The sequence below is a fragment of the Undibacterium sp. GrIS 1.8 genome (genome assembly GCF_040544445.1).
Lineage (GTDB): Bacteria > Pseudomonadota > Gammaproteobacteria > Burkholderiales > Burkholderiaceae_D > Undibacterium.
In genome coordinates this window covers 115,344-172,822 of sequence record NZ_JBEONQ010000003.1, presented here as the reverse complement: position 1 = coordinate 172,822, position 57,479 = coordinate 115,344, and the positions used below count along the sequence as shown (strand labels likewise).

Genomic DNA, 57,479 nt, shown 5'->3' with positions numbered 1-57,479 from the left:
TTTCGTCCACGGTTGCTACGCCTTCGATCACTTCACCGTCGATAGGAATGACATCACCAGTTTCTACCAACAAGACATCGCCTTTACGCAAGTCGCTGGCATTGGCTGGCAACCAGCTTGTGCCGTGTTTTGGTACTGCCAGTTTCTTGGCAATCACTGTTTGCTTTAAAGCGCGTAACGACGCGGCTTGCGCTTTGCTGCGACCTTCCGCCAATGCTTCGGCAAAGTTAGCGAACAAGACGGTGAACCACAGCCAGACTGATATCGCCAGGATAAAACCAGCACTGGCTTCACCTTTACCAAACAAGGCTTGCAGCCACAACAGCGTAGTTAAGATACTGCCGACATACACCACAAACATCACCGGGCTGCGCAATTGCGTCGCTGGATTCAGCTTTTTAAAGGCATCGACAACTGCTGGCCACATCAGTGTGCTATCCATCATGCTGAGTGATTTTGCGCTACGCAGTTTATCTGCGGAGGCATCACCTTGATCAGCTATGGCTTTATTTGTATTTTGAGAATTAACGCTAGACATGAGTTTTTTCCTTAGTGAACTTAATGAGCCGCGAACAATTGCAGATGTTCGACAACCGGTCCAAGCGCCAATGCCGGAACATAATTCAAGACGCTAATCAACACCACCGTACCAACCAGCAACGAGATAAACATCCAGCCATGGGTCGGCATGGTGCCTGCGTTCACTTCCAAACGTTTTTTAGCTGCCAGAGAACCAGCGATCGCCAAGATAGGCACGATCATCGCAAAGCGACCAAACCACATCGCAATCGCCAACATGATGTTGTAGAACGGTGTGTTGGCAGACAAACCAGCAAACGCACTACCGTTGTTATTTGCAGCGGAGGTAAAGGCATACAGCATCTCAGAGAAACCATGCGCACCAGGATTGGCAATACCAGCTTTGCCTGCATCTGCCATCACTGCAATCGCAGTACCAACCAATACCAATGCTGGCGTCACCAAGATCACGATCGCGGTCATTTTCATTTCATAAGACTGGATTTTTTTGCCCAGATATTCTGGTGTGCGTCCAATCATCAAGCCAGCGATAAACACTGCCAGGATTGCGAAAATCAACATGCCGTACAAACCAGAACCAACACCGCCAAACACTACTTCACCAAACTGCATCAGGACGATAGGTACCAGACCACCGAGTGGCATTAAAGAATCATGCATCGCATTTACAGCACCGCAAGATGCTGCAGTCGTAATTGCTGCAAACAAGGCAGAGGCACTGATACCGAAGCGAGTTTCTTTACCTTCCATATTGCCGCCGGATTGCAGCACACTCGTCACCTGATCAACATTCAAGGCTTGCATTAGCGGATGGATTTGCTGCTCTGCCATCAATACACCGATCGTCATCACGACAAACAAAATTGTCATGGCGCCCAGTACCGCCCAGCCTTGGCGAATATCACCAACCATGCGACCAAAAGCAAAACATAATGCCGCTGGAATCAAGAAAATACTCAACATCTGTGCAAAGTTCGTCAGATAGTTTGGATTCTCATAAGGATGGGCTGAGTTGGCATTGAAGAAGCCGCCACCATTCGTGCCGATCATTTTGATTGATTCTTGCGACGCTACTGGACCCATTGCAATCGTTTGGGTTTTAGTCGTCAAGGTTTCCATTACTGGCGCACCTTGTGCATCTTTTAAAGGCTGACCATCAGCGCCGACTTTGGGCTGGCTGTAAGTGACCGGATCAAGCAAAGTCGCATCTTTGTAACCATCAAAGTTTTGGATCACGCCCTGCCCCATCAGGAACACAGCGAAGATCACAGACAATGGCAATAACAAGTACAAAGTCGTGCGAGTGATATCGACCCAGAAGTTACCGATGGCTTTAACTGAATGATGTGAAAAACCGCGGATCAACGCAAATACAACCGCAATACCAGTCGCGGCGGAAAAGAAGTTTTGTCCTACCAAAACCAGCATCTGAGTCAGATAGCTCATAGCAGATTCGCCTGAGTAACCTTGCCAGTTGGTGTTACTGACAAAACTCACTGCTGTATTAAATGCGGAATCAGGACTGATATTGGCAAAACCTTGTGGATTCAACGGCAACCATTGCTGCACACGTTGCAGCAAGTACACCGCCAGCGCGCCCAGTGTGTTGAACACCAACAACGCAAACGCGTAGGTTTTCCAACCCATGCCCTGCTCTGGATTAACACCAGCAGCACGATACAAGACTTTTTCCAAGCCAGACAACCAGCCAAAACCGGGAACACGACCATTACCCGCTAATTTGGCAATGAAACTTCCTAGCGGATAGGACAACACCAACAATATTGCTAAAAATGTCAGCAATAAGACAATCGCCTGAGTCGTCATCACAGTTCCTCTGCTTTCAACAATGCAATCACCAAATACACCAACAAGGCAGCAGCTACGACTGCGCCTAAAATAGTGAACATACTCATTTCGTTTCTCCCAACTTGTTACAAACGTTGGCGAACAAAGCGACCAATATAAAAAAGATCAAAATGCCGCCGACATAAAAAATATCCAGAAGATCGCTCATCATGTTTCCACGTAGTTAGTTTTAACAACCGGAAGGATAGCCAGAGGGGTCTAAAGATTTTGTAAAGACTGCTAGGAGGGGTGTAAACGAGATGTAAAAATTTGAAGTGCGTGATGAGGAAGGTGTTTTATAGCTATGAATTCGTTATTAGTAGATGCTTTAGCGACGCGGTTAAGAGAGATTAATAGCGGGCCAGCACCAATTCAATCAGTCAACGGTATTTGCTTTTGCATGTTAATACCAGTGACTTCATAACCAAGCGAGGCATACAAAGCTTGAGCACCACTATTGAACGCAAATACATGCAAACCTATGACAGACAACCCTAACGAGCGAACAAATAACTCCAGCGCAGCAAACGCCCGTTTTGCGTGCCCTTGGCGGCGATACGACTCAGCTACTTCGATATTGTAAATATACGCACTGCGCACGCCACCTTTTTCAATCACTGCCAGCCAAAGTGTGCCGACAGTGAAGTCACTATTGCCGCTGATGCCACGGATTTCAAACAAATAGTTGTCCGGCGTCTGCAATCCCTGAGGCAGCAACTTTTCGTGCTCAACACGTGACTGCGTCATCGCGGTTTCTACGGGCCAGCGACCTGATTTTATATTTTGCTGTGCATAAGAAATGATGGCGCTTTCGACATAACGCGTAAAAGCATCAGATGACATAGGGACAAGAATTGACATAGATTTTTTTGTTGTAATGTTGAATGACTACAATGAGAAAGACTCTGTACGCTGATGCGTGATTTATATAAAAACAACATGAGAAGTCATATACTCCCCAATATTTTTATGAAAACTCCTCCTAATGTCCAATTAATCTAAGGATAGCTTAGATATACCTACCAGGAGTATTAATAATAAAGATCTAAATTTAAAGCAAAAAACTGTAAGAAGCTCATCACTGTTGGCGCGGCCGCAAAAATTACCCCCCGGGGAATATTTTTTGGGGGCCCCCCAATCAATAGTGGGTATAATAACCCGTGGGTAAAAAAAAATAAACAAAAAATACAAAAAAAAAACATACAAACACCATCCATTGGGGGCCCACCATAAAATTTCCCCGCTTTTCCTATTTGGCCCCCCCCCCCCAACACTTCATTAGTGCTTATATACGCCTTGGTAGAAAAATAATTAATTTCGGGTGAGAACATAAATTTCGTAATTGGATCAATTTTCAAACGAATCCCCCTCTCCGCCTTCTGCCCGGCAATCCCGAATATCACACCTCCGAATATGCAAAATAAGATAGCGACCATTACGTAATTTCGAATTTTCATGGCGCTATCCTTTGTATGTTTTCAGTTATTCTCTAGAGAAAATACTGCAGAGTATTTAATGATGTCCTACCAGCACTTATTCAAGATTATTTCTTTGTATTTACTGCCGATGTAACCAAAAGCTCAGTTTGATTGCAAAAATCGTCGAACGCGTTCCAACACGAGATGGTATACCGAATGGCACACCAGAAAGCCAAAAAGAAAAATGCCCACTTAACTCTCGTTAAGTGGGCACATATTCTTTGGCGGAGGCGGTGAGATTCGAACTCACGATACAGGTTTAAGCCCATATGCTTCCTTAGCAGGGAAGTGCCTTCGGCCACTCGGCCACGCCTCCACACTATTGCAACTCTTTAACTCAATCACAATAGAGACCGAGATAATAGCCGCTAGCTTTCATTTGGTCAACCACTAGAACCAAACAAGGACTATTTTTTTACGCAGATTCCAAACCGAATGCTTTATGTAGCGAACGTACTGCTAATTCCATGTATTTCTCGTCGATCAAAACTGAGATCTTGATTTCTGACGTAGAGATCATTTGAATATTGATGCTCTCTTCCGACAAAGTGCGGAACATTTGCGAAGCAATGCCAACGTGGCTGCGCATACCGACACCGACGACGGACACTTTAGACACTTTTGGGTCACCAATGATGCTGCCTGCGCCGATGTGAGCTTTAACGCTTGCTTCTAATACCGACATGGCCTTGGCGTATTCGCCACGCGGCACGGTGAAAGTGAAGTCAGTTTTGCCGTCTACCGATTGGTTCTGGATAATCATATCCACTTCGATATTGGCATCCGCAATCGGACCCAGGATTTGGTAGGCGATGCCTGGTTTGTCCGGCACACCGAAAACGGTAATTTTTGCCTCATCACGATTAAACGCGATGCCGGTGATGGTTGCTTGTTCCATGTTGGTGTCTTCCTCAAACGAAATCAGGGTGCCGGAATTCATTTCTTCTTCCAGCGGAATTAATGGGTCTGTCAATGAAGACAAAACACGGGTTGGCATGCGGTAGTTACCGGCAAATTCGACTGAGCGAATTTGCAGCACTTTAGAACCGAGCGATGCCATTTCTAACATTTCTTCAAACGTGACTGTATTCAGACGGCGGGCATCCGACACCACGCGCGGGTCGGTGGTGTAGACGCCATCGACGTCGGTATAAATCAGGCACTCTTGGGCTTTGAGGGCTGCGGCAACTGCAACGGCAGAGGTATCAGAGCCGCCGCGTCCCAGCGTCGTAATATCGCCTTTTTCGTCAACACCCTGGAAACCGGTGATGATGACAATCTTGCCCGCGTCCAGATCAGCGCGCACCTTGGTGTCGTCAATCGATGCAATGCGTGCTTTTGTGTGTGCAGAGTCGGTTTTAATCGCGACTTGCCAGCCAGCATAAGATACTGCTTGCTTGCCGATGGCTTGCAACGCCATCGCCAGCAGACCCACAGAAACTTGTTCGCCGGTAGAGGCGATCATATCGAGTTCGCGCGGATCAGGTTGATCCATAATTTCTTTGGCGAGGCCGATAATGCGGTTGGTCTCACCAGACATGGCGGACGGCACCACAACAATCTGGTGGCCTGCATCATGCCATTTGGCGACGCGCTTGGCGACGTTCTTGATGCGTTCTGTCGAACCCATCGAAGTACCGCCGTATTTGTGGACGATTAGAGCCATAGATAAAAACCTAAAGGGTGAAAAATGCGGAAAAACAACCCTTTACTCTACATGCTGCTACGCAAAATAACAAGCCTGACCTGCCTATTTTTTAAGCAGATCCAGCGATACTATCTGGCCTGATGTAGATTGAGATATGAAAATTTGATCAGAGTGTTTACAAAACCACCAAGCTAGCTGAAATTAATCTCGGCATCTGATGTAAAGACAGAATTGATTTAACTCTCTAATAACGAAGAATACAGGGAGTATATAAAATCACCTAGCTATCCTCCAATATTTTAATGGAGGACGATGAAAAATAACTATATACACCAACCCAGTATACTAAATAAACCGAGTTAAATGATTAACCTGATTCAATCAAAAAAACGAACGAGACAAATTACTTTTACGCATATCGATATAAAAAAAAGATTGCAGATCAATGCCGAAGATCATCAATTATTACCGGACAAATCATTTTTTACGATAAGCAGAAAATAATTTGCGCCAGCCTTCATGACCTAAGTCGCGCATCGTTTGAATATTTTTTTCATAAATCGCGTCTGCGTCGGGGAAAGCCTCAACCGCTTTGTCGATGCTTTCTTCTCGCAATAAATGCAGTGTTGGATACGGTGAGCGATTCGTAAAATTCTCAATATCGTCAGATTCGGTATCGGCAAATTGGTAATCTGGATGGAAGCTGGCAATTTGGATGATGCCTTCCAGATTCAGTTCATGCAGTGCGGCGTCAGCCACATCGAGAAAGTCGTTATAGTCTAAAAAGTCAGTCAACACATAAGGATGAATCAGCAAGCTGGTCTCAATTTTTTCAGGATTGGCTTCTGCTAACAGCTCTAATTCGTTGATCAGTTCTTTTAACAATTCCTCGGGCGTGTGCGCTTCGCTCACGGTAAAGCGGATTTGCTGTTTGACCTGCACTGCTTTGGCAAAAGGGCATAAATTCAGGCCGATCACTGCCTTTTCTAACCACCGCTCAGTGTTGATAATCACGTCGGTACTACTGATAAATTGTTCAGGCATGGTGATATCTGAAATAAAAGAAGGCTCAAGAATAGCATGCAATTATTTCATGGCGCATTGCACCATAAAGATAAAACAAACTACTCAAGAACCTTGCTTAGTTTTGATCAGCAAGTGATGGCTATCAAAATGCAATGCAGCAATGATATGGCATCAATACGGCATTAATGCGGCGTTAAGCCAAATGATCTTAATCCGCTTATTTACTATCGCCAGCGATCATTTTATAAGTCACCGCGCCGATCACTGCACCAACAATCGGTGCAACCCAGAACAACCATAGTTGCTGGATCGCCCAGCCGCCGACATAAATCGCCACGCCAGTGCTGCGCGCTGGATTGACCGAGGTATTCGTGACCGGAATGCTGATCAGATGAATCAGTGTCAGCCCCAAACCTATCGCAATCGGCGCAAAACCTTTTGGCGCGCGCGCATCCGTAGCGCCCATGATGATCACCAAAAACATCATCGTCATCACAGCCTCGGTCAGCCAGGCTGCTTGCAAAGAATAGCCGCCTGGCGAGTGCTCGCCAAAGCCGTTAGAGGCAAAACCGGCAGATACATCAAAACCTGGCTTACCACTGGCGATCAGATATAAAACTCCACCGGCAACGATACCACCCAACACTTGTGCCACGATATAAGGCAGCAATTTATTCGCAGGAAAACGGCCACCAACCCACAAACCTATCGATACCGCTGGATTTAAGTGACACCCTGAAATATGACCAATCGCATATGCCATAGTTAATACCGTCAAGCCAAAAGCCAGCGATACGCCATGCAAACCAATGCCAACACCGGGAAACGTTGCCGCCAACACGGCACTACCACAACCACCTAAGACCAGCCAGAAAGTCCCAAAAAACTCCGCGCCATATTGTTTCATTTTTATACTCACTTTTCTATGAAGAGGGATTTACCATCAATCGTCATGCATTCGCCAGTTGAAGAATTGCCAGGCAAACACAGTGGGCATAAATATAACAAATTAAACTTGCCTTATTGTTAAAATTTGTCATCTCCTGCTGATTTTTTCTGAGATTTAAACTTCTTTAGCAAATTATGAAAGATGGCAGAGAGTTCGCAGCTATCGGACTAAGGCAGAGATACTGGATATCAATCTTGCTTGTTTTTTCTACAAACGCTGAACTAATTCATAATCGATTAAAATATACTCCGGGCATGTATATATTAATAATCCATATAATCATTGGACATTAAAGGATTTATTGAGGATTTTATGGGGAGTATATTTTTATATTGTTTAAAATAAAAAAACGACCCGTATAACTTACGGGTCGTTTTTAGGTAGCTGAATAACTACTTTTTTGATCAATTTTGACGCAACGAAACTCCCGCTGCGAGCAATTTAAATCTCTTCGTACAACGGCAAGGTCAAAAATTCTGCAAACGAATCTGAAGTCGACATCTCTTCAAAAATCGTCGCAGCGCGGTCATAGCTTGCACCGGAGCCGACCAAGTCCTTCACTTTGGCCAGTTCTTCGGGAATCATCGCGCGCACCATATCAGCGGTGATTTTTGTGCCGTCTTCGAACACGCCTTTGCTGGAGCGTATCCACTGCCAAACTTGTGAACGACTGATTTCAGCAGTAGCGGCATCTTCCATCAAGTTATGGATTGGCACACAACCGTTGCCAGCCAGCCAGGCGCCAAGGTAATGAATACCGACGTTGATGTTGTAACGCAAACCAGCTTCGGTGATTGGTGTTTCTGGTTGGAAGTTGAGCAAGTCTTTGGCAGTAACTTCAATATCAGGACGCTGTTTAGAAATTTGATTTGGAGCGTCGCCCAATACTTTTTTGAACTCGGTCATCGCCAGTTCAACCAAACCTGGATGAGCAACCCAGCCGCCGTCGTAACCATCAGTAGCATCGCGCGCTTTATCAACTCGTACGCCGCCCATTGCAACATCATTTTTTGCCGGATCGTTTTTGATCGGAATCAACGCTGCCATGCCGCCGATTGCCGGTGCATTGCGTTTGTGGCAAGTTTTCAGCAACAACAATGCATAAGAGCGCATAAACGGGGCTGTCATAGTGACTTTAGCGCGATCTGCGAGGCAGAAATTTTTGTCATTCTTGAATTTTTTAATGCAAGAAAAAATGTAATCCCAGCGACCTGCGTTTAAACCTGCACTGTGCTCACGCAATTCGTACAAAATCTCATCCATCTCAAATGCAGCAACGATGGTTTCAATTAATACGGTTGCCTTGATCGTGCCTTGTGGCAAACCGATCTCGTTTTGTGCCATAACAAAAATATCGTTCCACAAACGCGCTTCTAAATGGGACTCTAATTTTGGCAAATAAAAGTAAGGACCAGCGCCGCGAGCTAATTGTTCTTTGGCGTTATGGAACAAAAACAGGGCGAAATCAAAAATACCGCCGGAGATGCGTTTGCCGTCAACCAACACATGTTTTTCGTCCAAGTGCCAGCCGCGGGCACGCACTACCAAGTTCGCAATCGCATCGTTGAGTTTGTAGCTTTTACCATTTTGTTCCAAGCTGATCGTGCGGCGCACGGCGTCGCGCATATTGATCTGGCCACTGATCTGGTTGTCCCAGTTTGGCGTATTGGAATCTTCAAAGTCCGTCATGTAACTGTCGGCACCGGAATTCAGTGCGTTGATCACCATCTTGCGCTCTACCGGCCCGGTGATTTCAACCCGGCGGCACTCCAGAGCTTTAGGAATAGGGGCGATCTTCCAGTTACCTTCGCGGATGTGTTTGGTTTCTGGTAAAAAATCTGGCAATTCACCAGCATCTAAACGCAGCACCCGTGCGGCGCGTGCGGCCAGCAATTCTTGGCGACGCGGCTCAAATGCACGGCTCAGTTTAGCGACTAACTCCAGGGCTTCCAAGGTCAGGATTTGCTCAAAGCCTGGTTTGATTTCGCCCTTGATTTCCATACCGGTTGGCAATTTGATTTGTGTCATGCGTTTCTCCGTTGATTAAAGTAAAAGTCGAGATCTGGATGCAAAGTATATTCAGCAAAAACCTGAATAAACAAGATGTTTTATCATTTTATCTTTGCGTTTTAGTTAAAGATAAATGACAAAACCCTCAAACATCATTTATATTTGTCATATATGACTACGCATCGTGGCTTAGTAATCACTCATTTTTAATGGCGATCACATGGATCAATTCAAACAAATCTCCACATTTGCAGAAGTCGCAACACGCGGTAGCCTGTCCGCTGCAGCTCGGGCAGAAGGCGTTGCACCAGCGATGATAGGTCGTCGACTGGATGCATTAGAAGAGCGCCTAAGCGTCAAATTATTGCAAAGAACCACCCGTAAAATCGCATTGACCAATGAGGGTGCTGCGTTTTTAGAGGATTGCCAGCGGATATTAGCAGAGCTGGAGGAAGCCGAGACATCGGTATCCGAACGCAGTGCACGAGCCAGCGGACAACTGACGATCTCTGCGCCTGCAGGATTTGGCCGGCAACATGTCGCACCGCTGGTACCTTCTTTTTTAAGCGAACACAGAGATGTTAAGCTGACCCTCAGCCTGAATGACCGGGTGGTAGATTTGATCGGCGAAGGTGTTGATGTTGCGATACGTATCGCATCGTTAACAGATTCCAATTTGATCGGGGTTAAATTAGCCGACAATAAACGGGTAGTTGTCGCCTCCCCCGCCTATATCAAGCGATTTGGTGCGCCCATGTCTTTGGATGAATTAAGCCATCATAACTGCCTGGCTTTTAATAATGATGGCAGCCAGCGTGGATGGACATTTCGGCAAAACGGGAAAAATGTCGTCCTTAAAGTCGATGGCAATATGGTTTGTAATGATGGCGAGGTATTGCATGATTGGGCACTCGCAGGCAAAGGCCTGGCTTGGCGCTCGATGTGGGAAGTCGGTACAGAAATTGAGTCCGGCAAATTGGTTACCGTGCTCGATGATTTCACTGCACCGGGCAATGATATCTACGCTATTTTTGCGCAACGCCGTCATTTACCACTGCGAATACGAGCCTTCGTTGATTTCTTACGTCATGCGTATAGCAAACCAAACTATTGGCACAAGACCTGACAACAAAATGAGATAAGAATGAAAAGCGGCGATGAAAGTCGGAGATTTTTAACAAGACGAAAAAAATCCCCGACATGTCGAGGATTTTTACTTAACGACTTTAACAAGTCACATTCAGCGTTCTAATCAGAGATTAGATGCCTTGAATGTTAGAAGCTTGTTTGCCTTTTGGGCCAGTTGTTACGTCGAAAGAAACACGTTGGTTTTCTTTCAAAGATTTGAAGCCGGATGATACGATCGCTGAGAAATGAGCGAACAAATCTTCGCCGCCTTCGTCTGGAGTAATGAAACCAAAACCTTTAGAATCATTGAACCATTTTACAATACCTGTTGCCATTACAATTTCCTATTTCAGTTAATGTGGGCGAATGCCCGGTAAATCGTTTCAACCAAGAAGAAATGACAGACTGATACTGCACTACCACCTAGAATCTCAACGATTATTTGATTATACCTACAAATTTTAGACAAAGTAAAATAAATTGATGGCAGCAACACAAAAAATGCTTTTATACACAATAAGTGCGGCGCTCCGACGTTGGATACTTAAATTGCTTGCAATCCAAAACTAATACTAAGGGAAAGTAAAATTCGTTAGACTATAGCGATTACTCAAAGCAAATCTGCACGCTTTCTTCCTGTTACCAATCTTCGATCAGATCAAATCAATAATGCTATCAAGCTCAAGCCCCAACCATTCCGAACACTTCAATTCAGCAAAGATTTTAAAGAAGAGCTTTCCCGTTTTATTAGCGGCTGGATTATTTTTTTGCTGCGATGTCGCGATGGCAACACCAGTTTTACGTTGTGAAGTCACTTATGCAGGTAGCACCCAAATAGTGGAGACAAAGTCGGTGAGTGATCCTTACGCCGTGGAGTCGGTTGATATCGGTGGTCGCTTTTTGTTTAAAGCAGTGATGGTCGGAGCGAAGCTTCCGAATGCAAAACCGATTGATTACATCAAGTTGTATGTGTACTTCCAAGGGCGCCACTATGATGTGCCTATTCACCAAGCGACCTATTTACCGCCATTTAGCTATTCTGACTCACCTACCCCGCTAACCCCGCTTAACAGCCTGTATGCGGGTGAAGTGGAACGTGAATTGCAGTACCACTGCACACTGCAAGGAGCAAAGCCATGATGCGTAGCGTTCATATTTTTTTCGCTATGGTTGCTGGCTTAGCGTTTTGTAATCCATGCTGGGCTAAAGATAAAAGCCCAGAAGACGGGCTGGTCAGTATCTTATTTGCAGGTGACATTGTTCTCGATGGCAAACCGGGGAAAATGATTGAAGACGGGCGCGATCCATTTGCAGATTTCGCCCCTATTCTGGCGAATGCCGATATACGTATTGGCAATCTTGAATGTGTAGTCGCCACTGTTGGCAACCCAGTAGATAAAAATTTCAATTTCCGTGCACATCCACGCAGTCTTGCTGTCTTAAAACGTCACTTTGATGCCGTCGGCATTGCTAATAATCACTCTGGTGATTTTGGCAGGGAGGCATTTAGCGAAATGCTGGGGCTGCTTGACCAGCAGAAGATACCGCATTTTGGTGGTGGCCAAAATTTACACGAAGCACATACGCCATTAATTATAGAACGCAAAGGATTACGTATCGCTTTCCTCGCTTATAACGAATTTATGCCACGTAGTTTTGAAGCGGATGCCAAAGCTGCGGGTATTGCGTGGAGCGAGGATGAACAAGTTGTAGATGATATACGCAAAGCACGATCTGTTTACAAAGCTGATCTGGTCATCCCATTTATGCATTGGGGTTGGGAAAACGAGTTACTTGCAGGTGATCGTCAGCGTAAGTTGGCTCACATCATGATTAAAGCCGGTGCGGATGCCGTAATCGGTGGTCATCCACATGTAATACAAGACGTGGAACACTACCAAGGCAAGCCTATCATTTATAGCATAGGAAATTTTATGATTGATGCGCTAGACAACGAGGCGCAAACAAAAGGTTGGGTAGTGCGATTGCATGTCAATCGTCAAGGTGTACAGGCTTGGGATACGCGTTTAGCAAAAATTGATGAAGACGGAATCCCACATCCAGTTGTCGATGCGCAAACCTCATGCTGGAACCGGACTGACAACAAAGTAACTCCATGCGCTTATGATGCTGGACAAACGCAACAGGCCAAACAGTAGGTCGCGGTAGCAATCTCTAAACAATGTAATTACATCTGATAATTACAGCATGCCGTTGGCCAGACTATCTGGCTGACGGCATTCATAGCCAACTAACTATCTGTATGACCTGCAACCGAAACTGCATACGTCACATTCAGTACAAGATCAGATCTTGCCTGCGCCACGCAGGGCAAAATCGCACCATCTGATTTCTCATCAAACGACAATCCAGGCCATTCAATACGATAATCGACGCTACCGCTTAGCATATGGCAAAGGCAAGCACGGCAAGTACCATTTCGACATGAACTAGGCAAGCTGATACCAGCAAGTTGTGCGGCCTCTAATACACTCATCGACGATCTTATCGGAAAGACCAAATCTTGCTTTAGCAGATGTACCTGAAAACCTTGTTCTGTATCGCTCATTCTCCACCTGTTAAATCCTGAAGGATGCTTATTTACCTGATGACTCCTTGTCTTATCCAGTAATCTTGACTAGATTAAAAGCTCAGGCAACATTTTCATCAATCGCTATCAGATCACTAGCAATTGTTTCCAAAGGAGCAAAAAAATGATTAGTTCACCATCCTACATGCAATCTGAAGACAGCTTATCCTACAACGAGCGCAGAGGAACCAGAGCACCATTTTTTACCCTGATAGAAATTGATCCGCGCGATGTGATTGATGGTGTCATGCTAGAGCAAGGCTATTTGTCTGACGATGCGCAATCATCCGGCACCATGCGCGAAGTTTGCCCTCATTGCAACGGCGTAGCGTTACAACTGATACTACGCTTTCGTCACGTCAAGCGCGCCCATTTGTTTTGCGACTGCTGCACCCGATGCTACGACGCGCTATACCCCGACGGCAGTTCTGCCTTGGTATTAGGTGCGGTATCTCTGGTGTAAATGAATGTCTGAATGACGAAGAAGTTTTCTAAATAAGATGTCCAATAATAATGCGGCTTCTGGCCAGATATTGACTGGAAAGCCGCATTATTATTGGACATCCTTTTTTGAACTTAAAAAAACTAAACGGCAAGCGTTACAGCACTTTTTGCAAGCGCATTGCCACACTCATATCGCCAGTGACTTTGAGCTTGCCAGACATAAAGCCATTTACAGGATTTAATTCTCCGGTCAACATGGCACTCAGACTTTCTAAAGCGAGTGTCACAGTGCAAGTTGCATCCAGGTTATCGTTGCTGACCTTATTCGGCACGGTAACTGCCTCAACAAATACAACACCATCGTTACCGCAATCAAATTTCAATAAGGCATTTAAGCCGCTATCATCACCTACTTTTGCACGAATCGCATCGGTACATCCTTGTAAATCCATTGAAAATCTCCTAGAAGAAATTGAAAATTAAAACCTTGCGCAATTTACCATGACAGAGAACAAAATGATCAACAAAATGGCCCGCAAAACGACCGAAGAAATAACTGAAGAAAAAAATAGTGCCATCATCCCCTGCCTGCGTTACCGCGATGCGGTCGTAGCAATTGAATGGCTTTGTGAAGTTATTGGATTGAGCAAACATCTGGTAGTCCCGCAAGATGACGGCCGTATCGCCCACGCTCAGCTCACGCTGGGACGCAGCATGATCATGCTGGGTTCGGCGAATAAGGATATCAACGATAACAACGCCTACGGCCAATTGATAAAGCAACCGGATGAGCTAGGCGGTGCGCAAACGCAATCAACTTATATCGTAGTCCGCGACGCAGATGCAATCTATGCCAAAGCGATCAAAGTCGGAGCACGTATTGTCATCGATATTAAAGATGAAGAATACGGTGGCAGAGGCTTTAGCTTCTTCGATCTGGAAGGTCACTTGTGGAATATAGGGACTTATGACCCATGGCAGTAGGTGACATAAATAATCACACAAGGTCAATATAGTGATTAAGATTTTTATTCGTCAGCAGATCATCACTAAAATTTAACTACCGCAGCACACAAGTCAGCATCCAAAAATAATCGTTCCGGCGTATGCGGATATCTTTAGCAAATGAAGCAAATTTTTTGCGCATAAAACTATCCGTTGGAAAATTTTTCACGATATCTACACGAGTGCCATCTTCTTGCATGCGCTGTTGGTAAGTGTTGCCCTCGCTATCGGTGCGGGCAATTGGCAGACTGCTGCCTTCGACATGATTATTGTCGATCAATACCAAAACACAATCTTGTCCGACTTTAGCGCGTAGCTTTTTCAAAAAATCAGCCTGCTCTTCTTTTTTTACATGCGACCACCAAAAGCCCGCAAAGCAAGCGCTATAGTCACCCTGAGGTAAATCAAACGCATCAGCAATCGCAAATTTGACTTTGCCTTCAGGTAGATTTTTAGTTTGAGCAATATCCAGCATGATCTGATTGATATCCGTTGCCAAGACTGATTGTGCGCTGGTTGCAAAACGCTCGGTCCAATAACCGGTGCCGCAAGCGACCTCTAATACTGTGTGATTCTCTAGTACTACACTGACCCGTTCGGCCAATTCTTGCAGATCGTTTTGACGCTCTGGTTTGGCGTAAATGGTGTCGTAATTCTTCGCTCTTTGTGCGTAATAGTCGCGCATATTTTTCTTTCAGTTCAATAGGGTATTAATTAATTCTACAAATCCTGCGCCGTATTCTTGCTCGGTAATATAAGCAGGATGCGCGTCAAACCGGTCTACATATTTACGCACATTAGCAACGCCGACCGCATGCGGATAATGTGCAAACATACTGGCATCGTTGGCAGAGTCGCCAATAAATACATACTGTTGCTTTGCCAGTTCATCACTGACGCCAAATACATCCTGTAATACCTGCTGGCTCATACTTTGTTTAGAAAACGGTGTCACCGATGCGTGAGCATGGATGTTGCTGGTGGTTGCGTGCAAACCGTTTGAGCGGATCAGAGCAACCACCTGATTCAACTCATCCAACGCTAATGGTGAAATACATTCGCCGATATCAAATGCCAAATCGCCCACCCGTTGCGGGGCGTCTTCCGCCACCTGCACTTTGGAGAAATGTGCTGTCATTGTGACCGCAAATGCCTGCAATTGTTGTTTGTGTTGAAGTCGCGTGGCGGCATCAACATAGAACATCGATTGTTGTCGTCCATGCTGATCTAGCCAAAAAGCACTAGCACCATTTTCCGCAATCACGGCATCAAAACTACATAAGCGCAATAAAGGTAAAGTCCAGTACGTTGGCCGACCCGTTACCGCAATCACCTTTAAACCTGCTTGTCTGGCGCGTTGTATCGCATCTAAAGCTTCTAGCGTTAGTTTACCGTGTGTCGTAAAGGTATCGTCAATATCGGTCAGAATACCTTTTATCTGTTTGCGCTCATGCTGCGACCAGGTAGCTAAAGGCTGTAAGCGTGAAGTCAACTGGTGGCTCATAAATCGTAGGTATCTTTACCGCCTTGCATCACCTGATCAATCAACTTGCGGTTTAAAGTGGGCGTCATCAGTTCGATAAAGGTGTAGATATAACTTCGTAAATATGCACCCTGCTTGACTGCCACACGCGACACATTCATTCCAAATAAATGTCCAACCGGGATCGCACGCAAATCTTTATCACGCTCTGCATCAAACGCCATACCCGCAATAATACCGACACCCATTCCCAGTTCTACATAGGTTTTGATGACATCGGCATCAATCGCCTCCAGCAAAATATCAGGTTTTAAACTGCGTATTTCAAAAGCATGATCGATCTTGCTACGGCCTGCAAAGGCACTGTCGTAGGTGATCAGCGGAAAATGAGCGATCTCTTCCAGCGTAATATTTTTTGTCTTGAGCAAAGGATGATCAGGTGGTACCACCACCATATGCTCCCATTGATAACAAGGGAAGGAGATCAAGCCATCAATCCCGGCAATTGCCTCGGTCGCAATCGCCAGATCTGCCTGATCTCGCATCACCATTTCTGCGATCTGCTTTGGATTACCCTGCAACAGCGAGAGTCTGACCTTGGGATATTTTTGCATAAAAGCCTGCACTACTTTTGGCAAGGCATAGCGTGCTTGCGTATGCGTTGTTGCAATCGTAAAACTCCCCGTATCTTGAGCGGCATATTCTTTACCGATGCGTTTTAGACCATCAATCTCTTGCATGATCAGCTCAACTGACTTCAATACCTCACGGCCAGGCTCGGTCAAACCACGGATACGCTTGCCGTGACGAGTAAAGATATCGACGCCTAACTCTTCTTCTAATTCGATGATCGCTTTAGAAACACCAGGTTGTGAAGTAAACAGCGCTTTGGCGGCTTCGGTCAGATTAAAATTTTGCCGGACAGCTTCGCGAACAAAGCGCAGTTGGTGTAAGTTCATGAATATACCTTGGTATTTCGGATCATATTTTTTGCGCAAAAAACGGCAAAAAAATCGGGAGATTTGCTACAAAACGTCTGCTAAACGGGTGAATTGGCAGTTAAATGACATTTTTGCGCAGTAAAATAATGCTTACCGTAGTATATATTCTATTCAAGCAGATCGGCAGCTATGCAATACAAACTTAGGTATCGTACTATTTCGTCCGCTCCGCCTAATTCTGCTTAATTTCCAAAAACAATCCCATGCCAACCGCAAAAAAACTTTGTCTTGCCGTAGTCTGTCTGATCAGCTTGACCTCGCTTTTTAGTCAAAGCGCACTCGCCGAGCGCCTCACCACCACCAAACCGCTTACAAAAACACCCAAAATCTGTGTCGCTCTATCAGGCGGAGGCGCACGTGGTTTTGCACATGTGGGTGTGCTTAAAGCGCTGGAAGAACTGAATGTACCGATTGACTGCATAGCCGGTACCAGCATGGGCGCGGTAGTTGGGGGTCTGTATGCAGCAGGACTATCTGCAACCGAGATCGAACAAAGATTACAAGCATTAAAGCTAGACGATATTGCGCTGGACCGGGTGCAAAGGCGCATGTTACCAGAAGCCTTGCGAGAAGAAGATACACAATATCCGCTGGGAGCCACACTAGGTCTGAGCGCCAGCGGAGTGCGTTTACCTAGCGGTGCGGTGCAGGCAACCCAATTTTTAGAGTTATTGCAGAACTGGACTGTGCATATTCAGCCTGATATCAACTTTGATAAATTGCCAATCCCATTTCGTGCAGTTGCTACCGATCTTGAATCCGGGAAAATGGTGGTCTTTGACAAAGGTCCACTCTACACCGCGATACGTGCCAGTATGGCCGCACCCGGCGTTTTTGCGCCGGTAGAAGTCAATGGCCGCTTGCTCACTGATGGTGGTCTGGTACGCAATCTGCCAGTAGATATCGCTCGTAGTATGGGGGCAGATATCGTCATCGCTGTCAATATTGGTACGCCGCTGCTACCACGCGATAAATTGCAAAGCTTGTTTAATGTCAGTCAGCAGATGATCAATATCTTGACTGAGCAAAATGTAGAAATGCAAAAAGCGGGCCTAAAGGACTCTGATATTTTGATCGAACCTGATTTAGGGTCGATCAGTTTTATGGATTTTGGCCGCTCGGCCGAAGCATCCGTGATTGGGCAAAATGCAGCGCAAGCCATCCAAGAAAAATTACTGTCATTAAGTTTAGAACCGCATCTGTATGCGGCCAAACAACAAACACGCTTACGTCCGCCCTTACCTAGTATTGATATCGCTTTTGTCGATGTAGTGACTGACGGTGCGATACCAGAAATGGATATCCGCCGTCAGGTATCCATCAAAATCGGTAGCAAATATAACGCCGAAGAGATCAACCGTAAATTAGCAGTGTTAAATATCACCCGAGAATTTGATAGCATCAACCACCAGCTAATACAACGTAATGGCGAGTACGGCGTGCAGATCAACGCTAACGGCAGAAATTGGGGCCCGCATTTCTTACGTTTTGGGTTAGCGCTATCTGGCGGCTTTGAAGGTGCCGGTGGATTCCGTCTGCAAGTCGGGCATCGCCGCCCTTGGCTGACAGATAGCGGATTAGAGTGGCGCAATGATGCAGAGTTTGGCAGTCTGATTCGCGTTCGGTCTGAATTGCGCCAACCTATTTTTGAGCGTGAAGGCTCCTACCTGTCGCCATATATTGAACTGGGACAAAATGCCCGTAATCTGTATAGCGATGATGTTAGGATTGCTGAATACAATCTGCAAAAAATCCAGCTCGGCCTGGATGTCGGCATTCCATTAGGTGAGTTAGGTACCTTGGGTGAAGTCCGCTTCGGTATCGCTGGCACCCGCTACCGCGTTCGTCCTAAGCTGGGTGGTTTATTAGTTCAAAATAGCGATGGCAGCTTGGGGTCTCAGCCCTTACCTAGCGCAAATCTTCAACAAGCGGGTTTCAAAAGCTCATTTGTGATTGACCAATTAAGTGACTCTGCCTTCCCACGCGATGGTTATAAACTGGCTTCCAGCCTGTTTGTCGGCGTAGATAAAAGTCGTAGCAATTATCAGGAATTTACTTTCGATAGCATCTGGGCGCAGAGTATCGACAATCAGAGCATCAACTTAAAGTTAAGCGGTGCAGGTTTATTCCAGAACGACACAGAAATCCGCGGCATCGGCACTACGCTGGGCGGCTTCCAGCAATTATCGGCCTATCAGCCAGATCAGTTTGCGGGCAATTACCTGCTGTATGGCAGTGTGACGTATCTTTTACGCGCCGTAAAATTTGAGATGGCGGGACAGAATTTATTCTTAGGTACCTCTTTTGAGGCAGGTAATGTCTGGAATTCGCGCAGTGAAATATCTTTCCCTTCATTGCGAAAAAGCGCCAGCGTATTTGTTGGATTTAATAGTTTTATGGGGCCGATTTATCTGGGTGTTGCTGTTGCACCTGCGGGTACCAGAAATATCTTTTTCCAACTTGGCAGACAATAATCAATAGAGCGAACAAATAAATAAGGCGGACAAATTAATTTGTCCGCCTTATTTACGTTGCATATTCAAATCACATATTCATGCTGCATATTTAGCGATGGTATTCGACCACACTCTGCTCAATAGCGCCGAAAATCGACTTACCATTTTTATCCAGCATCTCAATTTTAATGCTGTCACCAAATTGCATAAACGGCGTAATCGGTTCTCCGCCAGCGATCATTTCTAATGCACGTTTTTCGGCAATACAGCTATACCCTTTGCTGGCATCTTTATTCGACACCGTACCGGAGCCAACGATCGTGCCCGCACGTGCCTTGCGAGTTTTGCATAAATGCGTAATCAATTGGGTGAAAGAGAACACCATATCAACACCCGCATTGGGCTGACCAACCAGCGTGCCATTTAAGGTCGAACGCAACGGTAAATGCACTTTGCCGTCTTTCCAGGCATCGCCCAATTCATCTGGCGTCACCGCAACTGGCGAAAAACTTGAGGCAGGTTTGGATTGAAAAAATCCAAATCCCTTCGCCAATTCCGCTGGAATCAAATTACGTAATGAGACATCATTGACCAGCATCAGCAAACGGATATGCTCTGCTGCATGCTGCACCTTGACGCCCATCGGGACGTCGCCAGTGATGACAGCGACCTCGCTTTCAAAATCGATGCCCCACTCTTCTGACAGCATTTCTATATCGTCTTTGGGGCCAATAAAATCATCACTCCCGCCCTGATACATTAAAGGGTCATGCCAAAAACTATCTGGCATATCCGCATTACGTGCCTTACGCACCAACTCCACATGATTAACATAAGACGATCCATCTGCCCACTGGAAAGCGCGCGGCAAAGGTGCCATGCAATTAGCGGCATCAAAATCAAACGTATTCACCGCCCTGCCCGCATTTAAGCGTTCATAGGCCTCGTCCAATTGCGGCGCAATAAAGCCCCAGTCATCTAAAGCCCGTTGCAAGGTAGGCGCAATGCCATCGGCAATCATGGCAGTTTTTAAATCGCGTGAAACAATCAATAACTGACCATCACGAGAACCATCTTTAAGGGTCGCAAGTTTCATAATTTATTCGTCTGTATTTTTCGTTTGTATTTTGAGAAGATTGAACCGACACTGCATGAATAGTCATACTGGTATCAGCAAAATTTGTTGCACCATTTTACACTGGCAGTGCTGATAAAACCCCGATTTGAGTATCCTAGCCAAGCTTGCATGAATGTCATTTATGCAAACTAATGACGGTATCGCAATCCAGCTTGATAAGATATTCGGGCTCTATTTTTCCCTTGAATTTCTACCTATTTTTTCTTCTTTATTATTTCCATTTTTCATACACTCACTGAGTATATTTTAGTCGTCCATACATTAATTGGACTATCAAGCATTTTTTATAAAAATAATGGGGAGTATATTAAGGTCGATCATTATTGGATAGCAATCTGCTCTCGGCAAGTAAATAATCTAGCTTTACTTCACATCAGAATTTAATATAATTTTTGTGTAAGTTTCGAATCAATTTCACGACTTAGCATAATCAACATCTAATCAGGCAAATTCTGTGGCAACATAGTTTTGTATTTAAGACTCACGCCACCAGAGCCGTTTTGCGTCAGTCTTGGCATTCAATCTTTACCTTAATCTTTACCTGAAGCCGTACTCTCAATTTGCACGCTCATGCCTGTCTAAAGTGTTTTGATTCCAGCGAACCACTCCCACCGCTACTGTTAGCTGTGGTGAGCCAAAAGGAAGAACAATGAACTTCAATAACTTCAAAATCGGTACTCGCCTCGCGGTTGGATTTGGTTCTTTGATGATCGTACTGATCTTGCTGATCGCCATCAGCGCAATCCGTTTAACCTCCATCGGCAGTGCGAACAAACACATCGTCAACGAGAACTGGCCAAGTGCTGCACTGGCTTTTAAAATTGACGCCAAAATGCGGGAAAACGGTAGCCGGACGATGGAATTATTTATCATGTCCGACCCGGCAGCACGGGCAAAACAATATGCCTCAATAGATGCAAATAAAAAACAGATTGTCGAGTGGACAGACCAGCTGACCAAACTGGCGACTAGCCAAAGCGCTAAGGATGTATTGGCAAAAATGCTGGTCTCCCGTACTGCCTTCGTTGCGTCGTTTTCTAAAGTTGCCGACCTGATCGAGCTGGATCAGCGTGATGACGCTGCCAAGATGATGAGTAACCAGACCTTCCCGGCCTTGGAGGTTTTGTTGACTGATTTGAATACGATTATTCAAGAACAAAATAAAGAGATGGATGTTAATGGTGTCCAAATCACCGAGGATATTTCTTTCTCACGTACGCTGGTATTAAGTCTGGGTTTTGCTGGTCTGATTGCTGGGATATTTTTTGCCATCTGGATTACGCGCTCGATTACCGGACCGTTGGGAGAAGCGGTGTCTGTTGCGCGCCTGGTGGCAGAAGGCGATTTAACCCACCGCATCCAAGTCAAATCACGTGACGAAACCGGACAACTGCTCAGCGCCTTAGCCGACATGAACAATAGCCTGGTGATGACCATAGGCCAGGTACACCGGAGCACAGAAACCATCGCCACGGCATCAGGCGAAATCGCATCCGGCAATGCGGATCTGTCTGCACGTACCGAATCACAGGCCGGATCACTGGAGGAAACCGCGTCCTCAATGGAAGAGCTCACCTCCACCGTCAAACAGAATGCCGACAACGCCAGACAGGCAAATCAATTAGTCATTTCTGCCAGTGGCGTTGCGATCAAAGGCGGCGAAGTGGTGGGACAAGTGGTTGAAACCATGGGATCGATTAAAGAAAGCTCGCGCAAGATTGTGGACATTATTGGCGTGATTGACAGCATTGCATTCCAGACCAATATCCTTGCTTTAAACGCCGCCGTAGAAGCTGCCCGTGCTGGTGAACAAGGACGCGGCTTTGCGGTGGTCGCATCAGAAGTCCGCAACCTTGCTCAGCGCAGCGCAGGTGCTGCAAAAGAGATTAAAGAACTGATCAGTGACTCAGTAGAAAAAGTTGATCATGGTAGCAAACTAGTCGATCAGGCTGGCCAGACTATGGGCGAAATCGTCGAGTCTGTGCGCCATGTCGCCGACATCATGGCCGAGATCACTGCGGCCAGCCAAGAGCAAAGTTCTGGCATTGAACAAGTCAACCAGGCCATCACACAGATGGATGAAATGACACAGCAAAATGCAGCACTGGTCGAGCAAGCCGCCGCCGCCGCCGAGAGCATGAAAGAAGAAGCCGCAGCCCTGACCAATGCGGTCAGCGTATTTAAACTCAGTAGCGCCTCAGCTTCTGTGACGCCAAACATCAGCGCGCCAAAATCGACCAGAGCCACCAATACCACCTCTGCAATCAGCAAAACGCCGGAAAGAGTATCAAGCGCAAAACCAGCTACTATGAAAAAGCTAGCCGTTAAATCATCGGCAAAACCAGCTCCAATAAAGAAATCTATGCAGACTGAATCTACTGAGGGCTGGGAAGAGTTTTAGCAACGGCATTGAATCTGGATTGAATACGGATTCAATCCAGATTTGACAAAAAATTACCTATACTCCCCATAATTTTTATAGAAATTACCTTCTAAGCCAATGATTCTATGGACAACTTAAATATACTAATGATGAGTATATTAAATAAGCCAGTAAGAGTATTTCATACGCTATCGCTAGCTGACCTGAAAAACACTGACGTGGTCAATAGTTGAATAGCCGACGTTGGCAGCAAGTTTTTTGATCCGCCAATTGAAAAAATAAGCAAAAAAAAGCCCCTGCATAAACTGGGGCTTTTTTCAAATTACGGTCTGATTCAATCCGTAGTTATTCAACGGCGATCCGGCTCACCATTTCGATTATCCCGACCTCGCTCATTTTCCGGTCTTTTTTCAGATTTGTTTTCTCTTGGCGCTTCGCTCCTGTTTTCACGCTGCTCGGGAGGGCGTTGTACCTGCACAGGTGCTGGTGGTTGCGCTGCTTGCGTTGGCTGCACTGGCCTGATCGCCTGAGGTTGTGTTTGCAGCTGTTGTGGCGAACGTAATTGCTGCTGGTTACGCGGTTGTTGCTCCATGCGTTGCTGCTCTGCACGTTGCTGTTGTTCCGCTCGTTGCTGTTCATTACGTTGCTGTTCATTACGTTGTTGCTCTGCACGCTGTTGGTCGGCTCGTTGCTGTTGTTCAAGGCGCTGATTTTGCTCCGTACGTTGTTGTTGCTCTGCGCGTTGTTGCTGCTCAAAACGCTGGTTTTGTTCCACCCTTTGGTTTTGTTCCACACGTTGCTGTGGTGCTTGCTGCTGTAGTTGCGGTGGTGCCATCCTTTGGTTTTGTTCAATACGGGGATTAGCGTTCTGCTCAACACGTTGGTTGGGTGCCTGACCGGGCATTTGATTTCCCATATTGCGTGGTGGCTGAAAACGTTGCTGAGTAATTGCTTCACGCGGTTGATAGCGATAGTTTTGTACCAGAATTGTATGCTGTTGCTCTACCGCTCTAGGATAGCGGTTACCAGAATATTGACGTTGATAAATCGGTAGCGGCGCAGGCTGCGGAATTGCCCGACGATCCCAGTGATCCCAACCGCGGTGACGCCATTCCCAATCGTTGCCCCAATGATCGCCCCAACGCGGCGGCGCATCGTATACCCAGCCACGGAAGTAGACCGGCGGGCTGCGATAGTAACGCACAGGGACACGCAAAACATAAAGCGGCACGTATTCAGGCTGCGTTAATTCCCACGGGCCGTTATACCAACTACTGGCGTACCAATTATCGCGTTGGTAGACCCAGTACAAGCCATCATAAAAGAAGTAATTCGCGTTAGCGCTGGGATTATAATAAACCGGATAGTCAGGTACCTGAACCAAGTCAGGGTAGGACGACATATCAATATCTATACTAATGCCAGGCAATTGAACATCAATGTCAACTTGCGCATATGCGGAACTGACAGACCCCATCAGGATGGATAGTGCAATAAGTGGATAACGCATTTTCATTTTTTATCCTTTTAAAACGAATTATTTATATTGTAGAGTTAGCTTGCCATCGCATGCCAAATTGGGTCAGTACGCTATCGTACACTTCACACACTAAATGACTAATCGCAGTACCATATCAATTCATAAAAATCAGGATGCAAAAGCATCAACAACATAGGAGACCTTCATGCAATTCAAAAAATATCTTATCCCTCTACTCGGTACGCTGTGTCTGGCAGCCAGCAGTCTGTCTGCTCAGGCGCAAGAAACGATCAAAGTCGGTGTAGTCGCAGCATTTTCTGGTCCTTTTGCTGATTACGGCAAACAGATCGAAGGTGGCATCAAAGCCTATATGCATCAATACGGCGACAAAGTTGCCGGCAAAAAAATTGAAATCATCATCAAAGATACAACTGGCCCTGCCCCTGATATAGCTAAACGTTTGGCGCAGGAATTGGTTGTCAGAGATAAGGTAGATTTTTTAGCTGGCTTTGGTTTAACACCCGAAGCATTGGCTGTTGCACCGATTGCAGAACAAGCTAAAAAGCCGATGATTATTATGAATGCAGCAACATCAATCATCACTACCAAGTCAAACTATATTGCGCGCTTTTCTATGACTTTGCCGCAAGTATCTGGGCCGATGGCAACTTGGGCAGTAAAAAATAATATTAAAAAAGTCGTGACTCTGGTGGCAGATTATGGTCCCGGCATTGATGCAGAAACTGCATTTAAAACTAATTTTATCGGCGGTGGCGGCACTATCGTAGAGTCAATCCGGGTGCCATTGCGCAATCCAGAATTTGCACCCTATATCCAAAGAATTAAAGACGCAAAGCCAGAAGCGGTATTTATTTTTGTCCCGGCTGGTGAGCAAGGTGTGGCATTTATGAAAGGCTATCGTGAACGTGGTCTGGCAGAGGCTGGGATCAAAGTTATCGCCACTGGCGATTTAACAGATGACCATGTACTGCCTGCGATGGGCGATGCAACCTTAGGTGTAATTACAACTTTCCATTATTCTGCTGCGCACAATTCGCCTGAGAATAAAGCGTTTTTAAAACATTTTGCTGAAGCCAATCCGGGTGCGGGTCGCGCCAACTTTATGGCAGTTGCAGCGTATGACGGTATGGCCGCCATTTATGAAGTAGCAAAGAAATTAAATGGCAAGATCGATGGCGATAAAGCGATGGCAATCCTAAAGGGAATGAAAATCAATAGCCCACGTGGCCCCATCATGATTGACCCGGCAACGCGCGATATCATACAAACCGTCTATGTGCGCAAAGTTGAAAAAGTTGGTGGCGAATTATTCAATGTCGAGTTTGATCAATTTGCGAACATGAAAGACACTGGCAAATAATTGTCTCGACTCGGTACGCCAGGTGCTTAGAACAAAATTCGAAAACCTCGCAATATTTTGCGAGGTTTTTTTTCGTGTATTGATAACTACTTTATGTCTGACGAGCCCCCGTCTGTGCCAATGTCTTTTTCAATGCCTGCTCTAACCTCTGCCAGCCGGCCTCATCAGGTGGCAATCCAAAACGTACACCGCGCGCAGCTGTGCGGAATAGTCTAAGCCAGACACCTTGCTCTGCCATGCGCTGCCAAAATAATTCAGCATCACAGGCTAAACTTTTCTCACTACACCATTGAAACAGATCCGTGCCGCTACTATTGATGTGATGTGACTGCAGCAGTTGTCGCAAACGTTCACCCTGCTCTGCTAAGAGGATACGGGTTGCGCTGTGCCAGTGGCGATCATTGAATGCGGCGCAGGCAATCGCTTGTGCGGGACCGCTAATGGTCCAAGGACCTAAATGATTTTCTAAAGCTTGGAGCAAATCTATTTGTGCGGCGACAAAGCCGAGTCGTAATCCTGCCAGACCAAAAAATTTACCAATGGAGCGCAGTACGATCAGACCCGGACGATCTGTAAAGGCAGCAACGCTGATGGCTGGTGTCGTATCAGCAAAGGCTTCGTCCACGATTAGCCAACCACCCCGGCGTGCCAGTTGTGCTGCCCAGTCCAACAGAATATCTGGCGTAATAGTTGCGCCAGTCGGATTGTTAGGATTGCAGACTACGACTACATCCGCATCGGCAATTGCTGTTGCTAATTGGTCGTAAGCTAGCTCACGAACCTCATGTCGTAGATATTCGTCATATCCGTTCCGGCTATGCGCTTGCCGCCATTGATGTGCATGCTCGGCATACGACGGGGCCGATATTACGACTTTGGATGCTGGCCGAAGATAGGGCAAAGCCTGAATTGCGGCTTGCGTTCCCGCTACGGCAAACATCGCTGGCGCGCCATAAAATGCTTGGGCAGCCTGGCTTAATGCCAAAGATTTTTCAGGTAAACGGTGCCAGGCATTCGCAGTCAATAATGTTCGCGATACCGGATAAAAATGCGGATTCAGGCCAGTCGATAAATCTAGCCACTCCGCTAGCGGCCGACCAAAATGAGTAATCGCATCACGTAGATTGCCGCCATGTTCTAGCATATCGAAATGTGCCTTGTTATCTATTCAGCAGAGTCGCGGCGATGGTCAAACAACCCAGCCATAATAAGCTGGCATTGCGCACCAACAGCCATGCTCTTGGAATATCCCGCGCCATCGGCGGTTTACCCGCACCTAAAGTTGGTCGTTGTTCTGGCACGCCGTCGTAACTAGCCAGACCACCTAACGTGACCTCCAGCGCACCGGCTCCGGCTGCCATTACTGGCCCTGCATTGGGGCTAGGCCATTGAGGTGCCTGTTTCTGCCAGCATTGCCATGCGAGTTGCGTATTGCCCAAAACAGCGTAAGAGATCGCAGTGAGTCTTGCAGGTATCCAGTTGAGACCATCATCAATGCGAGCGGCGACACAGCCAAAGCGTAAAAAGCGCGGCGTGCGATAACCCCACATAGCATCCAGCGTATTTGCCAGACGATACAACACTGCGCCAGCACCACCCAGAAGTACAAACCAGAACAACGTGCCGAACACGGCGTCACAACCATTTTCTAATACGGACTCTACCGCCGCTTTAGAACAATCCTGCTCGGTCGCCTGCGCTGTATCGCGGCTGACGATGTAAGACGTGCGGAGTCGGGCCTCGGCTAAATCACCTTTGATCAGCGCACGGAAAATCGGCTCAGCGTGGTCGCGCAAGCTTTGTAAGCCTATGCATAAATACAGCAAGACGGCATGCGCTGCCACAGCCAGCCAAAGGTTGAAGTGCGTACACCAGATTAGCAGCGCCTGTGTCAGACCAACAATCGGCAAGACCACCAAGCACCAAGCCAAAGCACCGACCAGTCGATTGGCCTCGGGACGATTCAAATAAGATTCAAATAGGTTTGCCAGGTTGCCAAAACCTACCAGCGGATGCCAGCGCCGTGCCTCTCCCAACCAGGTGTCCAACGCCAGGCCTAGCGCAACGCAAAGTAAAACCAGACTGGAAGTCAGCATTAACATGATATTGGCGTTATTGGCGTTATTGGCGTTATTGGCGTTATTGGCGTTATTGGCGTTATTGGCGTTATTGGCGTTATTGGCGTTATTGGCGTTATTGGCGTTGTTATTGATATTGGTAACATTAGTGATATGGAGTTAAAGAAACCGAGTTTAATTTCTTGATTTTAAATGCAACGGCAAACCTGCGGCGACCCAGGTCACTTGTTCGCACTGCGCGGCTACGGCTTGATTCAAGCGCCCTGCCTCATCAACAAACCAGCGCGAAATTGCACCTTGGGGAATGATGCCCATACCGACTTCGTTAGTGACCATAATCACATCTCCGGCGCAAGTCTCCAAGGCTTTTAAAAACAAGCTACGTTGCTCGGTAAAAATATCCGGCGGCGTAATTTTTCCGACATCAGGATAGTCGATCTGCTCGGCAAATAATAAATTCGATAACCACAGGGTCAGGCAATCTACCAGAATGAGATTGTCTGCTGTGCTGTGCCGGGTGATCGCATCTGCAAGTAATAAAGCTTGTTCCACCGTCACCCATTCAGCCGGGCGCTGTACCTGATGGTGTGCAATCCTGCTCTGCATTTCGGCATCGCCCGCTTGTGCAGTGGCGAGGTAAATTACTGGTTTGCCAGAAGCACTTGCCAGGCGTTCGGCATAAGCACTTTTACCCGAACGGGCCCCGCCAAAAACCAGAGTGCGCGTCATATCGGCTCTCCTAAAAACAGATGGGCAATGGCGACTGGATTTGATGGGAAGTAAGCGTGAAAATAAGAAGCATACAAATTACCGTCACGATAAATTGCCTCACCTGCCTCTTGATTAGCATGCTTTATCGTGTGATGTGCTGGCGCCAAACTGGTCTCAAAGCGCGAATAATGAAAAGTATGCCCGCGTAATTCACCATACTTACTCACCCATGCTTGCGCGCCCAAGGCCGCCAAGCGTTTTTGCATAACAACCTGACCGCGGATGATGCCTGCCATGTTCCAAGTGTTTTTTTGTGCGGTATTTTGCGGACTATTTGGCTGATCGTTCATTACTTCACTCGCCTGATAAATAAGCTTATCGGTCAATGCCATCATGCCACCGCATTCCGCCAGAATTGGCATTCCTTGGGCATGCGCGGCGCGTATCGACGTTTGCCATTGCTCAGCCTGACTCAAGGTTTCTGCATGCAGTTCAGGATAGCCGCCGGGCAGATATACCGCATCTACATCTGGCGGCACGGATTGATTTGCCAGCGGTAAGAAGAATATTATCTGTGCGCCCAGGGCTTGCAGACATGCTAGATTGGCGGGATAGATAAACGCAAAAGCAGCATCGCGGGCGATCGCAATGATCTTACCTTGCAAAAGCGCCGGTGTTTTTTCAGGCGAGATTATTTGCTCAAATTGCGTCAGTGGCAAAGCATTCCATGCATCCAAATCCAATACCAGCTGATCGGCTTGCGCATTTAAAATTTGTTCGATTTGTGCGACTTCATCAGGTAAGAGCAACCCTAAATGACGCTCGGGCAAAGCTTGTTCTTGGCGTGGCAAGCTCGCCAGCATCGACATCGCAGGTACCGGAATTTTTTGCATCGCGTCAGCCACCATCCGGGCATGCCCTACTGATGCTACCCGATTAGCAATCACGCCGGCCATCGGTACCGGACCAAAATCACGCAACCCCATCACCACAGCACCGACGGTTTGCGCCATCGCAGAAGCATCCACCACCGCCAGTACCGGCACACCAAATGCGCGTGCCAAATCGGCTGAAGAGGGATTGCCATCATATAAACCCATCACGCCTTCAATCAAAATCACATCTACCTCAGCCGATGCTTGTGCCAGCATGGCTTGCGACGCATCCAAGCCGACCATCCATAAATCCAGCGATAACACTGGCGCACCGCTGGCACGTTGCAGCATCATGGGATCGATAAAATCTGGACCGGTTTTAAACACTCTCACCCGCTGCCCCAGTTTCACCAACTTACGTGCCAATGCCGCTGTTACCGTGGTTTTGCCTTGACCAGAAGCGATAGCGGAGATGAGGACAACGCGAGCGGAAGTGGTGTGTTTAGTCATGGAATTTATGTAGATCAGAATTAACGTAGATAAATATACTCATATCCAGTATATTTTATTGTCCAAGTAATTACTGGACATCTGGCCATTTATATAAAAATAGATGGGGAGTATATGATTTTTACCACTCAATCCCGGCTTGCGCGACGATACCATCTTTAAATGCATGCTTGACGACTTGCATCTCGGTTACGGTATCGGCTACCTCAATCAGTTCCGGCAAAGCACCGCGCCCGGTGATGATCACGTGCTGCATTTCTGGACGAGCATCGAGGTCGGCAATCACTTGTTGCACGTCGAGATAATGGTATTTGAGCGCAATATTCAACTCATCTAACAAGACCATACCAATTGCGGGATCACGCAAAAACTCTTGGGCTTTTTTCCAGGCAAGCTGGGCTTTTTCAATATCACGCTCGCGGTTTTGGGTCTCCCAGGTATAACCTTCGCCCATGGCATGGAAGCTGACTTCCTCTGGAAAACGGCGTAAGAAAATCTCTTCGCCAGTCGACATCGCGCCTTTAATAAATTGCACCACGCCGACTTGCATACCATGCCCCATCGCCCGCATCACCATGCCAAAACCGCTAGAACTTTTGCCCTTGCCATTCCCGGCATTAATCACTACAACGCCAGTCTTACGCTGTGCGGCGTCGATCTTTTGATCCATCAACTCTTTTTTACGCTGCATGCGGCGCAGATGACGGGTGTTGATATTGTCTTCCGGCGTGTTATTTTCTTGATTCATGATTTAGTGTCCGGGTAAAAAAATAGTCTGCTCACCATGCTGTACTAATTCCAGCGGATGACCGAGACAAAGACTGAGTTTGTCGGCGGTCATAACATCATCGACGGCACCAGCCAGCCAGCGTCCGTCACCCATCAACAATAAGGCGTGAGTGGCGACCCGATGTGCCAGATTAAGATCATGGCTGACCATCACGACCGCCTTATTTTGCTCATGACATAAGCGGGAAAACAATTGCATCACGCTGACCTGATGCGCCAAATCCAGCGCGTTGGCGGGTTCATCTAACAACATTAAATTGGCATCTTGCGCCAGTAAAGCAGCGATCGCCACGCGTTGCCGCTCACCACCGGACAAGCTGCGTACATCGCGCTCTGCCATGTCGGCAACATCGAGTGCCTGTAAGGCTTGATGCGCCAATTCCAAATCGCTAGTTGACTCCCAATAATGCGCGTCATGATAAGGATGGCGGGCGCTCAATACGGTTTCGATAGCGCTATAACCAAAGGCATCTACCCTGCCCTGTGGCAGAAAGGAACGTTCTTTTGCTAAGTCTGTGAGGGACCATTGCTGGATTTTTTTATTTTTAATTGCGACATTACCCTGCTCGATGGCACGCATGCCTGCTAAGGTACGCAGCAAGGTACTTTTGCCGGCGCCGTTACGTCCGATGATGCACCAGCACTCACCAGTATTGACTTGCCATTCCAACTCCGTCACCAGCACGCGCTTGCCGACGGATAGATGCAAACCGGTTGTACTTAATAATGTTTGTACTGTTTGGAGAGCTGCATTCATCAGCGCACCTGCTTTCTTAACTGATGCAGTTGCAGCAAAAATAGCGGCACGCCAATAATGGCCGTGATCACGCCAACTGGCAATTGCTGGGGTGCGACCACTGTACGTGCCAAGGTATCAGCCAAGACTAAAAAACTACCGCCCGCCAGACTCGCAGCAGGAATCAATAAGCGATGATCTGCGCCCCACGCAAAGCGGCAGGCATGCGGAATAATCAATCCGACGAATCCAATACTACCGGCGCTGCTGACTGCGCTGGCGGTCAACAAAGCCGCACAGAAAAATAAGGCCTGACGTAATTTCCCTATATTGATGCCCAAGGTCATGGCGTTATCTGCATGCATGGCGGCGACATTAATTGCCCGTGCCATACGTAAGGCAAATAACAACACGACAATCCAGATCACCCAAGGGAAGATCCGTGCGTCGGCATTGGATAAATCACCGATCATCCAAAACACCATACCGCGCAAACGACTATCTGGCGCGATGGACAACATCAAAGTAATCACGGCACCACAACCAGCCTGAACGATCACCCCCGTCAACAATAATAAGGGCGCACTACCGTCAGAACTACCACTGCCGCGCAGATCGCGATACGCTAAAAGAAACAGCAAAGCCGCGACAGCAATCGCACCACCAAACGCGGCCAAATCGACTAGCCAGCTCATACCGATCAACAACATAACGGTCAGTGCGCCAACCGATGCGCCACCAGAAATACCCAGTACGTAAGGATCGGCTAATGGGTTGCGCAGCAAGGCTTGCATCAATACACCAGCCAAAGCTAAGGTCGCGCCGGTAACAAACCCGAGCATCGCACGGCTTAAACGTAGCTCTAATAAAGTCGCTGCAAGGGTTGATGGCTTGCCGTTCAATAGTTCTAGCAAGCCATGGAATAATTCTGAAAAAGACAGTGAGACTGAGCCAGTCACACAAGCAATAGCGATGCTGGTGAGCGACAAAAAAATTAAAATACCAATGATGCGTGAGGCGCGCCAGGAATTAGGTTGTTTGTTGGTAATCGCTGAAGAAGCAATGCCGGAGCCGGAAGAAGTAGCAAGAGTCACGGTCCGCCTTATGGAAGAAATCGACAGGAAAAATCTGTCACAATTTGCCGTATTGGCATAAGTTGCATATCGAGCTGTACATCAAGCTGCACATCATATTTAAACTCCTTGCCCATCTCCTGCTAGCAAAAAATGGGCAAGGGAAAATTAATTTATTCCACGCTTAAATTTAACTTAATTTAAGCTGAATGTAGATTTACTTAAAACCGTAATTCACGCCAACGAATACATTAGAACCAGCTGTTGCATAATTTTTAGCGAGTTCATAATCTTTGTTCAGCGCGTTGTTCCAGCGGCCAATCACAGACCAGTTGTTAGCGACGTCATAAGTGGCGTACAGGTTTAGCAAGCTATAACCGGCTAACACTTTTTTGTTCGCTACATCGTCAAAACGCTGGCCAGAGAATAGCGTTTCTACGCCCAATTTGGTTTTACCCAATGCGTATTCAGCTGCCAGACTACCGTGTTGCTTAGCACGACGCGCCAGACGCAAACCAGTTGTGTCATCTTTTGGATCTTGCAAATCCAATGATCCGCGCAATGTCAGATCACCCAGATGAGTAGAGCCGCCTAGAGTTAAACCAGACAAAGTTGCCTTGTTGACGTTATAGGCGCAACCATACTGATGTGTCGATTGTTGGACCGGACAAACATTGGCATACACCAGTAAATCTGTCACTTTATTGGAGTAATACACGGCGCTGAACTGCGTCATATCATCTTCGTAGAACATCCCGATCTCGGCATTTTTTGCCTGTTCTGGTTTGTTAGTTGCGATGCCATAACTTGGGTAATACAGTTCATTAAACGTCGGTGCACGGAAGCTAGTGCCGTAACTTGCATTCACACGCAATGCATTGGTTAAGCGATAGCCGTAAGCAATACTGCCAGTCGCTTTAGAACCGTACTGTGAACTGTCATCGTAACGCACGCTGGCGCTGGCCAGATGAGCATCTTGCTTAAACACATAAGAGCCAGCTACCGAATTGGTCGTACGTTTGCCCTCGACTTCTACTGTAGTACCGTTCACTTTCTCTTCGCGGTGCTCATAAACTAATTGCAAAACATCCTTGCCAAGCATGATGTCATTTTGCCAGTTAAAGCTGGTCTGGGTCGTGTCAATCTGGCTTTGACCATAGGAGGCATCTGTAAAACTTTTATCTGCTGTCTGTGCCAGTTGCACAGTGCTGAGCCAGTTAGGCGCGATGCGGTTTTTGCTAAACACGGCTAAGGTTTCCAACTTTTGGATGCTGCGATCATCGTAGCCAGGACCTGCATCAAACTGGGCACTCAAACGACTTTGCAAGAAAGTCAGACCCAACTCGTGTCCCTTCATAAGCTCATAGCCCAGACGACCACTGACGCTGTCTAAGGTGTAGCCATCTTTGTCTGCGTTGTAGGAGTACGGACCTGCGCCTGGCTTGGTTGCGGAGAAACCATCAGCCTCATCATGAGCTGCGTTCAGGGCAAAACTGAAATGATTGTCGGTCGCACCAGAAACACCGGCGGCCAATTTCTTCAAACCGTAGCTACCCAATCCTGCTGACACTGTCGGGGTAATAACAGAACCACCTTTTTTAGTGAAAATCTGTATTACGCCACCCATTGCATCAGCGCCGTACAGACTGCTTAAAGGGCCGTAGACAATTTCGATACGCTCAATTTGCGCCAAAGGAATTGTCGCCCAGGTAGCGCCGCCAGTAGTGGAAGAACCGATTCGTATGCCATCCACTAACACGACGTTTTGAGCATTGCCTGCACCACGGATATACACAGAAGCATTAGTACCAGCACCGCCGTTTGTCGTGATTTCTACACCACGTTGTTGTTGCAGTAATTCAGCGACAGAGGCCGCGCCTGATTTGGCGATATCAGCAGCAGTAATTACTACGTTATCAGCCAATACGTCTTTAGCTGCCTGCGCCTGACGGCCAGCAGTGATAACAACATTCGCGGCGTTGTTAGCATTATCGGAATTCTGTTGACTCGCATTGGGCTGAACAGCCGATTGAGCAAAAACAGAAGAAGAGGAAAAAGCAGCGGCCACAGCAAAGCTGATGGCGAGCGGTTTGAATGCAGAGGTCATGATCACAATTGAAAAAGGGGCAAGCAGCCAACGTCCCCGCAGGCTGCATGAATACAAAGCATCATCGGCATTCACCAACGCTCATCAATGAGCATAATTACGGATGACACTTCACTTATTCTGGCCGGTATCCGGGCTGACAAGCATCACCTTTCGACCTTCCCATATCTGTACAAGACATAGTGGTATTTGCGAGAGGCTGGCTGTATTGATCAGATCATCGATCTAATGATTGACATGATTGAGTCAATCTCGATACAGCGCTTGTTCACCGTTGCGGGGGCAGCACACGCTTGCAAAAATCAAACTTTGCATTGTGTTTCCCGTTTAACCGCAGACATGGACATGTCTGCGAGCACCAAAACTTCGCCATTCTAAGGCGATAGCGGTTTTGCAGCAAGCTAAAGGCGGGGTTTGATAAAGTAAGTTGTCCTAACTAGGACAAGAAATTACGTTTATTGATTGAGACTCTGCGATTTAGACGGGGTGGTGAATTGCCGTCGATTTAGATATCCAGGCATCAATCAATCGCTGGTGAAGATCAGATAATTCATTAAATTTAACTCCAACGCGATAAAAATCACCGGTCAAAATAATGTGTTGTATGAGCGCCTTGCAAGGAACTTTGAATTGCTCTTTTTTGATTACATCGATGCCCGGTACTTCCATCATGATTTGATATTCGGCATTGACTTCCAATTTTTGTGGGCATTGTAGCAATACGCCACCCGTTGAAAGATTCACGATTTTTGCATGCATTAATTGCCCACTCGCCAGCTTGATTACCGCTCGCCAAGTGACATTCACCCTGGGACTTTTACGTAGTTCTATCATTAATACATTCCTTGCTGAGCCGGCATGTTTCAGCATTAACAATTCAATTAGTATGATTTAATCAATTTTAACATTGGAGTTAAACCTCACATTCGCCTAGTTGCAATTGTTTGCATTCGCCAAAACCTATCGTTTGTGGATAGCTCTCTACCCGTTTTGCTAAAGCAATAGGATCGATTGCAAGCTGATATGCCAACATTAAACGCATCGTACCTGCGTGACATACTACTGCAAGATGCTGTTGTCCTGCATTCATCATTATGTTTTTTACATCTTGCAGAAAATGTATCACGCGCGTTGCCATCTCTATCACGTTCTCTGCACCACCGGGTCGGTAATTACTGACATCAGCAGCCCAGGCATCAATCTCTGCACGCGGAATTTGATCCCAGCTCTTTAATTCCCAATCACCAAAATCCATCTCCATCAAACGTGGGTCGAAAACAGGCGCAGGATGCATATGATTTGCCAGCAGCGCGCATCGTTGTAAAGGGCTGGAATAGACTGGAATATCCGCAGGTAATGCGGCTCTTAATGCAGGCAATACCAATTGACATTCAACCTCTGAACTAAGGATGTCAGAACACCCGTAACAAATACCGGATGCGATCTCAGGCTTGGGATGACGGATTAGATAAAGCTGCATAGACCGAGATAAAACGCGACTTCGGACAATTGCTGCACCGCGCCCAGACAATCACCGGTGTAACCCGCAATCCTGCGCTTGAACAGACGTGCCAGCCACCAACTTGCCAGACATAACAAAATGGCGCCTAGCAGAAGATTTTTTAACGGTAGCAACTGCGCATAAAATAAAGCCAGTGCCGGTAAAAAAACGGTGGCGCAAGCGACTACTAATTCCAACCCCGACATATGCTGCGCTAAGGGTTTTGCTTTCCCTTCCAACCGCGCATAGTCCATCAAAAAAATCAGACTGCAAGATGCCAACCGTGATAGAGGATGGGCGACTAATAATGCAGGGATCACATACGACGCAGGCATGCTGGCAAGCACGCTCACTTTGGTCAGCAGCATCATGCCAATACCGATCGCGCCATACGCGCCGACCCGAGAATCCTTCATGATTTCTAACACGCGTTCTGGCGTCATGCCTCCGCCAAAACCATCGCAAATATCGGCAAAGCCATCTTCGTGAAAAGCACCTGTCAACATAATGCCCGCCACGGTCGACAAAACAACCGCCACCAACTGCGGCAATACCAGGGATGCCAAACCAAACACCGTCGCAGTGACCAAGCCCACCACCCACCCAACAGCCGGAAAATAACGCGATGCCTGATTCAACCACGCCGCCTCAAACCCGACCCAAGACGGAATCGGGATACGCGTAAAAAATTGCAAGGCAATAAAAAAGAGGCGGATTTGATGCATCATTGTTTTACAGTAGCGCGGCTAATATCAGGATTTTTCGCTGACTTGGGCTGATTCAAACGTCGCCATCTGATTCATAAAATTGACTGCCGCTTGCACTAACGGATACACCAAGGCGGCACCCGTACCCTCACCTAAACGCAAATCCAATTGTAGCAAAGGACGCGCCTCTAATGCGGCCAGCATCTTGGCGTGTCCGCTCTCGTCCGAGCAATGGGCGAAGACGCAATAATCGAGAATAGCTGGCTGCAATCTGGCCGCGACCAATAATGCGCTGGTCACAATAAAACCATCAATCAGTAAGACCATGCGACGCTCTGCCGCAGCCAGCATGGCACCGACCATCATTGCAATTTCGAATCCACCAAAGCAGGCCAATACTGCCAGAGGATCACTCTGGTTGCCGTGCAATTTAACCGCATCTTCAATCACTTGTTGCTTGCGGCGGATACCTGCTGCATCCAACCCAGTACCAGCACCGACACAATCAGCAACAGGGATGCCGGTCAGTTGATGCATTAAAGCAGCGGCGGACGTGGTGTTGCCTATACCCATTTCGCCAAAACCAAGCACGTTACCAGGCAAAGCAGCGACGATCTCTTGGCCGTTCTTCAGCGCCGCCAAACACTGTTCTGCCGACATCGCGGCTTCTTTGGCAAAATTACGCGTGCTGCCAGCGATTTTATGATCCAGCAAACCCGTACGCACACCGAAGTCATGCTTGACACCGGCATCCACAATATGCAGCGCAATCGCGTTTTGTCGGGCAAACACATTGATCGCAGCGCCCTCTGCCAAAAAGTTTTCTACCATCTGCCAGGTGACATCTTGCGGAAACGCGGAGATACCTTCCGCCACCACACCATGATCACCCGCAAATACAATAATCGCCGCTTGAGTCAGCACAGGTTGAGTGGTTTGCTGAATCAATCCGATTTGCCTGGCGAGCCGCTCCAACATACCAAGACTGCCCAAAGGCTTGGTTTTATTGTTGATGCAAGCAGTCAATGCGTCAGATAAAGCAAGATCGTGAGTTGAAGTTATGTGAGGAATATGGGTCATGGTAGGCAGTCGCGATAAGTAGGCAAGCTGGTTAAAGATAGGTGATTCTGAATCTGCCTGAAGCAACCCGGCGTGTTGAACTCAGGTTCTGAAAATTTGGCTAATTGGCGAGTTAATAGATAAGTAAATAGAAAAAGACTACTTATTTCCCTCATAAATATACTATATACTCCTATATAGTATATTTTCATTTCCCATATAATATTTGGACGATAGGAACCATTTCAATAAAATTGAGGGGAGTATATGATATTTGTGCCACCACACACAATTATTGAGTCTAAATATCTGCTAAATATCAGCGTACCGGTCTAGTAGTAATCAGTAGTAAAAGCGGTTAAATAAAACTACGCCCCAAGTGCCCACCGAGATTAAAAAAGTCAGTAGCACAGCAGCGCTACCAAAGTCTTTCGCGTTTTTAGACAAGGTATGACGCTCTAGCGATACCCTGTCCACCACTGCCTCGATGGCTGAATTAATCAGCTCCACCACCAAGATCAACAGCAAGCTGGCAATCATCATCAGCTTCTCAAACGACGACACCGGCAACGCCAGCGCAACGACGATGCCAATGACGACCAAGACCAGTTCCTGTCGGAATGCATGCTCATTTTTCCAGGCCGATTTAAATCCATCAATCGAATAAAAAAATGCGGAGAAAATACGTTTAAGACCGCTCTTACTTTTAAATTCGCTAACGGCTTGTTCTTGATCGCTCATGAATAATTCCTGAAATGGCAATGGGGAGTAATGGATGAAAGCTAATGACTTACAAACAGAAAACAATAGTCGCGCCGATTTTAACAGTACATTGCGACAATGTATTTCGTACTTAGTGTAAAAGTTTGACGTGATTACTTGATAAAATGAAAATTCTTTTAGTCTTGTGAGAACCAATCTAAGAGGACATGCTCAAATAGCGGCAAAGCTCAAAATATGCTCTAAGCATTCTTCACCATACCAAAACCAAAACATGGCGATTGCACATAAAATTCCTCAGCACCTGACCACCATCGCCCTCATCCTGGCAGCGCATGCAGCCCTGATACTGCTGATACGATTTGAATTGGTGCGAGCGCCGTTGCAAAGAAATGTACAGCAAGCCGCAGTCACTTATATCGATCTGAATTTCGTTCAGATAAAACCTAAGACACCAGCTAAAACAACGTCGCCAGTCATAGCGAGCAAAGTCACTAACACTAAACCGGCAGATACCAGCAATCGTCCAAAGCTGGCGACAGAAGATATGCGCAAGCCACAGACTACGGCAGCCATCACACCACTAGCAGAGCTTACTTCGGCGGACAAAATAACTACGTCAACGAATGATACGCATGACACACATCTAGATTTAGACAATATCAGACAAACTGCCAGAGAAGATTATCGCCGTGGCAAGCGCAGTGAAATCGAAAAAATGCAGCTAGGTTTTGCGCGTGATCAAAGCGTAGAAAAACAGTTCGGTGAAAAAGTAAAAAAAGCGGTGCGGAAAGATTGTCGTAATGCCTTTGCAGGAGCTGGTCTGCTTGCGGTGATTCCAATTGCGTTGAGCACTGTTACTGATGTTGGCTGTAATTGGTAATTATTGGCCTGTAATCAGACCGAGGCGGATCAAAAATCGTTGTCAATTTACCTCGACTTAGACTGCCAATTTGCTGACTTGCTTTTCACATTATGGTATAAAGAGCTATTGCAATGCACCAACCATAATATGAAAAACGATACGCCCGGCTCAGAAAAAACCGCCATTCAAGTAATAGAACGTCTGGTATCGCTACTAGATGCCTTGTCTCGCTATCAAGACCCGGTAAGCTTAAAAGAACTTGCCATCGTCACTGGTCTGCACCCATCCACCGCACACCGGATTTTGAATGATCTGGTCACAACGCGTTTTGTAGACCGAGCCGAAGCCGGTTCTTATCGACTGGGCATGCGACTTTTAGAGCTTGGCAATATCGTCAAAAGTCGTTTAAACGTGCGTGAGGCAGCGCTGGAATTTATGCGTACACTACATCGCCAGACGCACCAGACAGTCAACTTGTCTGTGCGCCAAGGCGATCAGATTGTGTATATCGACCGCGCCTTTTCAGAGCGCTCCGGCATGCAGGTGGTACGCGCAATCGGCGGCAGAGCACCGCTGCATTTGACCTCTACTGGCAAATTATTTTTATCCCTGGACGAGCCAAAAGCAATCCGTGCTTACGCGACACGCACAGGCCTTGCAGGACATAACAAAAACTCCATCACTGATTTACACAAGCTAGAAAAAGAACTTAGCGACGTACGCGACAATGGTTATGCGCGCGACAATGAAGAGCTAGAGTTAGGCGTACGCTGCATGGCAGCAGGCATACGCGATGACAGCGGCAAGATGATTGCGGGTCTCTCGATTTCCGCACCAGCCGACCGCTTGCAAGAAGAGTGGCTGGAGGATTTGATTACGACAGCAGCGCAAATTTCCGAGACCTTGGGCTATGTTAAATCGGAAATTTAACCCTAGTGTTAACCATAGGTCAGCACCTCGCTTATCGTCAGCCTCGCTGCATGAATCGCTGGTATTAGGCTAGCAGCTAATGCGCCCACAATAAGTATTAATAACCATTCGAGCGCACCTGCAACAGAGAAACTGACCTCCAAAGGTTGGGCAGATAAATCACCTACTACTTTCACCATTGCAGCAGAAAATACTAAGGCCAATGGTAATGCACAGATATAGCTGGTCAGACTGATCAATACCGCCTCTGACATCACCAGACCAATAATGCTACGGTCTCTAGCGCCGATGGTGCGTTGTACAGCGAACTCTTTACTGCGCTCAGCCACGCTGGCACTCATTGTAGTAGCCAAGCCAGCTAAGCCGACTACCGCCATCACGACTGCAATGCTTAATAGCACCATGACCATGATTTGCAAATGTCCATCGGTCGCCCGACGCATCTGATCTTCAGTAACGATGTACTCTACTCGTACGTCCTCAGCCGCAAAAGCACGCTCTACCAGATCCGCTTTCATCTTGAGTTGTTGATGATCGTTAAAAGCAATTCGTAGATTGCTGCTAGTATTCAGCTTACCAACGTCACCACTTGCAGACGCAAATATCACCGGATTGACGTACACCGCAGCGGCCGTCATTGGCTCTATCATAATCCCGACCAGTCGCAAGTTAAGCGTCCGATTTTCTAACTGCAATAGAATGCGTTCGCCTATTTTTTTGTCTGCAAAAAAAGCAAGGTAAGCGGCTTGATTAAGAACAGCGTCATCAGTATCCGGCAGCGCCAGCCAAGCCCCCTCGGCTAATTTTGGACGTAGTAATCTGGTCTGCGCAGGTACCATTTTTAAACGAAGCCCTCCATGCCCGCCGTCAGGGTAGGCTTGTACTATATTCATCCTATCAGGGCGCGCCCGCGTCGCAGGTAAAGAAGGCCAAGTTTCTACTACACTTACCCCATTTACAGCGCTCGCGATCCTGATTGCTTTAGCGTCGCTAGATATTGCCCGCACTTGCAAATCATAAAAACGTGTTTGTGCAGCTTGCTTAGCCAACATTTCCCATGATGTCAGCATAGTGCGACTTGCCATAAACATCGCCCCCGCAATCATCAGCAACACCACGCTCATCGCCAGACGAGTACGTTTTCTCAGCATATTACGCATGGCTAAATTGAGAGTCATCGGCAACCAATATTGTCTCTGCAACACCCGTAGCAAGTCAGAATTAATATTACTCTCAGAGCATGATATGCCGTTGTCGTCCATGGCATCGCGAACTGTTTTATTCAACGCGATTTTGATAGGCAATAACGCTGCCAGTGTCGGCAAAGTCAGGCAGAATAAAAGCTCACTAAGCACTATCCACCAAGGCATTCCAAAATGAGTAATCTCCAGATTCAAATTATTCGCGGCCATCTTAATTAAAAAATAGCCAGCACCGTAACCTAAAGGCACACCTAATACGACTGCCAACAAACCAAGCACGAATATCAATCCAGCATACAAAGTTAATATCTGCCAAAAGGTCGCACCGATTGCCTTCATCACGCCTATCTGCCGGACCTGTTGTACTAACATACCCCATATAATCGTTGCGACCAAAACCGAACCCAAAATTAACGCCAAAATACCAAACATCAATAACATACGCAAAGCGCCCGTCATTTGTCGCTGATGGGGATGCTGTCCGGGAGGTGGAATACGAATTTCATGTGCCACAATACCGGCACGGGCAAGTCCCCGAACAAGCTCGCCGCTGACTTGCTCGATATGAACGGCATTCATAGCGTCACCGGATACCGCAAGCTTGATGACGTGTCCACTTACCTGCTCCTGCATGAGCAGCAGAGTCTGAAATGAAATGTAGCCGTACACCACGCCTTCTTGTGTAGCAGGTGCTAAAGCAGAGTCGTGTACTAGACCGCTCACTTTTAATGCATGCAAGGGCCCTTCTTTACGACCCAGGTGGATAGTTTGTCCGAGCGCAGTCTTGGCAACGCCCAAGGCTTTTCGTTCCAGAACAATTTCACCCGTTTGTGGCCAGTGACCTGTGTCTAACCGAACACGGTTTAGGCGCATTGTTGCTACATCATTCACAACAAATAGCAAAGCAGGTACTGCTTGCTCAGGATTAATCTGCAAGAGAAAATTAAGTGTTGCGCTAATCTCACTGTCCGCAATTTCAGTATTGCTATGAACTACGCTTTGTATTATTGCCGCTCGACTCTCGGCATCATTATTTTCTAAGACAATCTGTGCAGATGCCGCATGCGCAGCTGCGTAATTTTCAGTCATCTCACGGTCAGCACGACATAGCTAAATAACATCGCAGTCAATGCAGCCACACTTATCGCCATCGCCAGCACCATCATTACAAACCGTCCGGGCGTAGCTTTCAGATCTCCCCATGGTTTATGCCAGCGGGTATTCATATCTGCTCCGTTGCGACATTATGGCTAATGCGACCATCAACCAAATTAATCACACGGCGAAAATATCGACTCACATCACGCTCATGCGTGACGGCAATCACGGTCTTACCTTCTGCCGCAAGATCGCTAAATAATTGCATAATTTTGTCTGAGGTAGTCGAATCAAGGTTACCGGTTGGTTCGTCGGCGACTAAAATTGATGGATCATTCGCTAGCGCTCTAGCGATCGCAGCACGCTGCTGCTGTCCTCCCGATAGTTCTAAGGGTAACTTGCTGGCTTGCCCCGCAATACCGACTTTATCTAGCAAGGCTAAAGCTATGCCAACTCTTTCTGAGCGAGGATAGCGATTACAAAAATCCATAGGTAGCATCACATTTTCCAGAACACTAAGAGTAGGCAGTAACTGAAAAAACTGGAAAACGACCCCAACATTTCGACCACGCCAGACCGCTAATTGGTTCTGATCGAGCCTCTGAATCGCTTGTTGATCAACGTATATTTCACCTGAAGTGGGACTATCTATTCCCGTAATCAAATTAATTAAGGTCGTCTTGCCGCTACCGGATTTGCCGACTACAGCAACGCACTCTCCGCGTTGGATGTCTAAATTCACTTCAACTAATGCCTGCGCTTGGGTGGCCGACCTTTTGTGACATTTATTGACTCCCCGCAAGCTGACAATCGCGGGTTGCTTATCTGAACTGGTAACTATTTGTTCCGATTGATGCTGTTTTGAATCTTGCATATAGAACCCTTCTTGGAGGCTGTTGACTGCTACACAGATATAAAGCATTCTTACGAAACTTAATATAAGGTATCAGAACGGAATCATGAAGAACAAAAATACGGCATTTGTTCGCTCACCAATTGGAAACTGCTGACCGTGACGATTCTCCCTGAAAACGAGGTTTCTTCTATCAGCAGAGAGGCACTACTCGATGCCTTCCCACATGTGATGCTGGACATCGGATATGCGGAAATGACTATCCAAGACGTGCTGACGCGCGCAAAAATAGGAAGAACTACGTTTTATGCGCACTTTAGTAGCAAGGAAGATTTATTAAAGGCAAGCATTGGTAGACTTAAGTCCACACTCTTACTTGCCGTGAAGCGTGAACATCATAGACAAGCCACAGGAACAACGCTGGCCTTCTCTTTACATTTTTTTGAACACATCATCAGCCACAGAATGATCTACGATTCGATCGTTGCGCGTGCAGATTTTTTTGTAGTAGAACGTTATTTTTTGCGTATGCTGGCAGAGTTAGTCAGACAAGATCTGGCCTCTTCAAAGCAATTAGTTGAGCAACGCAATCTACAGTCAATCGAAGTTAAGATAGCAATTCAACATATCGTCGGTGCAATCTGGTCGCTCAGCATATGGTGGCTAGAGAGTGGCGGCAGTATAACGGCAGATACAATGAATGATTACTTTCAGAAACTAAGTTTACCAGGGCTGGAGGCGACACTAGGTCAGCGCGTCAAGGCTTGAAATTGATCAACGTTAGCCTTTGTAGAATCCGTCTGGGCAGGAGGTCAGCAAGCTACTATACAAAAAAACTCACTCCATCTGTATAGATGAAAGGAGTTATTTGTTGTTCATTAATCTATCTCATAAAAAAATAAACGTTGCCTATATCAAGACATCAAAAATATCAAAAATTAAGTCTTCGCAGCAACCCGCTCTAATCTCGGCAAATAATAATTATCGCCGTCGAGTGAAAACAATAAGCGACTGACACGTCCAGTGATCAATTCCCGCTTCACAAAACCGATGTAACGCGAATCTTTGCTGTTGTCGCGATTGTCGCCCAACATCAGATATTGACCCTCAGGTACTTTGACCGGTCCAAACGAGCGCATGGCTTGGCGCTCTGGCATGATGATAATGCCGTGCTGTTTATCTCCTACCGTCTCCTGATACACCAGCTGTTTACCGGAATATTCACGAGCTGGTGTCAGATGATTTTCAGCACTATCGAATGCTTCTTTGTAATTGGCTGGCACCCCATTGATGACTAACTGTTCATCATGCATTTCAACTGTATCGCCAGGCACTGCGATCAGGCGCTTGACTAATCTCACACCATCTTGCGGTGAGATAAAAGTAACGATATCACCGCGCTGCGGATCGGCGACTTGCTTGAGTACGACATCGGTGAACGGCAACTTAACGTCGTAGGCCAGACGATTGCAAATTACTCTGTCACCCTCTACCAGCGTTGGATACATAGAACTGGAAGGCACCAGATAGAAATCTGCCATCGCACTGCGCACCAGCACCATGCCGAGCATGAACAGGATGAAGCCTTTATTGTCAGCCATTAGTTTTTTCGGATTAAACATCGTCGGACATCTCCAGTTAGATCAATCAAGGCAGCGAAATATAGCAAAACACAGCGGAACACAGTTGAACTCTATAGACAAAAAAAAGCCCCGAAAGTTCGGGGCTTTTTAGTGCTTATCACAAAACTGAAATTATTTCGCGTTCATCAAGGCAACCGTTGTATCCAACATGCGGTTAGAGAAACCCCACTCGTTGTCATACCAGCTAGATACTTTGACTAAACGACCAGATACTTTAGTCAATGTTTCGTCATAAGTACTCGATGCTGGATTGTGGTTGAAATCGACTGAAACCAATGGCGCTGTGTTGTAATCCAAAATACCTTTTAAGGCACCTTGGGAGGCTGCTTTTAATACAGAATTGATTTCTTCTACTGATGTATCACGGGCAGCAATAAATGTCAGATCGACGACAGATACATTGATGGTTGGTACGCGCATTGCGTAGCCGTCTAATTTGCCGTTCAACTCTGGCAACACCAGTCCAACTGCCGCTGCTGCGCCAGTTTTAGTCGGGATCATGCTCATCGTGGCAGAGCGCGCGCGGCGCAGGTCTTCATGCATGACATCAGTCAACACCTGGTCATTGGTGTAAGCATGAATGGTGGTCATCAAACCGTTGACGATACCGATCACATCGTTCAAAGGCTTAGCCAAAGGTGCCAGACAATTTGTGGTGCAAGAGGCGTTAGAAATAACGGTATCGGTTGCCTTCAATACACCGTGGTTGACGCCATACACAATCGTTGCGTCAACGTCTTTACCGCCAGGTGCAGAGATGATGACTTTTTTCGCGCCGCCGGCCAAATGAGCAGAAGCTTTTTCTTTTGTTGTGAAGAAGCCTGTGCATTCCAGCACGACATCGACATTCAACTCACCCCAAGGGATATTCGCTGGATTACGCTCAGCAAATACCTTGATCTTGTCGCCATTGACGATCATGGTGTCGCCTTCGACAGTGACTGTGCCAGGGAACTTGCCGTGGGCAGTGTCGTAACGAGTCAAGTGAGCGTTAGATTCTGCATTGCCGAGGTCATTGATCGCTACGATCTGAATCTCATTTTTGAATTTGCCACCTTCGTAGTGGGCACGCAGAATGTTACGACCGATACGGCCATAGCCGTTGATTGCGACGCGAATCGTCATGGTTTTATCTCCAATAAAAACAGTGAAAAATCTTTATAAATCTGTGTAAATTTTTATAAGTTTAAGGTTTACTGCAGGGGTTTACTACAAAACTGGTATGAAGCCTTCATAAAAACCAAGAACACTTTTTTACTTAAATTTAAGGTTCTATGGCCTTCAATTGACGATCAGTGCAAAGTCGGCGCAACCTCTGCCGAGGTCAAATGCAATTCAGTTAACTCGTTCAAATCTGGCCAGCCATAGGCAACCTCTTGCAGCTCCAGCTCATCCCAGATGAAGTTTTGCTCGATCAAAAATTGACCGCCAAAAGTTTCATAGAACTGGCGTGCTGCCTTGTTACCAATCAAGACCCAGACCAACATATTCTTTGCACCCATGGCTTGCAAAGTACGTGAGACTTTTTGCAGCATCCGTTGACCGATACCTAAACCTTGATAAGCCGGGCGCAGATAAATCGCAGCTAACTCTGCATTCATCCCCTGTTTTTCTTCCTTCAACAGAATCCCGGAGGCAAACCCAATAATCTCGTCATCCGCAATGGCAACGAATACGCAACGTAGCTCATCAGCGGAGGTGTTAAGAATACGAGTCCAGATTGCGGTACTGTCATCAAGCTTCATTTCATCGAGATACTCATCGGGCATGATGCCGCGATAAGTAGCACGCCAGCTCTCTATACGTACAGCGGCAATCGCTTGCGCATCGGCGACTGTCGCACGACGCAAGCTGATTTCCTTAATGATATTGGCGTCGCTCATACTTTGCTTACTCACACTAAAGTCGCTTTCACTTTAGCAATCACGTTTTCTACTGTAAAACCGAAGTATTTAAACAAGACGCTGGCAGGCGCTGATTCACCAAAAATATCGATGCCAACAACAGCACCTTCCAAGCCGACATATTTGTACCAGAAGTCAGTTACACCAGCTTCGATTGCAATCCGTGGCAAGCCGTTGCCAAGAACGCTGGCTTTATACGCTGCGTCCTGACGATCAAAGACATCGGTTGACGGCATAGACACGACGCGTACAGGTACGCCTTGCTGTGCCAGCTCGGCGGCTGATTTCACCGCGAGTTCAATTTCTGAACCAGTGGCGATCAGCACGGCTTTAGCATCGGCAACATCTTGCAATACATAACCACCGCGAGAAACATCGGCAATTTGCTGTGCGCTACGTTCTTGGTAAGGTAAGTTTTGGCGCGAGAAAATCAGCGTCGATGGACCATCGTGGCGCTTCACTGCAAAAGCCCAGGCCGCTGCAGATTCCACTGTGTCGCATGGACGCCAGTTATCCAGATTAGGGATCAAACGCATACTAGAAATGTGCTCAACTGATTGATGCGTAGGACCATCTTCACCCAAACCGATAGAGTCATGTGTAAAGACAAATAAGGTACGGATTTTCATCAGCGCCGCCATGCGGATCGCATTACGGCTGTAATCAGAGAAAGTCAGGAAGGTAGCGCCAAAAGGAATGTAACCGCCATGCAAAGCGATACCGTTCATCATCGCGCTCATACCAAATTCACGCACACCGTAATTAATGTGATTACCGGCTTGATTACCGCGTACCGCAACACATTCTTTCCAGTTTGTCAGGTTAGAACCCGTCAAATCAGCAGAACCACCAAGGAATTCTGGCAATGAAGGCGCAAAGGCCTGAATCGCATTTTGGCTGGCTTTACGGGTAGCGATGTTTTCTTTTTTCTCTACGCAAGAATTAATAGCACTAGCGACGACTTCGTCAAAATTGGCTGGCAATTCACCCTTCATGCGACGAGTCAGTTCAGCCGCTTTGTGCGGAAACTGCTCTGCGTACGCAGCAAATTGCGCATTCCACTCGCCTTCCATTTTATTACCACTGGCTTTTGCGTCCCAGGCTGCGTAGATGTCAGCAGGTACCTCAAATGGTGGATATGGCCAATCGATATTGGCGCGAACTGCAGCGATTTCTTTATCGCCCAAGGCAGCACCGTGGACGTTATGCGTGCCTTCCATGTTCGGAGAGCCCTTACCGATCACCGTTTTGCAGCAAATCAGTGTTGGTTTATCAGAGGCCTTGGCAGCAACAATTGCGGCAGACACGGCAGCGGGATTGTGACCATCGACTGCTCTTACAACATTCCAGCCATACGCTTCAAACCGTTTAGGCGTGTCATCGGTGAACCAGCCCTCGACATGACCATCGATAGAAATACCGTTGTCATCCCAAAAAGCAATCAGTTTGTTCAGACGCAAGGTGCCCGCTAAGGAACAGGCCTCGTGAGAAATACCTTCCATCAAACAGCCATCGCCCATGAATACATACGTGTGGTGATCGACGATATTTAAGCCAGGCTCATTAAATTCCGCCGCCAGCAATTTCTCAGCCAAGGCCATACCGACACCATTGGTAATCCCTTGCCCTAGCGGACCGGTGGTTGTCTCTACACCAGGTGTGATGTGGACTTCTGGATGCCCCGCAGTTTTAGAATGCAATTGACGAAAATTTTTGATCTCGTCCATGCTGAGATCATAGCCAGTCAAATGCAGTAAAGAATAATGCAGCATAGAACCATGGCCGTTCGACAGCAAAAAGCGATCACGGTTGATCCATTGAGGATTGGATGGATTATGGCGATAGTGACCACTCCACAGTGCTACGGCAATATCTGCCATCCCCATAGGCATACCAGGATGGCCAGAATTGGCCTTTTGTACGGCGTCCATAGACAAAGCGCGGATGGCGTTGGCCATTTTAGTAAGCATAGCTGGCTGTATAGATGTGGTCATGGCGATTAGATTGGGCTAAGAGTGTCTGGGAAAATCTTTATAGCTTTAAATACTTAGGTAATGCTTTGTTGAGTCATGCTTTGAACACAACCAGCAGAAAATACTGAGCGAAAAACTACGACGAACAGGCTAGAAATATGCAACAGATTCTGCGAAGTCCGTTATTTTAACAGAGCGGGAGTGGAGAACTATGCGAACTGTCATATTCACCTCTCGCAATTTATTCCTATCAATTTTTACAGTTAATACCATTAAGACAATTTTATTGTCAGGGAGTTTTGATATGAGTTTATAAAATCATCAACATCAGCCCAAGTTGAACGAATATACAAGCGCACCTTTAACTCGTTGCGATAAGGTAATTTGATCTTTTTCCAACGATCAGTCCAGCTTTAGATATTTATTAAAAATGGTGGGGCGTATATTAAATTCAGACTTTCTATTAGACCGCTACCACTTCTTTGCAACCCAGATAGCGTATGGCGCCCAGGGGATTAACGCCATCACGGTTTAAGTACAAACGCTACACCTACAATTGCACCTTTGGCGAACTGCCTTGCGTTGTTCTACTGGAAAATTTTGATTTAAAAAAAGAAGTGTTACAGCTTGCGCGAGATGAGGAAAAACATGGCTCCTCATCTCTGCAATTAAGATATTTGTAATTAAGACTTGTTTTGCGTGTCTCTGTTAAAGCGATGCAATGTTTTTAGCCCAAACTAAAGCCGCAAGATGTGCCGTGTTGACATCTGTTGGTGTAATACGCAGCGACTCTGCTAAAGAGCCAACCAACATACTATTTAACTCACAAGCCTCGGCTAATGCCAAATAAGGGCCATAGCTTCCGCCTCTGGAAATCAGCGCTTCGGTAACAGCTTCTGGTAATTGGATCGTTGATAAAACTTCATCCATAGGCACGCCCAGCAATCTATCCAGCAAAGAGAACATACCTGCAACGAAAAGATTTTCAGCTTCAGATTTGGACATGTGAGGCTGTCCAAGTAACTCTGCAAATCGACCACGGACAATGGCTGTTTCTAATAAAACTGGTGAGTAACCGCTGGTACTTGCGGTCGCCAGCAATACAGATAGCCAGCGATATAAAGGGCTATAACCTAGTATCTGCACAGCATGCTTGAGGGATTGCACTTCTGTACGCAAACCAAAACCAGCAGAGTTGATGTACCGCAATAATTTATACGCTAAGGTAGCATCTCTTTTTACAACAGATTCTAATTGTTGAATGTCAGCGTTTTTCCTGATCATTTCCATTAACTGCAAAATGGTCGTCTGCGCTGTATTTAATCCTTTTTTGTCCGCGCTAGGGCGAGGCGTTAAATGTAGCTTACCAACGAACGACTCTAAGCCAAGCGCAGAGCATGCATCAAAATCCTGCCAAGTTGACACATTGCGAGCAACCATATGTATGGCGGATTGCTTTAACGCTGCATACACCTTTGCCTGAGATGCAAAGTTAGACGCGTTCAACTGGACTTCAATATGAGAAATCTGCGTGAAGAAAGATCTCTCCAAGGTGCTCAGATCAGCGCCACGCATACAAATACCATAACCCAAAGCACGTAGTTCTTTTATCGCTTCTAAGGTAGTCGGGTTAGTAAAATCACGTTTTGACAATATCAATACCGTGTTTTTAGGTGGTAATAATTTCAGGCCGTCGGTAAGCAATAATTCTGGCGCTGCCTCTAAAAATAAGACGCTATCTCCTAGCAAAAATCCAGTTTCTTCATCGTTCAAATTTTGAGCGACAAACTCCATCAAGGAATCAAGATCTTCGACGCTTAGCGTTGCAGATTGATTTGGATTTTGCCAAGATAACTGAAAACCGATAACGCGCTGTTTGGGATCAAGCAACGGCTCTCTGACAATGAAATTTGCGTCACTCATAAGGCAATAATTGGTATGGTGGGATTAAACAGAAAAAAACATACGAGCTTCAGTGGTTAAAAAGCAAAGCGATCAAGCAATTTTTATACAGCTCGTTCAAGTAACTTATCTAAACCTAGATAACGAAGGCAGTCGTGCAACAGCCTAGTCATATCCCGGCTCTGGTAAAGAGCTCATCTTGTGGAATAATTTCGTGCATATCTGTACTCATATTTACTCCTTAATAAATACAAGTTCAGCTATGCAGTTTTTCCTAATTTTTCAAAAATTTTCGATAACTTCTCATCGAGAGTCGCTGCTGTAAATGGTTTCACAACATAACCATTTGCACCTGCTTGAGCAGCCGCAATAATATTTTCTTTTTTCGCCTCGGCGGTCACCATTAATACTGGCAACTTAGCCAGCGCTGGATCAGCACGAATGTGTTGCAACATCGTCAACCCATCCATGTTAGGCATATTCCAGTCAGAAATCACGAAATCGAAATCGCCACTTTTCAATTTGGCTAATCCCATGGCACCATCCTCTGCCTCATCGACATTAGAGTAACCAAGCTCTTTAAGCAAATTACGTACAATACGGCGCATCGTTGAAAAGTCATCAACAACTAAAAATTTGAGATTCTGATCGGCCATAAATTACTCCATTATTTCTTTAAGGATAGTTGTAAACATTATCGGTCAAATTAATACAAAGTGGTGAGCAAAATCCACAAGAATATAAATTTTGCTCACTTAAACGCGCAAGGCTCGACTACCGTGTAACGCAAGATAATGCAAAACCTTGGTTGGCAACTCATTTAAGGGGCCAACTTCATGTGTTGCACCGATTGCGATTGCTTCACGAGGCATTCCAAATACTACACAAGTTGCTTCGTCTTGGGCAAAATTATAGGCGCCTGCGTTTTTCATCTCCAACATACCGACCGCACCATCCTTGCCCATTCCGGTCAGAATAACGCCAACTGCATTCTTACCGGCATAGGTAGCCGCCGAGCGAAACAAAACATCTACAGAGGGACGATGTCGGTTTACTGCCGGCCCGGCATCTAGCTGGGTCACATAATTTGCACCACTCCTGGCCAAGAGCAAATGTGAATGACCAGGCGCAATATAAGCATGACCTGGCAATACACGCTCGCCACCAGCGGCCTCACTAACTGAAATTTTACAAAGCCCGTCTAATCTTTTAGCAAAAGAGCGAGTAAAACCCTCAGGCATATGTTGAGTGATTAAAATCCCCGGGCAATCTGAGGGCATTTGAACTAAAAAATTCTTGATCGCTTCTGTTCCACCAGTAGAAGCGCCAATGATGATGAGTTTTTCACTACTGGTCAGCGGATTTTTCACCATTGGCAGTGCAGTTAACTCGCCTTTATTCAAATCACTTGCATGAACTGCCCGTGGTCGAATTCGAGCCTTTGAAGCAGCACGAATTTTATCGGCAATCAGTTCTGCATATTCCAACATACCGCTTTGAATCGATAGCTTTGGTTTGGTAACAAAATCGACGGCGCCCAGTTCTAGCGCTCGCATGGTGATTTCAGATCCACGCTCAGTCAAAGACGAAACCATAATGACTGGCATCGGCCTGAGGCGCATAAGTTTTTCTAAAAAATCCAGCCCATCCATCTTTGGCATTTCAACATCAAGCGTCAAAACATCTGGATTTGTTTGCTTGATCAAATCCCTGGCGACCAACGGATCGGGCGCGACGCCAACGACTTCCATATCGGGCTGTCTGCTAATGATCTCACTGAGAACGCTCCGTATTAGCGCCGAATCATCCACAATCAATACTTTAATTTTCATCACATACTCCGCGCGTACAACAGTCTCTTATTATTTTTGCTTAAAACAAATCAATTTCACCACTAACAGGTGTGGCTTTGAGTCGACTGGCGTAATCATTTTCGCGTTTCCTCAGCGTATCATTGTGTTCAACTTTGAGTTTCTTCACAAGAACCTTACCTGTCTTTGGAAAAAAATATACTTTGCGAGGGTAGATGTCGTTTAAGTCCTCAGCAATGACACGCATTCGCTCAGCGCGCAAATAATCGAGCACAAATTTCGCGTTTCTTTCACCAACATTGATCGCAGTAAACCCTCGCAACACATTACCCCCGCCAAATACTTTGGCCTCCATGTTTTCGCGTTTAGCACCCGCTTTTAATAATTCATTGATCAGAACTTCCATTGCATAGGTACCGTAGCGCATTGATGCAGAAACAGGATTATCAGAATCTGCTCCGCCATCTGGCAGCATGAAATGATTCATCCCTCCGACACCAGAAACACGATCCCTTATGCAAGCGGAGACGCAAGAACCAAGAACGGTAACAATCAACATATCTTTTCCTGTGAAATAAAACTCACCAGGCAAAATTTTTGCAGCGTCACAATCAAAGGTGCGGTCGTAATAAATATTCGTAGCGAAATGCTCTTCACTTAACTGGCTCATGGCTTAACCTTTGTTCGAATGGCGCGAAACTGCTTTACTACGTACTTCATGTTCACTTGCCAGCTCGTAGACTGTTTTGCCTCTAAGTTTGAAGTCATCAGATACGTACAAAAAATTCTCAGAATGTCCAGCAAAGAGTAAACCATCTGATTTCATTAATGGGACGAATTTTTTTAGAATTGCACCTTGGGTCGGCTTATCGAAGTAGATCATCACATTGCGACAAAAAATAGCATCAAAAACACCATTAATTGGCCAAACATCTGCTAACAGATTCAGCTGTTTAAAAGTGATTAAATCTCTTAACTCCGGCCTAACTCTAACCAATCCATCTTGCGCGCCCTTCCCTCGTAGGAAAAATTTCTTCGCTCTATCTGGCGACATCTTATCCAAGCGATCAAGGTTGTAGACTCCTCTTGAGGCGGTAGCTAATACGTTGGTATCTATGTCGGTTGCGGTAATATGCACCGGAGGCTTCAGGGTACCAAATGCCTCACACAAGGTCATTGCGATTGAATAAGGCTCCTCGCCAGTAGAGCTAGCAGAACACCAGACATTAATTGGTTCTTTTATTTTTTTAACGTGTTCGGCAAGTAAGGGAAAGTGATGCTCCTCCCGAAAAAAAGAGGTCAGATTGGTAGTAAGCGCGTTAGTAAAAGCCTCCCACTCAGCTTCAGAATTATCGGTCTCCAAGCTATCTAGGTAAATAGAAAACGAGTTCATTCCTGTTGCCCGAAGACGACGAGCTAAGCGGCTGTAAACCATCTCTTGTTTACTATCAGCAAGAGAAATTCCAGCCTTTTGATAAATCAAGTCTCTGACGCGATTAAAGTCTTTTGCATTAAAGTCAAATTCCTTTGAGGTCTCGCTCTTACCCTTTTCAGCAGACTTGGTCATTAAATTATCCTTAATATTAAGCATATTGATTAACTCATCATCTTAGATTAAGTTAATTTCAGAAAAATATGCATATACCTGCCTAGGGTAGTTAATCAGATTAAATTTGCACTTTGATGCTTAAGTGTTTTAATTTTTATGATTAACCAAAATTCGATATAACAAAAAAAGTAAATTTAATCATTTTAGTCATTATTAAATACTAAATTAAAACTCCTCCCAGTCATCCGTATTCTCCTTTTTTGCACTTTTGCCAGTTGATACGGAAGGCTCTGCCCGAGAGGCAATTTGTTTTAATTTTGGCTTAAGGTCTTTTTTCTGAACCACAGGATTCACTCGCATTGATTTTGCCGGGGGAGCGTTACTCGCTGATACGAGTTTAAATACGCTAACTGCCTGCGCCAAGGCCTGCGCCTGCTCCTCCATACTCTCTGCTGCCGCTGCTGCCTGCTCTACTAACGCTGCATTTTGTTGCGTCATTTCGTCCATCTGCGTAATCGCTAGATTGACTTGTTCTATCCCTGCACTTTGCTCTTGGCTGGCGGCGGTGATCTCACTCATGATGTCGGCGACATGCTGGACGCTGGTGACAATCTCGTCCATGGTTTTGCCTGCTTCGTCTACCAGTTTGCCACCTTGATTGACTTTGTCGACCGAGTCATCGATCAGAGATTTGATTTCTTTGGCGGCGCTGGCACTGCGTTGGGCGAGATTACGCACCTCTGAGGCAACAACGGCAAATCCTCTTCCTTGCTCTCCGGCTCTGGCAGCTTCTACTGCGGCATTGAGGGCGAGGATGTTGGTCTGGAAGGCAATACTGTCGATGACGCTGATAATGTCGACAATCTTGCGGGAGCTTTCTTTAATCGAGCCCATGGTGCTAACGACTTGATTGACAACAGCACCACCTTTGACGGCAACACCAGTGGCGGAGACAACGAGTTGATTGGCTTGCCGGGCGTTATCGGCATTTTGTCTGACGGTGCTGGTGAGCTCTTCCATGGAGCTGGCAGTTTCTTCTAGCGAGCTGGCTTGGGATTCTGTTCTGCTGGAGAGATCGGCGTTGCCTGAGGCAATCTCTTGGGATGCGACTGTGATCGTTTCTGTGCCAGTTCGTACTTGACCAACAGTATTAGCCAAACTTTCTGTCATCTCTTTTAAAGCGAATAAAAGAGATGAAACTTCGTCTTTACCACTCACACTAACATGGGCAGATAAATCACCAGATGCGACCTGTTCAGTAACAGAAATAGCTTCTTTTAAAGGCTGCGTAATACTCTTAGTAATAATCCATGCAAAAAACACAGCAATGACCAACGCGCCAGCTAATACAACGAACAACCAAAAATTTAGTTTGGTACTGTTGGCACCTGAGATTTCAAATACCTGCTTTGATGCAGACTCCTGCAGATCAACTAACTTGTTCATTTCCAAGATAGATTTAGTACTTAATGGATCGATAACCGAGGAGATAATTTTAATTGCGCCTTCAGCATTAAACGCTAGAGCCTGACCGACAGCGTCTTTAAACGGTTTGTCTATTTCCTGATCAATTCTCGCAATCTCTGCAAGAATTTTCTTCTCATCATCATTCAACCCAAGCTTTGAAAGTTTATCCTTTGCGTCGTCGTAGCGTTTGCGTTGCAGTTTTACTTTGGCATCTTCTTTCTGCATCTCTGAGGCATCGGATTGAATGCCAATATTTCGCATCGCAATACCACCCTCGAGCAAAGAGCTTTTCATAGAATTAACCAAGGCCTGCTTTTGGCTAGCTGTATTTAAGCCTTGAATCATGGTATTTCTGTTTTGTGAAGATAAAAGACTAGCCAATATCAATACAATAATCAGTCCGCCGATAATGAAGCCAAAACCTATACCTAGTCTTGCACCAATTCGAAAATGACGTAAATTCATAGCCCGAGTCTCTCAATTTTTTAGGTTTAATTTTTACAGACACTTGTTGCAACTAGACAAAAATACCGTGCTTAATTACACGTCTACACTTCTAAACTTGAGAATCAACAAGCCCCATTTCTGGACTCGACATTAATTTATCGATGTCGACCAAAATGAGCATGCGCTCTTCTAAGGTGCCTAAACCAATCAGAAAATCTGAACTAAATGTTGTTCCCATCTCTGGTGCCGGTCGTACTTGCTCTGGCAACAAAGTTGTCACATCGGAGACACTATCAACAACCATACCGACAATACGTCCGCCAATATTTAAAATAATAACGACCGTGAACTGATCGTAAGTTGGCTCACCCAAATTAAATTTAATCCGCATATCAACAACCGGAACGATAATTCCGCGCAGATTGATAACACCTTTAAGAAAATTTGGTGCGTTAGCAATACGTGTTACGGCCTCGTATCCACGAATTTCCTGAACCTTCAGAATATCAATTCCGTATTCCTCGTTGCCGAGAGTAAACGCTAAAAATTCGTGTGTAGCTATATCTGATCCCGAAGCATCGAGTTTGGCATCTTTATTGTCAGATGTTTGCGCAGACTGCATCATATTTCTACCCCTTGTTATTAACTGTAAATACTAAAACTACCTAGCTGATCTCAATAAAGCAGCAACATCAAGAATCAAAGATACGCCACCATCACCCAAAATAGTAGCACCAGAAATTCCTGGGATTTTACGATAATTGGATTCAATATTTTTAACGACTACCTGCTGCTGCCCTACTAAATCATCAACAAATAGCGCTGCTTTTTTCCCATCAACTTCTACGATTACAGCAATACCATCAGAAGGCTGTGTAAATTTAGGTTGGATATCAAAACATTCATATAGAGGAATTAAAGGTAAGTATTCTCCACGCACTTTAACTACTCGCCCCTTACCACTAATTTCTTTGATATCTT

Annotated in this window: 57 protein-coding genes, 1 tRNA gene and 1 riboswitch (2 of these 59 cut by a window edge); of the genes, 12 read left to right on the top strand and 46 right to left on the bottom strand. The window is 46.3% G+C overall.

From position 1 onward, the window contains the following. The 10 genes from kdpB to aceB form a co-directional block, all read right to left on the bottom strand. Positions 1-538, bottom strand: the start of a protein-coding gene (gene kdpB, locus AAKU64_RS02655) for a potassium-transporting ATPase subunit KdpB (RefSeq protein WP_354332994.1). It extends 1,613 nt beyond the left edge of the window; the window shows 538 of its 2,151 coding nt (coding positions 1-538); the start codon lies at positions 536-538; its stop codon lies beyond the left edge, outside the window. A gap of 20 nt (positions 539-558) precedes the next feature. Beyond that, complete coding sequence (gene kdpA, locus AAKU64_RS02650) at positions 559-2,367, bottom strand: potassium-transporting ATPase subunit KdpA (RefSeq protein WP_354361323.1); 1,809 nt, start codon at positions 2,365-2,367, stop codon at positions 559-561. After that, positions 2,367-2,456 (bottom strand): K(+)-transporting ATPase subunit F, encoded by a 90-nt coding sequence (gene kdpF / locus AAKU64_RS02645; protein WP_322118514.1) that lies wholly within the window; start codon positions 2,454-2,456, stop codon positions 2,367-2,369. The genes kdpA and kdpF overlap by 1 nt, the downstream gene beginning before the upstream one ends. Before the next feature lie 304 nt (positions 2,457-2,760). Beyond that, positions 2,761-3,249: a GNAT family N-acetyltransferase gene (locus AAKU64_RS02640; protein WP_354361321.1), complete on the bottom strand. Its 489-nt coding sequence runs from the start codon at positions 3,247-3,249 to the stop codon at positions 2,761-2,763. A 170-nt stretch (positions 3,250-3,419) separates the two neighbouring features. After that, complete coding sequence (locus AAKU64_RS02635; RefSeq protein WP_354361319.1) at positions 3,420-3,845, bottom strand: hypothetical protein; 426 nt, start codon at positions 3,843-3,845, stop codon at positions 3,420-3,422. Positions 3,846-4,088: 243 nt separating this feature from the next. Then, positions 4,089-4,182 (bottom strand) — tRNA-Ser (locus AAKU64_RS02630). A 99-nt stretch (positions 4,183-4,281) separates the two neighbouring features. Beyond that, the gene (locus tag AAKU64_RS02625; protein ID WP_354330457.1) at positions 4,282-5,532 is read right to left on the bottom strand and encodes an aspartate kinase; all 1,251 of its coding nucleotides are present in this window, start codon (positions 5,530-5,532) and stop codon (positions 4,282-4,284) included. A gap of 459 nt (positions 5,533-5,991) precedes the next feature. Further along, on the bottom strand, positions 5,992-6,558 hold the full coding sequence (locus AAKU64_RS02620; RefSeq protein ID WP_354330458.1) for a DUF1415 domain-containing protein: 567 nt from the start codon (positions 6,556-6,558) through the stop codon (positions 5,992-5,994). A 199-nt stretch (positions 6,559-6,757) separates the two neighbouring features. Next, a complete protein-coding gene (aqpZ, locus tag AAKU64_RS02615) occupies positions 6,758-7,447 on the bottom strand; it encodes an aquaporin Z (protein WP_323492576.1) in 690 nt (229 codons plus the stop codon). A 483-nt stretch (positions 7,448-7,930) separates the two neighbouring features. After that, positions 7,931-9,517 carry a malate synthase A gene (aceB, locus tag AAKU64_RS02610; protein ID WP_354361317.1) on the bottom strand — a complete coding sequence of 529 codons (1,587 nt, stop codon included), beginning with the start codon at positions 9,515-9,517 and terminating at the stop codon, positions 7,931-7,933. A 202-nt stretch (positions 9,518-9,719) separates the two neighbouring features. Between aceB and AAKU64_RS02605 the strand changes: the two genes are divergently transcribed. Further along, a complete protein-coding gene (locus tag AAKU64_RS02605; protein WP_354330462.1) occupies positions 9,720-10,625 on the top strand; it encodes a LysR family transcriptional regulator in 906 nt (301 codons plus the stop codon). A 133-nt stretch (positions 10,626-10,758) separates the two neighbouring features. On the opposite strand, the gene AAKU64_RS02600 is transcribed toward AAKU64_RS02605, so the two are convergent. After that, positions 10,759-10,962 carry a cold-shock protein gene (locus AAKU64_RS02600; protein ID WP_322118507.1) on the bottom strand — a complete coding sequence of 68 codons (204 nt, stop codon included), beginning with the start codon at positions 10,960-10,962 and terminating at the stop codon, positions 10,759-10,761. A 448-nt stretch (positions 10,963-11,410) separates the two neighbouring features. Between AAKU64_RS02600 and AAKU64_RS02595 the strand changes: the two genes are divergently transcribed. Both AAKU64_RS02595 and AAKU64_RS02590 read left to right on the top strand, forming a co-directional pair. After that, the gene (locus tag AAKU64_RS02595; protein ID WP_354330464.1) at positions 11,411-11,767 is read left to right on the top strand and encodes a hypothetical protein; all 357 of its coding nucleotides are present in this window, start codon (positions 11,411-11,413) and stop codon (positions 11,765-11,767) included. Next, entirely contained in the window at positions 11,764-12,786 is a 1,023-nt protein-coding gene (locus AAKU64_RS02590; RefSeq protein WP_354330466.1) for a CapA family protein, read from the top strand. The genes AAKU64_RS02595 and AAKU64_RS02590 overlap by 4 nt, the downstream gene beginning before the upstream one ends. Before the next feature lie 92 nt (positions 12,787-12,878). Here the strand turns inward: AAKU64_RS02590 and AAKU64_RS02585 are convergent, their stop codons facing one another. Continuing rightward, entirely contained in the window at positions 12,879-13,196 is a 318-nt protein-coding gene (locus AAKU64_RS02585; RefSeq protein ID WP_354330468.1) for a 2Fe-2S iron-sulfur cluster-binding protein, read from the bottom strand. A gap of 145 nt (positions 13,197-13,341) precedes the next feature. Here AAKU64_RS02585 and AAKU64_RS02580 point away from each other — a divergent pair, with 145 nt between their 5' ends. Beyond that, positions 13,342-13,680: a hypothetical protein gene (locus tag AAKU64_RS02580; protein WP_323492583.1), complete on the top strand. Its 339-nt coding sequence runs from the start codon at positions 13,342-13,344 to the stop codon at positions 13,678-13,680. A gap of 136 nt (positions 13,681-13,816) precedes the next feature. Here the strand turns inward: AAKU64_RS02580 and AAKU64_RS02575 are convergent, their stop codons facing one another. Beyond that, on the bottom strand, positions 13,817-14,113 hold the full coding sequence (locus tag AAKU64_RS02575; protein WP_354361315.1) for an SCP2 sterol-binding domain-containing protein: 297 nt from the start codon (positions 14,111-14,113) through the stop codon (positions 13,817-13,819). A 64-nt stretch (positions 14,114-14,177) separates the two neighbouring features. On the opposite strand from AAKU64_RS02575, the gene AAKU64_RS02570 reads away from it, so the two are divergent. Further along, a complete protein-coding gene (locus tag AAKU64_RS02570) occupies positions 14,178-14,645 on the top strand; it encodes a VOC family protein (RefSeq protein WP_354330470.1) in 468 nt (155 codons plus the stop codon). Between the two features lie 76 nt (positions 14,646-14,721). On the opposite strand, the gene AAKU64_RS02565 is transcribed toward AAKU64_RS02570, so the two are convergent. Genes AAKU64_RS02565 through AAKU64_RS02555 form a run of 3 tightly spaced genes read right to left on the bottom strand, consistent with a single transcriptional unit; the run spans position 14,722 to position 17,108 of the window. After that, positions 14,722-15,351, bottom strand: a complete 630-nt coding sequence (locus AAKU64_RS02565; protein ID WP_354330472.1) for a class I SAM-dependent methyltransferase — start codon at positions 15,349-15,351, stop codon at positions 14,722-14,724. A gap of 9 nt (positions 15,352-15,360) precedes the next feature. After that, positions 15,361-16,170 (bottom strand): HAD family hydrolase, encoded by an 810-nt coding sequence (locus AAKU64_RS02560; RefSeq protein ID WP_354330474.1) that lies wholly within the window; start codon positions 16,168-16,170, stop codon positions 15,361-15,363. Continuing rightward, positions 16,167-17,108: a CysB family HTH-type transcriptional regulator gene (locus AAKU64_RS02555; RefSeq protein ID WP_354330475.1), complete on the bottom strand. Its 942-nt coding sequence runs from the start codon at positions 17,106-17,108 to the stop codon at positions 16,167-16,169. Before AAKU64_RS02555 ends, AAKU64_RS02560 begins: the two co-directional genes overlap by 4 nt. Before the next feature lie 245 nt (positions 17,109-17,353). Between AAKU64_RS02555 and AAKU64_RS02550 the strand changes: the two genes are divergently transcribed. Then, the gene (locus tag AAKU64_RS02550; protein ID WP_354330477.1) at positions 17,354-19,624 is read left to right on the top strand and encodes a patatin-like phospholipase family protein; all 2,271 of its coding nucleotides are present in this window, start codon (positions 17,354-17,356) and stop codon (positions 19,622-19,624) included. Between the two features lie 91 nt (positions 19,625-19,715). Here the strand turns inward: AAKU64_RS02550 and AAKU64_RS02545 are convergent, their stop codons facing one another. Beyond that, positions 19,716-20,702, bottom strand: a complete 987-nt coding sequence (locus tag AAKU64_RS02545) for a fumarylacetoacetate hydrolase family protein (protein ID WP_354330479.1) — start codon at positions 20,700-20,702, stop codon at positions 19,716-19,718. Positions 20,703-21,393: 691 nt separating this feature from the next. Between AAKU64_RS02545 and AAKU64_RS02540 the strand changes: the two genes are divergently transcribed. Beyond that, positions 21,394-23,145 (top strand): methyl-accepting chemotaxis protein, encoded by a 1,752-nt coding sequence (locus tag AAKU64_RS02540; protein ID WP_354330481.1) that lies wholly within the window; start codon positions 21,394-21,396, stop codon positions 23,143-23,145. Between the two features lie 331 nt (positions 23,146-23,476). On the opposite strand, the gene AAKU64_RS02535 is transcribed toward AAKU64_RS02540, so the two are convergent. Beyond that, a complete protein-coding gene (locus tag AAKU64_RS02535) occupies positions 23,477-24,643 on the bottom strand; it encodes a hypothetical protein (RefSeq protein ID WP_354330483.1) in 1,167 nt (388 codons plus the stop codon). 169 nt (positions 24,644-24,812) lie between these two features. Between AAKU64_RS02535 and AAKU64_RS02530 the strand changes: the two genes are divergently transcribed. After that, on the top strand, positions 24,813-25,988 hold the full coding sequence (locus AAKU64_RS02530; protein ID WP_354330485.1) for an ABC transporter substrate-binding protein: 1,176 nt from the start codon (positions 24,813-24,815) through the stop codon (positions 25,986-25,988). Positions 25,989-26,079: 91 nt separating this feature from the next. Here AAKU64_RS02530 and cobD read toward each other — a convergent pair whose 3' ends face one another. After that, positions 26,080-27,132, bottom strand: a complete 1,053-nt coding sequence (gene cobD / locus AAKU64_RS02525; protein WP_354330486.1) for a threonine-phosphate decarboxylase CobD — start codon at positions 27,130-27,132, stop codon at positions 26,080-26,082. 16 nt (positions 27,133-27,148) lie between these two features. Then, positions 27,149-28,093 (bottom strand): adenosylcobinamide-phosphate synthase CbiB, encoded by a 945-nt coding sequence (gene cbiB / locus AAKU64_RS02520; protein WP_503012586.1) that lies wholly within the window; start codon positions 28,091-28,093, stop codon positions 27,149-27,151. Between cbiB and AAKU64_RS02515 the strand changes: the two genes are divergently transcribed. Next, complete coding sequence (locus tag AAKU64_RS02515) at positions 28,089-28,229, top strand: hypothetical protein (protein ID WP_354361313.1); 141 nt, start codon at positions 28,089-28,091, stop codon at positions 28,227-28,229. The two genes, cbiB and AAKU64_RS02515, sit on opposite strands and share 5 nt — an antisense overlap. Before the next feature lie 11 nt (positions 28,230-28,240). Here the strand turns inward: AAKU64_RS02515 and cobU are convergent, their stop codons facing one another. From cobU to AAKU64_RS02460, 11 genes are all read right to left on the bottom strand, one after another. After that, on the bottom strand, positions 28,241-28,795 hold the full coding sequence (gene cobU, locus AAKU64_RS02510) for a bifunctional adenosylcobinamide kinase/adenosylcobinamide-phosphate guanylyltransferase (RefSeq protein ID WP_354330488.1): 555 nt from the start codon (positions 28,793-28,795) through the stop codon (positions 28,241-28,243). Further along, the gene (locus AAKU64_RS02505; protein ID WP_354330490.1) at positions 28,792-30,162 is read right to left on the bottom strand and encodes a cobyrinic acid a,c-diamide synthase CobB; all 1,371 of its coding nucleotides are present in this window, start codon (positions 30,160-30,162) and stop codon (positions 28,792-28,794) included. The genes cobU and AAKU64_RS02505 overlap by 4 nt, the downstream gene beginning before the upstream one ends. A gap of 121 nt (positions 30,163-30,283) precedes the next feature. After that, the gene (gene cobO / locus AAKU64_RS02500; protein WP_354330492.1) at positions 30,284-30,910 is read right to left on the bottom strand and encodes a cob(I)yrinic acid a,c-diamide adenosyltransferase; all 627 of its coding nucleotides are present in this window, start codon (positions 30,908-30,910) and stop codon (positions 30,284-30,286) included. 3 nt (positions 30,911-30,913) lie between these two features. Further along, on the bottom strand, positions 30,914-31,708 hold the full coding sequence (locus AAKU64_RS02495) for an ABC transporter ATP-binding protein (RefSeq protein WP_354330494.1): 795 nt from the start codon (positions 31,706-31,708) through the stop codon (positions 30,914-30,916). Further along, positions 31,708-32,736 carry a FecCD family ABC transporter permease gene (locus AAKU64_RS02490; RefSeq protein ID WP_354330622.1) on the bottom strand — a complete coding sequence of 343 codons (1,029 nt, stop codon included), beginning with the start codon at positions 32,734-32,736 and terminating at the stop codon, positions 31,708-31,710. Before AAKU64_RS02490 ends, AAKU64_RS02495 begins: the two co-directional genes overlap by 1 nt. A gap of 241 nt (positions 32,737-32,977) precedes the next feature. Beyond that, positions 32,978-34,867, bottom strand: a complete 1,890-nt coding sequence (locus AAKU64_RS02485; protein ID WP_354361311.1) for a TonB-dependent receptor domain-containing protein — start codon at positions 34,865-34,867, stop codon at positions 32,978-32,980. Between the two features lie 105 nt (positions 34,868-34,972). Then, positions 34,973-35,245: riboswitch (cobalamin riboswitch) on the bottom strand. Positions 35,246-35,344: 99 nt separating this feature from the next. After that, positions 35,345-35,701: a PilZ domain-containing protein gene (locus AAKU64_RS02480; RefSeq protein WP_354330498.1), complete on the bottom strand. Its 357-nt coding sequence runs from the start codon at positions 35,699-35,701 to the stop codon at positions 35,345-35,347. Between the two features lie 79 nt (positions 35,702-35,780). Continuing rightward, positions 35,781-36,347: a histidine phosphatase family protein gene (locus tag AAKU64_RS02475; protein ID WP_354330500.1), complete on the bottom strand. Its 567-nt coding sequence runs from the start codon at positions 36,345-36,347 to the stop codon at positions 35,781-35,783. Continuing rightward, positions 36,332-37,093, bottom strand: coding sequence for an adenosylcobinamide-GDP ribazoletransferase (locus AAKU64_RS02470; RefSeq protein ID WP_354330623.1), 762 nt, complete (start codon positions 37,091-37,093; stop codon positions 36,332-36,334). Before AAKU64_RS02470 ends, AAKU64_RS02475 begins: the two co-directional genes overlap by 16 nt. A gap of 27 nt (positions 37,094-37,120) precedes the next feature. Further along, positions 37,121-38,155, bottom strand: coding sequence for a nicotinate-nucleotide--dimethylbenzimidazole phosphoribosyltransferase (gene cobT / locus AAKU64_RS02465; protein WP_354330501.1), 1,035 nt, complete (start codon positions 38,153-38,155; stop codon positions 37,121-37,123). A gap of 321 nt (positions 38,156-38,476) precedes the next feature. Then, the gene (locus AAKU64_RS02460) at positions 38,477-38,875 is read right to left on the bottom strand and encodes a diacylglycerol kinase (RefSeq protein ID WP_322118842.1); all 399 of its coding nucleotides are present in this window, start codon (positions 38,873-38,875) and stop codon (positions 38,477-38,479) included. A 253-nt stretch (positions 38,876-39,128) separates the two neighbouring features. Between AAKU64_RS02460 and AAKU64_RS02455 the strand changes: the two genes are divergently transcribed. Beyond that, positions 39,129-39,737, top strand: a complete 609-nt coding sequence (locus AAKU64_RS02455) for a hypothetical protein (RefSeq protein ID WP_354330503.1) — start codon at positions 39,129-39,131, stop codon at positions 39,735-39,737. A gap of 129 nt (positions 39,738-39,866) precedes the next feature. Continuing rightward, the gene (locus AAKU64_RS02450; RefSeq protein ID WP_354330505.1) at positions 39,867-40,649 is read left to right on the top strand and encodes an IclR family transcriptional regulator; all 783 of its coding nucleotides are present in this window, start codon (positions 39,867-39,869) and stop codon (positions 40,647-40,649) included. Positions 40,650-40,657: 8 nt separating this feature from the next. Here the strand turns inward: AAKU64_RS02450 and AAKU64_RS02445 are convergent, their stop codons facing one another. Genes AAKU64_RS02445 through AAKU64_RS02435 form a run of 3 tightly spaced genes read right to left on the bottom strand, consistent with a single transcriptional unit; the run spans position 40,658 to position 43,823 of the window. Further along, positions 40,658-42,940, bottom strand: coding sequence for an ABC transporter permease (locus AAKU64_RS02445; protein ID WP_354361309.1), 2,283 nt, complete (start codon positions 42,938-42,940; stop codon positions 40,658-40,660). Then, positions 42,937-43,077, bottom strand: a complete 141-nt coding sequence (locus AAKU64_RS02440; protein WP_354361307.1) for a hypothetical protein — start codon at positions 43,075-43,077, stop codon at positions 42,937-42,939. Before AAKU64_RS02440 ends, AAKU64_RS02445 begins: the two co-directional genes overlap by 4 nt. Beyond that, positions 43,074-43,823: an ABC transporter ATP-binding protein gene (locus AAKU64_RS02435; RefSeq protein ID WP_354330509.1), complete on the bottom strand. Its 750-nt coding sequence runs from the start codon at positions 43,821-43,823 to the stop codon at positions 43,074-43,076. The genes AAKU64_RS02440 and AAKU64_RS02435 overlap by 4 nt, the downstream gene beginning before the upstream one ends. A 138-nt stretch (positions 43,824-43,961) precedes the next feature. Between AAKU64_RS02435 and AAKU64_RS02430 the strand changes: the two genes are divergently transcribed. Then, positions 43,962-44,570 (top strand): TetR/AcrR family transcriptional regulator, encoded by a 609-nt coding sequence (locus AAKU64_RS02430; RefSeq protein ID WP_354330511.1) that lies wholly within the window; start codon positions 43,962-43,964, stop codon positions 44,568-44,570. Positions 44,571-44,740: 170 nt separating this feature from the next. Here the strand turns inward: AAKU64_RS02430 and lepB are convergent, their stop codons facing one another. The 12 genes from lepB to cheA form a co-directional block, all read right to left on the bottom strand. Next, the gene (gene lepB / locus AAKU64_RS02425) at positions 44,741-45,424 is read right to left on the bottom strand and encodes a signal peptidase I (RefSeq protein WP_354330513.1); all 684 of its coding nucleotides are present in this window, start codon (positions 45,422-45,424) and stop codon (positions 44,741-44,743) included. 132 nt (positions 45,425-45,556) lie between these two features. Continuing rightward, on the bottom strand, positions 45,557-46,570 hold the full coding sequence (gene gap, locus AAKU64_RS02420; RefSeq protein WP_354330514.1) for a type I glyceraldehyde-3-phosphate dehydrogenase: 1,014 nt from the start codon (positions 46,568-46,570) through the stop codon (positions 45,557-45,559). A gap of 167 nt (positions 46,571-46,737) precedes the next feature. Continuing rightward, complete coding sequence (locus AAKU64_RS02415) at positions 46,738-47,328, bottom strand: GNAT family N-acetyltransferase (protein ID WP_354330516.1); 591 nt, start codon at positions 47,326-47,328, stop codon at positions 46,738-46,740. Between the two features lie 11 nt (positions 47,329-47,339). Next, positions 47,340-49,343, bottom strand: coding sequence for a transketolase (tkt, locus tag AAKU64_RS02410; RefSeq protein WP_354330518.1), 2,004 nt, complete (start codon positions 49,341-49,343; stop codon positions 47,340-47,342). Positions 49,344-50,030: 687 nt separating this feature from the next. Further along, positions 50,031-51,245 carry an EAL and HDOD domain-containing protein gene (locus AAKU64_RS02405; RefSeq protein ID WP_354330519.1) on the bottom strand — a complete coding sequence of 405 codons (1,215 nt, stop codon included), beginning with the start codon at positions 51,243-51,245 and terminating at the stop codon, positions 50,031-50,033. Between the two features lie 239 nt (positions 51,246-51,484). Continuing rightward, positions 51,485-51,880, bottom strand: coding sequence for a chemotaxis response regulator CheY (gene cheY / locus AAKU64_RS02400; protein ID WP_354330520.1), 396 nt, complete (start codon positions 51,878-51,880; stop codon positions 51,485-51,487). A gap of 99 nt (positions 51,881-51,979) precedes the next feature. Beyond that, positions 51,980-53,056 (bottom strand): protein-glutamate methylesterase/protein-glutamine glutaminase, encoded by a 1,077-nt coding sequence (locus AAKU64_RS02395; protein WP_354330522.1) that lies wholly within the window; start codon positions 53,054-53,056, stop codon positions 51,980-51,982. A 40-nt stretch (positions 53,057-53,096) separates the two neighbouring features. Beyond that, complete coding sequence (gene cheD / locus AAKU64_RS02390) at positions 53,097-53,705, bottom strand: chemoreceptor glutamine deamidase CheD (RefSeq protein WP_322119051.1); 609 nt, start codon at positions 53,703-53,705, stop codon at positions 53,097-53,099. Between the two features lie 3 nt (positions 53,706-53,708). Further along, positions 53,709-54,602, bottom strand: a complete 894-nt coding sequence (locus AAKU64_RS02385) for a CheR family methyltransferase (protein ID WP_354330524.1) — start codon at positions 54,600-54,602, stop codon at positions 53,709-53,711. A gap of 207 nt (positions 54,603-54,809) precedes the next feature. Further along, positions 54,810-56,516 (bottom strand): methyl-accepting chemotaxis protein, encoded by a 1,707-nt coding sequence (locus AAKU64_RS02380; protein ID WP_354361305.1) that lies wholly within the window; start codon positions 56,514-56,516, stop codon positions 54,810-54,812. Between the two features lie 91 nt (positions 56,517-56,607). Beyond that, entirely contained in the window at positions 56,608-57,120 is a 513-nt protein-coding gene (locus AAKU64_RS02375) for a chemotaxis protein CheW (RefSeq protein ID WP_322119054.1), read from the bottom strand. A gap of 39 nt (positions 57,121-57,159) precedes the next feature. Beyond that, positions 57,160-57,479, bottom strand: the final stretch of a protein-coding gene (gene cheA, locus AAKU64_RS02370; protein WP_354361303.1) for a chemotaxis protein CheA. The gene runs 1,732 nt beyond the window's last position; 320 of the gene's 2,052 nt are visible here — the last part of the coding sequence; its start codon lies off the right edge, out of view; its stop codon occupies positions 57,160-57,162.

What these genes read in the sequence shown, in the direction of transcription:
- AAKU64_RS02380 (WP_354361305.1), bottom strand. Translation starts at nt 56,516, where the DNA reads ATGAATTTACGTCATTTTCGAATTGGTGCAAGACTAGGTATAGGTTTT.
- AAKU64_RS02590 (WP_354330466.1), top strand. Translation starts at nt 11,764, where the DNA reads ATGATGCGTAGCGTTCATATTTTTTTCGCTATGGTTGCTGGCTTAGCG.
- AAKU64_RS02450 (WP_354330505.1), top strand. Translation starts at nt 39,867, where the DNA reads ATGAAAAACGATACGCCCGGCTCAGAAAAAACCGCCATTCAAGTAATA.
- aqpZ (WP_323492576.1), bottom strand. Translation starts at nt 7,447, where the DNA reads ATGAAACAATATGGCGCGGAGTTTTTTGGGACTTTCTGGCTGGTCTTA.
- AAKU64_RS02385 (WP_354330524.1), bottom strand. Translation starts at nt 54,602, where the DNA reads ATGACCAAGTCTGCTGAAAAGGGTAAGAGCGAGACCTCAAAGGAATTT.
- AAKU64_RS02570 (WP_354330470.1), top strand. Translation starts at nt 14,178, where the DNA reads ATGATCAACAAAATGGCCCGCAAAACGACCGAAGAAATAACTGAAGAA.
- AAKU64_RS02580 (WP_323492583.1), top strand. Translation starts at nt 13,342, where the DNA reads ATGATTAGTTCACCATCCTACATGCAATCTGAAGACAGCTTATCCTAC.
- aceB (WP_354361317.1), bottom strand. Translation starts at nt 9,517, where the DNA reads ATGACACAAATCAAATTGCCAACCGGTATGGAAATCAAGGGCGAAATC.
- cheY (WP_354330520.1), bottom strand. Translation starts at nt 51,880, where the DNA reads ATGGCCGATCAGAATCTCAAATTTTTAGTTGTTGATGACTTTTCAACG.
- gap (WP_354330514.1), bottom strand. Translation starts at nt 46,570, where the DNA reads ATGACGATTCGCGTCGCAATCAACGGCTATGGCCGTATCGGTCGTAAC.
- AAKU64_RS02540 (WP_354330481.1), top strand. Translation starts at nt 21,394, where the DNA reads ATGAACTTCAATAACTTCAAAATCGGTACTCGCCTCGCGGTTGGATTT.
- AAKU64_RS02480 (WP_354330498.1), bottom strand. Translation starts at nt 35,701, where the DNA reads ATGATAGAACTACGTAAAAGTCCCAGGGTGAATGTCACTTGGCGAGCG.
- AAKU64_RS02495 (WP_354330494.1), bottom strand. Translation starts at nt 31,708, where the DNA reads ATGAATGCAGCTCTCCAAACAGTACAAACATTATTAAGTACAACCGGT.
- kdpA (WP_354361323.1), bottom strand. Translation starts at nt 2,367, where the DNA reads ATGACGACTCAGGCGATTGTCTTATTGCTGACATTTTTAGCAATATTG.
- AAKU64_RS02550 (WP_354330477.1), top strand. Translation starts at nt 17,354, where the DNA reads ATGCCAACCGCAAAAAAACTTTGTCTTGCCGTAGTCTGTCTGATCAGC.
- AAKU64_RS02505 (WP_354330490.1), bottom strand. Translation starts at nt 30,162, where the DNA reads ATGACTAAACACACCACTTCCGCTCGCGTTGTCCTCATCTCCGCTATC.
- AAKU64_RS02555 (WP_354330475.1), bottom strand. Translation starts at nt 17,108, where the DNA reads ATGAACTTACACCAACTGCGCTTTGTTCGCGAAGCTGTCCGGCAAAAT.
- AAKU64_RS02575 (WP_354361315.1), bottom strand. Translation starts at nt 14,113, where the DNA reads ATGGATTTACAAGGATGTACCGATGCGATTCGTGCAAAAGTAGGTGAT.
- lepB (WP_354330513.1), bottom strand. Translation starts at nt 45,424, where the DNA reads ATGTTTAATCCGAAAAAACTAATGGCTGACAATAAAGGCTTCATCCTG.
- AAKU64_RS02600 (WP_322118507.1), bottom strand. Translation starts at nt 10,962, where the DNA reads ATGGCAACAGGTATTGTAAAATGGTTCAATGATTCTAAAGGTTTTGGT.
- AAKU64_RS02460 (WP_322118842.1), bottom strand. Translation starts at nt 38,875, where the DNA reads ATGAGCGATCAAGAACAAGCCGTTAGCGAATTTAAAAGTAAGAGCGGT.
- cobU (WP_354330488.1), bottom strand. Translation starts at nt 28,795, where the DNA reads ATGACGCGCACTCTGGTTTTTGGCGGGGCCCGTTCGGGTAAAAGTGCT.
- AAKU64_RS02485 (WP_354361311.1), bottom strand. Translation starts at nt 34,867, where the DNA reads ATGACCTCTGCATTCAAACCGCTCGCCATCAGCTTTGCTGTGGCCGCT.
- kdpF (WP_322118514.1), bottom strand. Translation starts at nt 2,456, where the DNA reads ATGAGTATGTTCACTATTTTAGGCGCAGTCGTAGCTGCTGCCTTGTTG.
- AAKU64_RS02565 (WP_354330472.1), bottom strand. Translation starts at nt 15,351, where the DNA reads ATGCGCGACTATTACGCACAAAGAGCGAAGAATTACGACACCATTTAC.
- AAKU64_RS02595 (WP_354330464.1), top strand. Translation starts at nt 11,411, where the DNA reads ATGGCAACACCAGTTTTACGTTGTGAAGTCACTTATGCAGGTAGCACC.
- AAKU64_RS02470 (WP_354330623.1), bottom strand. Translation starts at nt 37,093, where the DNA reads ATGCATCAAATCCGCCTCTTTTTTATTGCCTTGCAATTTTTTACGCGT.
- AAKU64_RS02445 (WP_354361309.1), bottom strand. Translation starts at nt 42,940, where the DNA reads ATGACTGAAAATTACGCAGCTGCGCATGCGGCATCTGCACAGATTGTC.
- AAKU64_RS02545 (WP_354330479.1), bottom strand. Translation starts at nt 20,702, where the DNA reads ATGAAACTTGCGACCCTTAAAGATGGTTCTCGTGATGGTCAGTTATTG.
- AAKU64_RS02515 (WP_354361313.1), top strand. Translation starts at nt 28,089, where the DNA reads ATGATATTGGCGTTATTGGCGTTATTGGCGTTATTGGCGTTATTGGCG.
- cobD (WP_354330486.1), bottom strand. Translation starts at nt 27,132, where the DNA reads ATGCTAGAACATGGCGGCAATCTACGTGATGCGATTACTCATTTTGGT.
- AAKU64_RS02395 (WP_354330522.1), bottom strand. Translation starts at nt 53,056, where the DNA reads ATGAAAATTAAAGTATTGATTGTGGATGATTCGGCGCTAATACGGAGC.
- AAKU64_RS02455 (WP_354330503.1), top strand. Translation starts at nt 39,129, where the DNA reads ATGGCGATTGCACATAAAATTCCTCAGCACCTGACCACCATCGCCCTC.
- AAKU64_RS02375 (WP_322119054.1), bottom strand. Translation starts at nt 57,120, where the DNA reads ATGCAGTCTGCGCAAACATCTGACAATAAAGATGCCAAACTCGATGCT.
- AAKU64_RS02585 (WP_354330468.1), bottom strand. Translation starts at nt 13,196, where the DNA reads ATGAGCGATACAGAACAAGGTTTTCAGGTACATCTGCTAAAGCAAGAT.
- AAKU64_RS02530 (WP_354330485.1), top strand. Translation starts at nt 24,813, where the DNA reads ATGCAATTCAAAAAATATCTTATCCCTCTACTCGGTACGCTGTGTCTG.
- AAKU64_RS02560 (WP_354330474.1), bottom strand. Translation starts at nt 16,170, where the DNA reads ATGAGCCACCAGTTGACTTCACGCTTACAGCCTTTAGCTACCTGGTCG.
- AAKU64_RS02620 (WP_354330458.1), bottom strand. Translation starts at nt 6,558, where the DNA reads ATGCCTGAACAATTTATCAGTAGTACCGACGTGATTATCAACACTGAG.
- AAKU64_RS02405 (WP_354330519.1), bottom strand. Translation starts at nt 51,245, where the DNA reads ATGAGTGACGCAAATTTCATTGTCAGAGAGCCGTTGCTTGATCCCAAA.
- AAKU64_RS02440 (WP_354361307.1), bottom strand. Translation starts at nt 43,077, where the DNA reads ATGAATACCCGCTGGCATAAACCATGGGGAGATCTGAAAGCTACGCCC.
- AAKU64_RS02640 (WP_354361321.1), bottom strand. Translation starts at nt 3,249, where the DNA reads ATGTCAATTCTTGTCCCTATGTCATCTGATGCTTTTACGCGTTATGTC.
- AAKU64_RS02475 (WP_354330500.1), bottom strand. Translation starts at nt 36,347, where the DNA reads ATGCAGCTTTATCTAATCCGTCATCCCAAGCCTGAGATCGCATCCGGT.
- AAKU64_RS02435 (WP_354330509.1), bottom strand. Translation starts at nt 43,823, where the DNA reads ATGCAAGATTCAAAACAGCATCAATCGGAACAAATAGTTACCAGTTCA.
- AAKU64_RS02415 (WP_354330516.1), bottom strand. Translation starts at nt 47,328, where the DNA reads ATGAGCGACGCCAATATCATTAAGGAAATCAGCTTGCGTCGTGCGACA.
- tkt (WP_354330518.1), bottom strand. Translation starts at nt 49,343, where the DNA reads ATGACCACATCTATACAGCCAGCTATGCTTACTAAAATGGCCAACGCC.
- AAKU64_RS02635 (WP_354361319.1), bottom strand. Translation starts at nt 3,845, where the DNA reads ATGAAAATTCGAAATTACGTAATGGTCGCTATCTTATTTTGCATATTC.
- cheD (WP_322119051.1), bottom strand. Translation starts at nt 53,705, where the DNA reads ATGAGCCAGTTAAGTGAAGAGCATTTCGCTACGAATATTTATTACGAC.
- AAKU64_RS02535 (WP_354330483.1), bottom strand. Translation starts at nt 24,643, where the DNA reads ATGAAAATGCGTTATCCACTTATTGCACTATCCATCCTGATGGGGTCT.
- AAKU64_RS02625 (WP_354330457.1), bottom strand. Translation starts at nt 5,532, where the DNA reads ATGGCTCTAATCGTCCACAAATACGGCGGTACTTCGATGGGTTCGACA.
- cobT (WP_354330501.1), bottom strand. Translation starts at nt 38,155, where the DNA reads ATGACCCATATTCCTCACATAACTTCAACTCACGATCTTGCTTTATCT.
- AAKU64_RS02605 (WP_354330462.1), top strand. Translation starts at nt 9,720, where the DNA reads ATGGATCAATTCAAACAAATCTCCACATTTGCAGAAGTCGCAACACGC.
- cobO (WP_354330492.1), bottom strand. Translation starts at nt 30,910, where the DNA reads ATGAATCAAGAAAATAACACGCCGGAAGACAATATCAACACCCGTCAT.